72 protein-coding genes and 1 other annotated feature (1 of these 73 only partly in view) are annotated in these 55,392 nt (G+C 47.0%); of the genes, 6 read left to right on the top strand and 66 right to left on the bottom strand.

All coding sequences use genetic code 11. The features are described 5' to 3' along the window. On the bottom strand, positions 1-502 hold a 502-nt coding region (locus tag A3842_RS18025; protein ID WP_074102284.1), incomplete at its 3' end, for a sigma factor-like helix-turn-helix DNA-binding protein. Between the two features lie 206 nt (positions 503-708). Between A3842_RS18025 and A3842_RS33350 the strand changes: the two genes are divergently transcribed. Then, complete coding sequence (locus tag A3842_RS33350) at positions 709-1,107, top strand: helix-turn-helix domain-containing protein (protein WP_074102285.1); 399 nt, start codon at positions 709-711, stop codon at positions 1,105-1,107. Positions 1,108-1,197: 90 nt separating this feature from the next. Beyond that, positions 1,198-2,085, top strand: coding sequence for an ImmA/IrrE family metallo-endopeptidase (locus tag A3842_RS18035; protein ID WP_074102286.1), 888 nt, complete (start codon positions 1,198-1,200; stop codon positions 2,083-2,085). 85 nt (positions 2,086-2,170) lie between these two features. On the opposite strand, the gene rpsI is transcribed toward A3842_RS18035, so the two are convergent. The 35 genes from rpsI to A3842_RS18210 all read right to left on the bottom strand — a co-directional run bounded on the left by rpsI (position 2,171) and on the right by A3842_RS18210 (position 20,736). Next, on the bottom strand, positions 2,171-2,563 hold the full coding sequence (gene rpsI, locus A3842_RS18040; protein ID WP_042140127.1) for a 30S ribosomal protein S9: 393 nt from the start codon (positions 2,561-2,563) through the stop codon (positions 2,171-2,173). Positions 2,564-2,583: 20 nt separating this feature from the next. Then, positions 2,584-3,021, bottom strand: coding sequence for a 50S ribosomal protein L13 (gene rplM / locus A3842_RS18045; protein ID WP_042140128.1), 438 nt, complete (start codon positions 3,019-3,021; stop codon positions 2,584-2,586). Between the two features lie 233 nt (positions 3,022-3,254). Continuing rightward, complete coding sequence (truA, locus tag A3842_RS18050; protein WP_074102287.1) at positions 3,255-4,034, bottom strand: tRNA pseudouridine(38-40) synthase TruA; 780 nt, start codon at positions 4,032-4,034, stop codon at positions 3,255-3,257. A 222-nt stretch (positions 4,035-4,256) separates the two neighbouring features. Continuing rightward, entirely contained in the window at positions 4,257-4,622 is a 366-nt protein-coding gene (gene rplQ, locus A3842_RS18055; protein WP_019908254.1) for a 50S ribosomal protein L17, read from the bottom strand. A 34-nt stretch (positions 4,623-4,656) separates the two neighbouring features. Further along, positions 4,657-5,601, bottom strand: coding sequence for a DNA-directed RNA polymerase subunit alpha (locus A3842_RS18060; RefSeq protein ID WP_025706576.1), 945 nt, complete (start codon positions 5,599-5,601; stop codon positions 4,657-4,659). Positions 5,602-5,732: 131 nt separating this feature from the next. Then, the gene (gene rpsK / locus A3842_RS18065) at positions 5,733-6,128 is read right to left on the bottom strand and encodes a 30S ribosomal protein S11 (RefSeq protein WP_020427052.1); all 396 of its coding nucleotides are present in this window, start codon (positions 6,126-6,128) and stop codon (positions 5,733-5,735) included. A 19-nt stretch (positions 6,129-6,147) separates the two neighbouring features. Further along, positions 6,148-6,516 carry a 30S ribosomal protein S13 gene (gene rpsM / locus A3842_RS18070; RefSeq protein ID WP_036721817.1) on the bottom strand — a complete coding sequence of 123 codons (369 nt, stop codon included), beginning with the start codon at positions 6,514-6,516 and terminating at the stop codon, positions 6,148-6,150. A 19-nt stretch (positions 6,517-6,535) separates the two neighbouring features. Further along, positions 6,536-6,649, bottom strand: a complete 114-nt coding sequence (gene rpmJ, locus A3842_RS18075) for a 50S ribosomal protein L36 (protein ID WP_003322638.1) — start codon at positions 6,647-6,649, stop codon at positions 6,536-6,538. Positions 6,650-6,702: 53 nt separating this feature from the next. Further along, positions 6,703-6,918 (bottom strand): translation initiation factor IF-1, encoded by a 216-nt coding sequence (infA, locus tag A3842_RS18080; protein WP_018753971.1) that lies wholly within the window; start codon positions 6,916-6,918, stop codon positions 6,703-6,705. A 2-nt stretch (positions 6,919-6,920) separates the two neighbouring features. After that, the gene (locus A3842_RS18085; protein ID WP_074086535.1) at positions 6,921-7,229 is read right to left on the bottom strand and encodes a KOW domain-containing RNA-binding protein; all 309 of its coding nucleotides are present in this window, start codon (positions 7,227-7,229) and stop codon (positions 6,921-6,923) included. A gap of 11 nt (positions 7,230-7,240) precedes the next feature. Continuing rightward, entirely contained in the window at positions 7,241-7,993 is a 753-nt protein-coding gene (map, locus tag A3842_RS18090; RefSeq protein ID WP_074086534.1) for a type I methionyl aminopeptidase, read from the bottom strand. 4 nt (positions 7,994-7,997) lie between these two features. After that, positions 7,998-8,642: an adenylate kinase gene (locus A3842_RS18095; RefSeq protein ID WP_074102288.1), complete on the bottom strand. Its 645-nt coding sequence runs from the start codon at positions 8,640-8,642 to the stop codon at positions 7,998-8,000. A 97-nt stretch (positions 8,643-8,739) separates the two neighbouring features. Continuing rightward, entirely contained in the window at positions 8,740-10,038 is a 1,299-nt protein-coding gene (gene secY / locus A3842_RS18100; protein WP_074086532.1) for a preprotein translocase subunit SecY, read from the bottom strand. Further along, a complete protein-coding gene (gene rplO / locus A3842_RS18105; protein ID WP_020427058.1) occupies positions 10,038-10,478 on the bottom strand; it encodes a 50S ribosomal protein L15 in 441 nt (146 codons plus the stop codon). The genes secY and rplO overlap by 1 nt, the downstream gene beginning before the upstream one ends. A gap of 40 nt (positions 10,479-10,518) precedes the next feature. Beyond that, entirely contained in the window at positions 10,519-10,704 is a 186-nt protein-coding gene (rpmD, locus tag A3842_RS18110; RefSeq protein WP_019908243.1) for a 50S ribosomal protein L30, read from the bottom strand. A 14-nt stretch (positions 10,705-10,718) separates the two neighbouring features. Further along, a complete protein-coding gene (gene rpsE / locus A3842_RS18115) occupies positions 10,719-11,216 on the bottom strand; it encodes a 30S ribosomal protein S5 (RefSeq protein ID WP_036652980.1) in 498 nt (165 codons plus the stop codon). A 26-nt stretch (positions 11,217-11,242) separates the two neighbouring features. Next, entirely contained in the window at positions 11,243-11,611 is a 369-nt protein-coding gene (gene rplR, locus A3842_RS18120; protein WP_074086531.1) for a 50S ribosomal protein L18, read from the bottom strand. 84 nt (positions 11,612-11,695) lie between these two features. After that, positions 11,696-12,238 (bottom strand): 50S ribosomal protein L6, encoded by a 543-nt coding sequence (gene rplF / locus A3842_RS18125; RefSeq protein ID WP_025706584.1) that lies wholly within the window; start codon positions 12,236-12,238, stop codon positions 11,696-11,698. A gap of 30 nt (positions 12,239-12,268) precedes the next feature. Further along, entirely contained in the window at positions 12,269-12,667 is a 399-nt protein-coding gene (gene rpsH, locus A3842_RS18130; RefSeq protein ID WP_019908239.1) for a 30S ribosomal protein S8, read from the bottom strand. 32 nt (positions 12,668-12,699) lie between these two features. Further along, on the bottom strand, positions 12,700-12,885 hold the full coding sequence (locus tag A3842_RS18135) for a type Z 30S ribosomal protein S14 (protein ID WP_036589425.1): 186 nt from the start codon (positions 12,883-12,885) through the stop codon (positions 12,700-12,702). A gap of 48 nt (positions 12,886-12,933) precedes the next feature. Continuing rightward, a complete protein-coding gene (gene rplE / locus A3842_RS18140; protein ID WP_074086530.1) occupies positions 12,934-13,476 on the bottom strand; it encodes a 50S ribosomal protein L5 in 543 nt (180 codons plus the stop codon). A 30-nt stretch (positions 13,477-13,506) separates the two neighbouring features. Then, positions 13,507-13,860 carry a 50S ribosomal protein L24 gene (gene rplX, locus A3842_RS18145; RefSeq protein WP_019908235.1) on the bottom strand — a complete coding sequence of 118 codons (354 nt, stop codon included), beginning with the start codon at positions 13,858-13,860 and terminating at the stop codon, positions 13,507-13,509. Between the two features lie 38 nt (positions 13,861-13,898). After that, the gene (rplN, locus tag A3842_RS18150; protein ID WP_019908234.1) at positions 13,899-14,267 is read right to left on the bottom strand and encodes a 50S ribosomal protein L14; all 369 of its coding nucleotides are present in this window, start codon (positions 14,265-14,267) and stop codon (positions 13,899-13,901) included. A gap of 39 nt (positions 14,268-14,306) precedes the next feature. Further along, the gene (gene rpsQ / locus A3842_RS18155) at positions 14,307-14,573 is read right to left on the bottom strand and encodes a 30S ribosomal protein S17 (protein ID WP_020427063.1); all 267 of its coding nucleotides are present in this window, start codon (positions 14,571-14,573) and stop codon (positions 14,307-14,309) included. A gap of 43 nt (positions 14,574-14,616) precedes the next feature. Next, entirely contained in the window at positions 14,617-14,814 is a 198-nt protein-coding gene (gene rpmC, locus A3842_RS18160) for a 50S ribosomal protein L29 (RefSeq protein WP_019908232.1), read from the bottom strand. Next, positions 14,804-15,238, bottom strand: a complete 435-nt coding sequence (gene rplP / locus A3842_RS18165) for a 50S ribosomal protein L16 (protein WP_020427064.1) — start codon at positions 15,236-15,238, stop codon at positions 14,804-14,806. The genes rpmC and rplP overlap by 11 nt, the downstream gene beginning before the upstream one ends. Positions 15,239-15,240: 2 nt before the next feature. Then, positions 15,241-15,906 (bottom strand): 30S ribosomal protein S3, encoded by a 666-nt coding sequence (rpsC, locus tag A3842_RS18170; RefSeq protein ID WP_074086529.1) that lies wholly within the window; start codon positions 15,904-15,906, stop codon positions 15,241-15,243. A 13-nt stretch (positions 15,907-15,919) separates the two neighbouring features. Continuing rightward, positions 15,920-16,252, bottom strand: coding sequence for a 50S ribosomal protein L22 (gene rplV, locus A3842_RS18175; RefSeq protein ID WP_019908228.1), 333 nt, complete (start codon positions 16,250-16,252; stop codon positions 15,920-15,922). Positions 16,253-16,283: 31 nt separating this feature from the next. Next, positions 16,284-16,562 carry a 30S ribosomal protein S19 gene (gene rpsS, locus A3842_RS18180; protein ID WP_039298640.1) on the bottom strand — a complete coding sequence of 93 codons (279 nt, stop codon included), beginning with the start codon at positions 16,560-16,562 and terminating at the stop codon, positions 16,284-16,286. A 76-nt stretch (positions 16,563-16,638) separates the two neighbouring features. Then, positions 16,639-17,469 (bottom strand): 50S ribosomal protein L2, encoded by an 831-nt coding sequence (rplB, locus tag A3842_RS18185; RefSeq protein ID WP_074086528.1) that lies wholly within the window; start codon positions 17,467-17,469, stop codon positions 16,639-16,641. A 28-nt stretch (positions 17,470-17,497) separates the two neighbouring features. After that, positions 17,498-17,791 carry a 50S ribosomal protein L23 gene (rplW, locus tag A3842_RS18190; protein WP_039298634.1) on the bottom strand — a complete coding sequence of 98 codons (294 nt, stop codon included), beginning with the start codon at positions 17,789-17,791 and terminating at the stop codon, positions 17,498-17,500. Then, the gene (rplD, locus tag A3842_RS18195; protein WP_074086527.1) at positions 17,791-18,414 is read right to left on the bottom strand and encodes a 50S ribosomal protein L4; all 624 of its coding nucleotides are present in this window, start codon (positions 18,412-18,414) and stop codon (positions 17,791-17,793) included. Before rplD ends, rplW begins: the two co-directional genes overlap by 1 nt. 25 nt (positions 18,415-18,439) lie before the next feature. After that, on the bottom strand, positions 18,440-19,063 hold the full coding sequence (gene rplC / locus A3842_RS18200; protein ID WP_036721840.1) for a 50S ribosomal protein L3: 624 nt from the start codon (positions 19,061-19,063) through the stop codon (positions 18,440-18,442). A 42-nt stretch (positions 19,064-19,105) separates the two neighbouring features. Then, positions 19,106-19,414, bottom strand: coding sequence for a 30S ribosomal protein S10 (gene rpsJ, locus A3842_RS18205; protein ID WP_017692074.1), 309 nt, complete (start codon positions 19,412-19,414; stop codon positions 19,106-19,108). Between the two features lie 611 nt (positions 19,415-20,025). Further along, on the bottom strand, positions 20,026-20,736 hold the full coding sequence (locus A3842_RS18210) for a Crp/Fnr family transcriptional regulator (RefSeq protein ID WP_074102289.1): 711 nt from the start codon (positions 20,734-20,736) through the stop codon (positions 20,026-20,028). 171 nt (positions 20,737-20,907) lie between these two features. On the opposite strand from A3842_RS18210, the gene A3842_RS18215 reads away from it, so the two are divergent. The 3 genes from A3842_RS18215 to A3842_RS18220 are packed head-to-tail and all read left to right on the top strand — an operon-like array spanning position 20,908 to position 21,737. After that, a complete protein-coding gene (locus tag A3842_RS18215) occupies positions 20,908-21,231 on the top strand; it encodes a hypothetical protein (RefSeq protein ID WP_256701752.1) in 324 nt (107 codons plus the stop codon). Continuing rightward, the gene (locus A3842_RS33355) at positions 21,228-21,359 is read left to right on the top strand and encodes a 4-vinyl reductase (RefSeq protein ID WP_256701753.1); all 132 of its coding nucleotides are present in this window, start codon (positions 21,228-21,230) and stop codon (positions 21,357-21,359) included. The genes A3842_RS18215 and A3842_RS33355 overlap by 4 nt, the downstream gene beginning before the upstream one ends. A gap of 36 nt (positions 21,360-21,395) precedes the next feature. Further along, positions 21,396-21,737 (top strand): cupin domain-containing protein, encoded by a 342-nt coding sequence (locus A3842_RS18220; protein WP_074102290.1) that lies wholly within the window; start codon positions 21,396-21,398, stop codon positions 21,735-21,737. Between the two features lie 127 nt (positions 21,738-21,864). Here A3842_RS18220 and tuf read toward each other — a convergent pair whose 3' ends face one another. The 25 genes from tuf to A3842_RS18345 all read right to left on the bottom strand — a co-directional run bounded on the left by tuf (position 21,865) and on the right by A3842_RS18345 (position 48,196). Continuing rightward, positions 21,865-23,055 (bottom strand): elongation factor Tu, encoded by a 1,191-nt coding sequence (gene tuf / locus A3842_RS18225; RefSeq protein WP_039298612.1) that lies wholly within the window; start codon positions 23,053-23,055, stop codon positions 21,865-21,867. Between the two features lie 107 nt (positions 23,056-23,162). Continuing rightward, positions 23,163-25,241 carry an elongation factor G gene (gene fusA / locus A3842_RS18230; protein WP_074086522.1) on the bottom strand — a complete coding sequence of 693 codons (2,079 nt, stop codon included), beginning with the start codon at positions 25,239-25,241 and terminating at the stop codon, positions 23,163-23,165. 48 nt (positions 25,242-25,289) lie between these two features. After that, positions 25,290-25,760: a 30S ribosomal protein S7 gene (gene rpsG, locus A3842_RS18235; RefSeq protein ID WP_020427074.1), complete on the bottom strand. Its 471-nt coding sequence runs from the start codon at positions 25,758-25,760 to the stop codon at positions 25,290-25,292. 45 nt (positions 25,761-25,805) lie between these two features. Beyond that, entirely contained in the window at positions 25,806-26,225 is a 420-nt protein-coding gene (gene rpsL, locus A3842_RS18240) for a 30S ribosomal protein S12 (RefSeq protein ID WP_020427075.1), read from the bottom strand. A 132-nt stretch (positions 26,226-26,357) separates the two neighbouring features. After that, positions 26,358-26,609 carry a ribosomal L7Ae/L30e/S12e/Gadd45 family protein gene (locus tag A3842_RS18245; protein ID WP_020427076.1) on the bottom strand — a complete coding sequence of 84 codons (252 nt, stop codon included), beginning with the start codon at positions 26,607-26,609 and terminating at the stop codon, positions 26,358-26,360. A gap of 182 nt (positions 26,610-26,791) precedes the next feature. Beyond that, positions 26,792-30,403 carry a DNA-directed RNA polymerase subunit beta' gene (rpoC, locus tag A3842_RS18250; protein WP_074086521.1) on the bottom strand — a complete coding sequence of 1,204 codons (3,612 nt, stop codon included), beginning with the start codon at positions 30,401-30,403 and terminating at the stop codon, positions 26,792-26,794. A 111-nt stretch (positions 30,404-30,514) separates the two neighbouring features. Next, positions 30,515-34,060 (bottom strand): DNA-directed RNA polymerase subunit beta, encoded by a 3,546-nt coding sequence (gene rpoB / locus A3842_RS18255; protein ID WP_074102291.1) that lies wholly within the window; start codon positions 34,058-34,060, stop codon positions 30,515-30,517. Positions 34,061-34,482: 422 nt separating this feature from the next. Next, complete coding sequence (locus A3842_RS18260) at positions 34,483-35,079, bottom strand: class I SAM-dependent methyltransferase (RefSeq protein WP_074102292.1); 597 nt, start codon at positions 35,077-35,079, stop codon at positions 34,483-34,485. Between the two features lie 141 nt (positions 35,080-35,220). Then, positions 35,221-35,580 (bottom strand): 50S ribosomal protein L7/L12, encoded by a 360-nt coding sequence (gene rplL / locus A3842_RS18265; RefSeq protein ID WP_074086518.1) that lies wholly within the window; start codon positions 35,578-35,580, stop codon positions 35,221-35,223. Positions 35,581-35,645: 65 nt separating this feature from the next. Then, a complete protein-coding gene (rplJ, locus tag A3842_RS18270; protein ID WP_074086517.1) occupies positions 35,646-36,149 on the bottom strand; it encodes a 50S ribosomal protein L10 in 504 nt (167 codons plus the stop codon). 64 nt (positions 36,150-36,213) lie between these two features. After that, positions 36,214-36,367, bottom strand: a sequence feature (ribosomal protein L10 leader region). Between the two features lie 68 nt (positions 36,368-36,435). Continuing rightward, positions 36,436-37,128, bottom strand: coding sequence for a 50S ribosomal protein L1 (rplA, locus tag A3842_RS18275; protein ID WP_074086516.1), 693 nt, complete (start codon positions 37,126-37,128; stop codon positions 36,436-36,438). 81 nt (positions 37,129-37,209) lie between these two features. Further along, a complete protein-coding gene (gene rplK / locus A3842_RS18280; RefSeq protein ID WP_020427083.1) occupies positions 37,210-37,635 on the bottom strand; it encodes a 50S ribosomal protein L11 in 426 nt (141 codons plus the stop codon). 75 nt (positions 37,636-37,710) lie between these two features. After that, a complete protein-coding gene (nusG, locus tag A3842_RS18285) occupies positions 37,711-38,244 on the bottom strand; it encodes a transcription termination/antitermination protein NusG (RefSeq protein WP_020427084.1) in 534 nt (177 codons plus the stop codon). Positions 38,245-38,265: 21 nt separating this feature from the next. Continuing rightward, a complete protein-coding gene (secE, locus tag A3842_RS18290; RefSeq protein ID WP_019908206.1) occupies positions 38,266-38,457 on the bottom strand; it encodes a preprotein translocase subunit SecE in 192 nt (63 codons plus the stop codon). Positions 38,458-38,477: 20 nt separating this feature from the next. Further along, entirely contained in the window at positions 38,478-38,627 is a 150-nt protein-coding gene (gene rpmG, locus A3842_RS18295; protein ID WP_074086515.1) for a 50S ribosomal protein L33, read from the bottom strand. Positions 38,628-39,112: 485 nt separating this feature from the next. Next, positions 39,113-39,757 carry an RNA polymerase sporulation sigma factor SigH gene (gene sigH / locus A3842_RS18300; RefSeq protein ID WP_019908203.1) on the bottom strand — a complete coding sequence of 215 codons (645 nt, stop codon included), beginning with the start codon at positions 39,755-39,757 and terminating at the stop codon, positions 39,113-39,115. Positions 39,758-39,919: 162 nt separating this feature from the next. Then, the gene (locus tag A3842_RS18305) at positions 39,920-40,441 is read right to left on the bottom strand and encodes an NYN domain-containing protein (RefSeq protein ID WP_074086514.1); all 522 of its coding nucleotides are present in this window, start codon (positions 40,439-40,441) and stop codon (positions 39,920-39,922) included. A gap of 2 nt (positions 40,442-40,443) precedes the next feature. Then, positions 40,444-41,205 carry a 23S rRNA (guanosine(2251)-2'-O)-methyltransferase RlmB gene (rlmB, locus tag A3842_RS18310; RefSeq protein WP_074086513.1) on the bottom strand — a complete coding sequence of 254 codons (762 nt, stop codon included), beginning with the start codon at positions 41,203-41,205 and terminating at the stop codon, positions 40,444-40,446. A gap of 39 nt (positions 41,206-41,244) precedes the next feature. After that, the gene (locus tag A3842_RS18315; protein ID WP_074102293.1) at positions 41,245-41,682 is read right to left on the bottom strand and encodes a Mini-ribonuclease 3; all 438 of its coding nucleotides are present in this window, start codon (positions 41,680-41,682) and stop codon (positions 41,245-41,247) included. After that, positions 41,679-43,085 (bottom strand): cysteine--tRNA ligase, encoded by a 1,407-nt coding sequence (gene cysS, locus A3842_RS18320; protein ID WP_074102294.1) that lies wholly within the window; start codon positions 43,083-43,085, stop codon positions 41,679-41,681. Before cysS ends, A3842_RS18315 begins: the two co-directional genes overlap by 4 nt. 54 nt (positions 43,086-43,139) lie before the next feature. Then, positions 43,140-43,832 (bottom strand): serine O-acetyltransferase, encoded by a 693-nt coding sequence (cysE, locus tag A3842_RS18325; protein ID WP_074102297.1) that lies wholly within the window; start codon positions 43,830-43,832, stop codon positions 43,140-43,142. Positions 43,833-44,313: 481 nt separating this feature from the next. Continuing rightward, positions 44,314-45,777, bottom strand: coding sequence for a glutamate--tRNA ligase (gltX, locus tag A3842_RS18330; protein WP_074102295.1), 1,464 nt, complete (start codon positions 45,775-45,777; stop codon positions 44,314-44,316). A gap of 50 nt (positions 45,778-45,827) precedes the next feature. Next, positions 45,828-46,316, bottom strand: coding sequence for a 2-C-methyl-D-erythritol 2,4-cyclodiphosphate synthase (gene ispF, locus A3842_RS18335; RefSeq protein WP_074086509.1), 489 nt, complete (start codon positions 46,314-46,316; stop codon positions 45,828-45,830). After that, a complete protein-coding gene (gene ispD, locus A3842_RS18340; protein WP_074086508.1) occupies positions 46,313-47,011 on the bottom strand; it encodes a 2-C-methyl-D-erythritol 4-phosphate cytidylyltransferase in 699 nt (232 codons plus the stop codon). Before ispD ends, ispF begins: the two co-directional genes overlap by 4 nt. 96 nt (positions 47,012-47,107) lie before the next feature. Next, a complete protein-coding gene (locus tag A3842_RS18345) occupies positions 47,108-48,196 on the bottom strand; it encodes a PIN/TRAM domain-containing protein (protein WP_074086507.1) in 1,089 nt (362 codons plus the stop codon). A gap of 215 nt (positions 48,197-48,411) precedes the next feature. Here A3842_RS18345 and A3842_RS18350 point away from each other — a divergent pair, with 215 nt between their 5' ends. Next, positions 48,412-48,807: a nucleoside triphosphate pyrophosphohydrolase family protein gene (locus A3842_RS18350; protein WP_074086506.1), complete on the top strand. Its 396-nt coding sequence runs from the start codon at positions 48,412-48,414 to the stop codon at positions 48,805-48,807. 149 nt (positions 48,808-48,956) lie between these two features. Here the strand turns inward: A3842_RS18350 and pssA are convergent, their stop codons facing one another. The 5 genes from pssA to mcsB all read right to left on the bottom strand — a co-directional run. After that, positions 48,957-49,694, bottom strand: coding sequence for a CDP-diacylglycerol--serine O-phosphatidyltransferase (pssA, locus tag A3842_RS18355; RefSeq protein ID WP_074086505.1), 738 nt, complete (start codon positions 49,692-49,694; stop codon positions 48,957-48,959). Between the two features lie 65 nt (positions 49,695-49,759). After that, positions 49,760-50,830 (bottom strand): DNA integrity scanning diadenylate cyclase DisA, encoded by a 1,071-nt coding sequence (disA, locus tag A3842_RS18360; RefSeq protein WP_074086504.1) that lies wholly within the window; start codon positions 50,828-50,830, stop codon positions 49,760-49,762. Positions 50,831-50,840: 10 nt separating this feature from the next. Further along, a complete protein-coding gene (radA, locus tag A3842_RS18365) occupies positions 50,841-52,208 on the bottom strand; it encodes a DNA repair protein RadA (protein WP_074086503.1) in 1,368 nt (455 codons plus the stop codon). Between the two features lie 227 nt (positions 52,209-52,435). Continuing rightward, positions 52,436-54,904 (bottom strand): ATP-dependent protease ATP-binding subunit ClpC, encoded by a 2,469-nt coding sequence (gene clpC / locus A3842_RS18370; RefSeq protein ID WP_074086502.1) that lies wholly within the window; start codon positions 54,902-54,904, stop codon positions 52,436-52,438. Between the two features lie 36 nt (positions 54,905-54,940). Continuing rightward, positions 54,941-55,392, bottom strand: the end of a protein-coding gene (gene mcsB / locus A3842_RS18375) for a protein-arginine kinase McsB (protein ID WP_074086501.1). It continues 613 nt past the right edge of the window; 452 of the gene's 1,065 nt are visible here — the last part of the coding sequence; its start codon lies off the right edge, out of view; it ends in the stop codon at positions 54,941-54,943.

A 55,392-nucleotide genomic window follows, 5' to 3' on the forward strand; every position in this document is an offset into this window, starting at 1 on the left:
CATTTATAATTGCGTGGATTTTTCTCTGTGCCCGCTGGATATATTCACTTACACTACCTGACGAAATCATAAGCATCTCAGCGATAACAGCATGCGAGAAACCTTCTCCGTTAGCCAGCATGTAGCATTCCCGCTCCCTTTTACTTAACAGCCCCATTACATATTCCAGTTGTAAACGCTGGTCTTCTGAAAGGCCTCCTGAGTTGATTGTATTAGAATCATTCGTAAAGATTTGCATACGTATGGGTTCTAAAAGAATTTCCCGTTCATAACCAGCGCGCCGTTCTATCCCCCGTTTGTTCCCTGGCTGCCGTCCGGTGCTTAGCCACTCTAGTACATATTTGCAGTCGCTGATCATACCTGCGATTACCTTTTTATCATCCGCATCTGCATGACTGTATAAATGTTGTGCTCCCTTCAAGGAAATTTTATATTCTGGGAGCATGTCCTCTACAAATTCCGAATATGAAAATACCGGCCGATCTACATGTATATCATTCATCCTCATTCCCCTTTAATTATGAAATGTATTCAATAATACGCAATTTCGTATTTTTAAATCATAATATGCTCAATATCGTACAATGTCAAGCCAAAATCCATTAAAAATACGATAATGCATATTTACTTTGAGAATCAAAAGCTCTAAAATGAAATTAATAATACGAAGTAGCGTGTTACTCTGATGATTTTTAAGGAGGACTATGTGTGCAGAGGGCTGAAGTCTTAAAGAAGTTAATCGAGGAAACAGGCCTGAACATTAAAGCTTTTGCAGAAAAGGCGGGACTTCCATATACTACGCTCAGATCAATCTTAATGCGGGGGGTAGGAGGGGCATCCGTCGATAATGTAATTAAAGTTTGTCGTGCTTTGGGAATAACTACCGAAGATATGGATCGTTTAGCTTTCGGATCTAACCAAGAATCTGCTGCTCCAATGCTCCCTGAACTTTCTGAATTTGAGGCTTTTCTAAATAATCCGGAGCATGGGCTTTTTTTTAAAGATTATTTGGAGGCACCTGATGAACGAAAAAGAGAAATGTTAACCTTTTGGCAGTTTATCAAGGATCTAGAGAAGAAAAAATCGGAGCTCCCAGGTGACAAATAAATTATTTTGCGTATAATCGTGGTTTCAGCCAACGAGCTGATTCCTTATATCTATACATACGAACATATATTCTTATTGAGGAGGCTTTTTATGTTTTTACATTATAAAAAAACACATTTAGAGCAATTTGTGGAACAAATCTACATAAATCATCACATTCTAAATCCAGAAGACATTACCATTGAAAGGATCTCAACAGATCTGAATATTAATGTAGCGTATGCACCAATCAGAAGTAGAGCCTATGAGTCCCTATCAGGCATACGATGCATGTTGCTGGATAACCGTATCACACCAATGAAGCAACGCTTTGAATTTTTGCATGAGCTATGTCACATGCTGAGGCACGCAGGCAATCAAATGGTACTGCCTAGTCCCTTTATTAAAGCCCAGGAGGAAGATGCAGAGAAATTTGTTCTTTACGCGACAATGCCTTTTTTTATGATTCAACCCGTTGCATTATCTGATGAATATAAGATCGCCATCCAACAGCTTTCCTGTATCTTTGGCGTGTCCAGAGATATGGCTAAGATCCGTTTCGATCAAATTCTACGGCGCGAGTATGAAGGTGAGCTTATACCTGATGCTGCAAGTCGGCAATTAACGAGGAGAAAAGAAACTGCCCCCCACCAAGATAATCATGAAACTAAAATATTTGCTTATTACGATCCCCACAGCACTTTTGATGGTCCAGACCAACTCATCGTTTGTCTGGATCAGAAGACCTTATCTAGCCAACATGAATGGGTTCTTCCTATGGAAGAACGGTTTCAAGAAATTGACCTCGAGTCATTGAAGAATATTGAAATTGAGTCTGCAACAAGAGGGGATTTAATCTGTTTTGATGGGCAACTCACCTTACAAATTCACCGACTTGTCTATAGACATGGATTGTCGAAACAGAACTTTGTGCTGCAAATGCGGGATATTGAGCAGATACTTGAAGCGGATCACTGCTCAATCCGAAGATTTCTATGATACAATGTTACGAACAATTTAAAACAAACAAAAAGCCCCTGACCATAAAGGCCAGAGGCTTGATTTCCTTGATATACAAGGGATATTAACGTTTCGAGAACTGTGGAGCACGACGAGCGGCTTTGAGGCCGTATTTCTTACGTTCCTTCATACGTGGGTCACGAGTCAGGAAGCCGGCTTTCTTCAAAGCTCCACGATACTCAGGGTCAACTTTGAGCAATGCACGGGAAATCCCGTGACGAATTGCGCCAGCTTGACCGGAAATGCCGCCACCATGTGCAAGAACGATTACATCGTAGTTGCCCAGAGTTTCAGTCAGGTTCAAAGGTTGTCTTACGATCATCTTCAGTGTTTCCACACCGAAATATTCGTCCATCTCGCGTTTGTTAATGACAATGCGTCCTTCACCCGGTACAAGGCGAACACGTGCTACCGAATGTTTACGACGACCTGTCCCATAGTATTGTACTTGTGCCATGAAACTGTCCTCCTCTATTCTTATCCGCGAAGTTCGTAAACTTCAGGTTTTTGTGCTGCATGTGGATGTTCAGCGCCAGCATATACTTTGAGTCTCAGTTTCATGTGATCCCCTTGACGAGTCTTAGGAATCATGCCGTGAACTGCGAATTCAATCATACGCTCAGGTTTGGTCTTGATCAGGTCTTCTGCAACAGTAACCTTCAGACCGCCTGGGTGCATCGAGTGACGGTAGTATTTCTTGTTTTGCATTTTCTTGCCGGTCAGGTGAATCTTCTCAGCGTTGATAACAATTACGAAATCTCCAGTATCAACATGTGGAGTGAATTGCGGTTTGTGTTTGCCACGGATCAGAGCAGCGGCTTCGCTTGCCAAACGACCAAGTGTTTTGCCTTCGGCATCAATGATGTGCCAATTGCGTTCAACTTCGTTCGGCTTCGCCATATAGGTGGTACGCATGAATGTTTCCTCCTTGTTCTCGTACGAAAATCATCTGTTTCGTATATCTTGTTTCTCATTGGATTACAATTATGTGAGTTAAGAAAAACTTGTTTGTTGGCATTCTCTTGATCGGGGCTGTGGGATAGCCATCAAGAAAACACAACTTTTATATTACAGCATAAACATAACTAGCGCAAGTGATTTCTTATATTCAACGCATAATATTTTATAAATACAAATGCACTGAACATTTAGCTACCTGCTTCGTCATATTCCACACTCCACAATGCTAATCCCTTAGCTACAGCCGTAGGCCCCGCTTCTGCACGGTCGCAGGCAGCAAGAATATCGGCAACCGCCTCTGCACGAATCTTACCTTCCCCTACATGAATCAGCGTTCCCATAATAATGCGAACCATATGCTGTAGAAAGCCACTGCCTGTAATATAGGTATGAATTACTCCCTGGTCTGCAGATCCGTTCCGGCACATACTGAGGTCAAGCTCCATATGCGCCTCAAAAATCGTCCGGACATGTGAAGTCTTCGTAGATTTCCTTGATGCGAACGACGTGAAGTCATGGGTGCCTACAATATGGGCCAGACCTTGCTGCATTGCAGAGATATCAAGCTTCACCGGATGATGATGCTGCCATCGCCGCTGGAATGGATCTGGGAAACGGTTGCCATTAATCGTATACCGATAGGTTTTGCGCTTTGCTCCTCTACGAGAGTGAAACTCTAGCGGTACCTCCTGTGCCTCAGTGACTACGATATCCTGGGGCAGCCGTGCATTCAAGGCCAAGCACCAACGCTCTAACGGGATCTTGGAAGAGGTAAGGAAGTTAAACGGCTGGCCATAAGCATGCACACCTGCATCAGTCCGTCCTGAGCCCGTTATTTTGAGTTTCTCGCCGGTCAGATGCAGTATGGCATGTTCAATATGGTCCTGTATCGTATTGCCCTGAGGCTGGGTCTGAAAGCCATCATAGCGGGTACCGTCATAATTGACCTTCATCAATAGATTACGCATTTCCGTTCTTCCTTTCAGCGGTTCCAAACTACATCACCATTCGTCTTCAAAAAAAAAGAGCCCCGGCGGGAGCTCCTTCTACTCTATACAAGGTGATTCCCGCGGATATTGTACGGCAGGGCCTAAATGCCCCTGCAGCACAATAACGTTAAATACTTCTCTGCCCATACTACATAGAGCATGTGCGATAAGGGGTACATCCGGAAATCATAACTTGTGATCCTACGCGCGGTCTACCAATTCAAGATAAACCATAGGCGCAGCATCGCCACGACGAGGTCCCAGCTTCAGGATACGAGTGTATCCGCCTGGACGCTCTGTGTAACGAGGAGCAATGTCAGAGAACAATTTTTGGATTGCATCCTGTTCACCGTCTACAGTCTCACGGCGGACAAATGCTGCTACTTGACGACGAGCATGAAGATCGCCCTTTTTCGCTTTAGTGATCAGCTTTTCAGCGATAGAACGAACTTCTTTCGCTTTAGCTTCTGTTGTTTGGATACGCTCATAAAGAAACAGATCCGTTACCATGTCCCGGAACAATGCTTTACGCGCACTGGAATCACGGCCCAACTTTTGGTATGCCATTTGTTTTCCCTCCTTTACTCAAGCAATCTGCCAGCTATTCTTCTGTACGGAGTCCCAAACCAAGTTCCTCAAGCTTCTCTTGAACTTCTTCCAAAGATTTACGGCCCAGGTTACGGACCTTCATCATATCTTCTTCAGTTTTCGTAGTCAGCTCTTGCACGGTATTAATACCGGCACGTTTGAGGCAGTTGTAAGAACGCACAGAAAGATCAAGCTCTTCGATTGTCATCTCAAGCACTTTTTCTTTTTTGTCTTCTTCTTTTTCCACCATAATTTCGGCGTCTTTCGCTTCGTCCGTAAGACCTACGAACAAAACGAGGTGCTCGTTCAAAATTTTGGCTCCCAGGCTAACAGCTTCTTCCGGTCTGATACTGCCGTCCGTCCAAATTTCCATCGTCAACTTGTCATAGTTGGTCACTTGACCTACACGAGTATTGTCGATGCCATAATTCACACGGGAGATAGGCGTATAGATGGAATCCACCGGGATAACTCCGATGGGCTGATCGTCGCGCTTGTTACGGTCCGCTTGGACGTAACCGCGGCCACGGCCTGCAAAAATTCGCATGTGAAGTCTCGCGCCAGGTCCCAGCGTTGCAATATGAAGATCCGGGTTCAGGATCTCAACATCGCTGTCCGCACGGATATCACCTGCGGTAACGATGCCTTCACCTTCAGCATCAATCTCGAACACTTTCTCTTCGTCTGAATGGATTTTCAGGGAAAGAGCTTTAAGGTTCAGAATGATTTCCGTCACATCTTCCATTACGCCAGGAACGGTCGAGAACTCATGCAGAACGCCGTCAATTTGGACCGAAGTCACTGCGGCTCCCGGAAGGGAGGAAAGCAAGATCCGGCGAAGCGAGTTCCCCAGAGTCGTGCCATATCCACGTTCCAGCGGTTCAACTACGAATTTCCCATAGGTTCCTTCATCATTGGCTTCTACGGTCTCAATCTTCGGCTTTTCGATTTCTATCACGAGTGTACCCCTCCTTCAAACGTCGCTCCTATATGAAACTGTCACCCCATCAGGTGTATCATGTAGTATGCCTAAACACCTATTATTAGCAGATGCGTCAGAATTATACCACAATCACAATTCTGATTTCACTATACGCGGCGACGCTTCGGCGGACGGCATCCATTGTGAGGAACCGGAGTTACGTCTTTAATGAGGTTTACTTCAAGGCCAGCGGCCTGAAGGGAACGGATGGCTGCTTCGCGGCCCGCGCCCGGTCCTTTAACCATAACTTCAACGGACTTCATGCCGTGTTCCATAGCTGCTTTTGCAGCAGTTTCGGCTGCCATTTGCGCTGCAAATGGAGTCGATTTACGGGAACCTTTAAATCCTTGACCGCCGGAGCTTGCCCAGGAAATTGCATTTCCGTGAGGGTCCGTGATCGTAACGATAGTGTTGTTGAACGTGGAACGGATGTGTGCCACGCCAGACTCGATATTTTTCCGGTCGCGACGTTTAGTACGTACGACTTTTTTCGGTTTAGCCATTGTCTCTTATCACCTCTTCTTATTTCTTTTTGTTTGCTACCGTACGACGCGGGCCTTTCCGGGTACGGGCATTCGTTTTAGTACGTTGACCACGAACAGGCAATCCACGACGGTGACGAACACCGCGGTAACAGCCGATCTCAGTAAGACGTTTAATATTCAAGGAAATTTCACGACGAAGGTCACCTTCAACCTTAACTTCTTTGTCGATCGTTTCACGCAGTTTGCTGACTTCATCTTCCGTCAAATCACGGACACGTGTGTTAACGTCAATGCCTGTTTCATTAAGAATTTTCTGGGAAGTCGTTTTACCGATTCCGAAAATATAAGTCAAGGCGATCTCAACGCGTTTATCACGTGGCAAATCCACTCCAGCTATACGAGCCATTTTACGCTACACCCCCTTCTTAACCTTGTTTTTGTTTGTGTTTCGGATTTTCGCAAATTACCATAACAGTCCCTTTGCGGCGGATGACTTTGCATTTTTCGCAAATGGGCTTTACAGAAGGTCTTACCTTCATGTTAATTACCTCCTCAAAGTTTTGCGAAGCAAAACTTTTGTTGTAGTTCCCATCTATTTACGGTAAGTTATACGACCTTTTGATAAATCATAAGGCGATAACTGCACGACCACTTTGTCTCCGGTTAGGATACGGATAAAGTGCATCCGCAATTTCCCGGACACATGGGCAAGTATTTGATGACCGTTCTCAAGCTCAACCTTAAATGTTGCATTCGGCAACGGTTCAATGACCGTACCTTCCACTTCAATGACATCTTCCTTAGCCACAGTTAGTCTCCTTTCTCATAAGCACTTTTTCCAGCAGGTGTAGCATACTTCATGACTGCAAAACGCAGCTTTCCGTTCGTTACCCGGCCGGTTTCTTCCAAACTGTTCACAATCTCACTGCTGATGAAGGGTATGAGCTCCAAATGCTGAATATTCTTCTTCTTCGGTGCATCAAACTTGCGTTTGTCTCCATCGGCAATATATACAAATCTGCTATCAACAACTGCGATAACAACGGCAGCCTCTCCGGCATCTTTGCCTTTGAGAATTCTCACGATTTGACCAATCTGCGGGCTGCTCCCAGTATTCACGTGAAGATCACCTACGCATTCAGTTTTGTGAAAATTTCCATGCCGTCCGGTGTAACTGCTACTGTATGCTCAAAGTGAGCACAAAGTGAACCATCTACCGTAACGACCGTCCAGTTATCTTCCAGCGTTCTGACATATCTGTCCCCTGCGTTAACCATCGGCTCAATCGCGAGCACCATACCCGGTTTCAGACGTGGTCCGCGGTCCGCTATGCCATAATTCGGAATTTGCGGTTCTTCATGCAGTTCTGCCCCAATGCCATGGCCAACATACTCGCGTACGACGGAGAATCCGGCGTCCTCGATGTATTGTTGAATTGCATGGGAGATTGTAAACAAGCGCACATCCGGTTTGACTAACGCCAGTCCCGCGTACAAGGAGCCTTCCGTTACGTCCAGCAGACGCTGGGCCTGTTCGGAAATGCTGCCCACCCCGTAAGTCCAGGCGGAATCACCGTGATAACCGCGGTACTCTGCACCAATGTCCAGCGTAACAATATCGCCTTCGACCAGTTTTCGCTTACCCGGAAATCCATGCACCAATTGTTCGTTGACTGAAGCGCAAATGCTGGCAGGAAAACCGTTGTAACCTTTGAAAGACGGCACAGCACCTTGACTGCGAATGTATTGATCGGCGATTCTGTCGAGTTCTCCAGTCGTTACCCCAGGCTCAATGGCCTCAGCGATCAGACGGTGACTCTCGGCAACAATTCGACCAGCTTCCCTCATAAAGGCAAGTTCCTGTTCGGATTTACAAATGATCATTACATTAACCTCGCAGCAAAGATACGATTTCGGAAGAAACGACATTGATTTCGTTTTCCCCGTTCACCTGACGCAAAAGACCTTTATTGTCATAAAACGCAAGCAGTGGCGCTGTCTTATTGTCATACTCGTCCAGACGCTTGCCTACACTTTCTTCGTTGTCATCCGGACGTTGATACAATGCACCGCCATCAATATCGCAAATGCCTTCTTGCTTCGGCGGGTTGAAAATCAAATGGTAGGATGTCCCGCAAACAGTACAGATTCGGCGTCCGGTAAGGCGCGCCATCAACAGTCCACGGTCCACATTCAAGTTGATTACATGATCCAACGATTGATTCAAGCGGCTCAAGATATCTTCCAGCGCTTCCGCTTGCGAAAGGGTTCTTGGAAAGCCATCCAATAAGAAACCTTTTTCGCAATCGGACTGCTGCAGCCGTTCTTCAACAATTCCAATGGTCACATCATCAGGTACAAGCAGACCTTGATCGATATAAGATTTGGCCTTAAGTCCAACCGGAGTACCTTGCTTGATAGCCAAGCGGAAAGCATCACCTGTCGAAATATGAGGAATATCCAACTCTTTTACAACTACAGCAGCCTGTGTCCCCTTGCCTGCCCCAGGAGGGCCCATGAATAAAATGTTCACGATTTCTCTTCTCCCCCCAAAAGTTCGCCACCAAGCAAGAAACAGCACAATAGGTGCCGGGAAGTCTGTGAGTCTATGCTTCGCCGGAACCTATCGACTATTTATTGATGAAGCCTTTGTAATGGCGTTTGATCAATTGGCTCTCGATCTGCTTCATCGTATCCAATGCTACACCAATTACGATCAGCAGTGAGGTACCACCAATCTTGACCGAACGGGGTAGACCAGACAAGTTACCAAAGAATACCGGAAGGACAGAGATCAGAGCCAGGAAAATCGCCCCTGACATAGTCAGACGAGACATTACCCGGGTCAAATATTTCTCAGTCGCTTTACCTGGACGAATGCCTGGGATATAGCCACCGTTTTTCTTCATATTATCAGCCATTTGCTGCGGATTCATCTGAACAAACGTATAGAAGAACGTAAATCCGATGATCATGACCACATAGAGGACCATGCCGAGCGGCTTATCATAATAAAGATTTGCAGTAACCCATTTAGCCCATTCATGACTTGCCCAGAAGCTCGATATTACAATTGGAAATTGAAGCAGTGATACGGCGAAGATAACCGGAATTACACCTGCCGCATTGATTTTAAGCGGAATGTGTGTATTCTGTCCACCGTACATTTTGTTACCGACCACTCGTTTAGCGTATTGTACAGGGATTTTCCGGATACCTTGTTGTACAAAGATAACCCCTGCAATAATCGCTATAATCACGATCAGAACAATAACGACTTTAAGAATATTCAGGAACACCTGATCCGGCTGAATAAAGCTTGATTGTGCCGTAGTGGTAATATATCCCGGGATGGCGGCGACGATGCCCGCAAAAATCAGGATCGAAATCCCGTTTCCTATTCCCTTTTCTGTAATCTGCTCACCCAGCCACATCAGGAATGATGTACCAGCCGTCAAGATGATCGCGATAAGCAGGTAATCCGCAAAAGTTGCATTTGGAATCATCTCAGTGCCATATATCCGGTTAAACCCGATTGATGTAGCAAAAGCTTGAATCAAACCGAGTACTACGGTGCCGTAACGGGTAATTTGCGCCAGTTGCTTTTTCCCGTGCTCCCCTTGTTTAGCCCATTCGGCAAACTTAGGAATTACATCCATAGAGAGCAATTGCACAATGATAGATGCAGTAATGTACGGGTAAATACTGATCGCAAAGATAGAGAAGTTTTTGAGCGCTCCGCCCGAGAAGGTGTTTAAAAGACCCATCAAAGCGTCCCCGCTCTGATTTGTTGATTCCAGTACATCTTTGTTCACACCGGGAACCGGTACAAACGAACCGATGCGGTAAATGATCAGAACGAACAGGGTAAACAGGATCTTTTTGCGCAAATCTTCAACATGCCATATATTCTTAAGCGTCTTGAACATTAGATCACCTCGGTTTTACCGCCGGCAGCCTCGATTTTCTCTACCGCAGATTGAGAGAACTTATTTGCTTGTACAGTCAATTTAACGGCTAGTTCGCCATTACCGAGAATCTTAATGCCGCTTTTGGAATTCTTGACAACACCAGTTTCAATAAGCAACTGTGGAGTCACTTCAGTTCCTTCAGCAAAGCTGTTCAGATCTTCCAGGTTCACAATCGCATACTCTTTACGGGTAGGATTAATGAAACCACGTTTAGGCAGACGACGATAGAGTGGGTTTTGTCCACCTTCGAAGCCCGGACGAACACCGCCGCCGGAACGGGAGTTTTGCCCTTTATGACCGCGGCCGGAAGTTTTACCGTTCCCACTACTAGGACCACGACCAACGCGATTGCGTTCTTTGCGTGAACCAGGAGCTGGAGCAAGTTCATGTAACTTCATCGTTTGCACCTCCTTATATTTGTTAATTTATGAGAGGCGTTTAGCCTTCAATTTCTGTAACGGATAACAAGTGGCTCACTTTATTGATCATTCCGCGAATTGCAGGAGTGTCATTGTGGACCACGGACGAGTTGGTCTTACGCAGGCCGAGCGTCTTAACAGTAACACGTTGTGTTTCTGGACGTCCGATTACGCTGCGTACGAGGGTAATTTGCAATTTTGCCATTGACGTTCCCCTCCTTAACCGCGCAATTCTTCGACAGATTTGCCGCGAAGTTTCGCGACCTCTTCAATGCGTTTCAGACGGGAAAGTCCCTCCAAAGTTGCATTGACCATGTTCATGGAATTCGAAGAACCCAAAGATTTTGTCAAGATGTCGCCAACGCCTGCCAATTCCAATACCGCACGAACAGGACCACCGGCAATAACGCCAGTACCTTCTGATGCTGGTTTCAGCAGCACACGTCCTGCGCCGAAATGTCCAGTAACCAGATGGGGAATCGAAGTTCCTACGATTGGAATGTGAATCAGGTTTTTCTTGGCGTCTTCAATGCCTTTACGGATGGCATCCGGAACTTCGCCGGCTTTACCGATACCAGCACCGACGTAGCCGTTGCCGTCGCCCACAACAACAAGTGCGCTAAAGCTGAAACGGCGTCCGCCTTTTACAACTTTTGCAACACGGTTAATGTGTACAACTCTTTCTGTCAGTTCTAAACTGTTCGGATCTACACGCAAGTCGTTAACCTCCTTTTAGAAATATTCTAGAATTCAAGACCGGCTTCGCGAGCTGCGTTAGCCAAAGCCTGAATCCGTCCATGGTACAAGTATCCTCCGCGGTCAAATACAACCACAGCATATCCTTTTTCTTTGGCACGCTCAGCGATCAATTGACCTACTTTGCTTGCAGCTTCAACGCTACCGCCATTTCCGATGTTAGCACTCAGATCTTTATCGAGTGTCGAGGCAGATACGATAGTAACGCCTGACACGTCATCGATCAGTTGAGCGTAGATGTGTTTCGACGAACGGAACACATTCAAACGTGGACGCTCAGCAGTCCCCTGAATTTTCTTACGAACACGCAGGTGTCTTTTGAGACGAGCCTTGTTTTTATCCTCTTTTGTAATCATGACTTCCCTTTCACTCCCTTCAGTTTGCCGTAAACAGCTTCACTTTAAGATGCACGGGGTATCTTACAATTAAGATTAAACCGGTTATTTCTTCTTACCGGCTTTACCTTCCTTGCGGATGATACGCTCGCCTTCATATTTGATACCTTTACCTTTGTACGGTTCAGGTTCGCGTACGGAACGGATTTTGGCAGCATAAGCGCCAACGCGTTCTTTATCGATGCCCTTAACGATGATCTTCGTGTTCGCAGGAACTTCGAACTCGATACCCGCTTCCGGTGTGATTTCAACCGGGTGGGAGTAACCAACGTTCAGTACGATTTTATCTCCGGATTTGCTTGCACGATATCCGACCCCAACCAGCTCCAGAGATTTCGAGAAACCTTCAGTCACACCACTAACCATGTTGTTGACAACGGAGCGGGTTGTGCCGTGAAGTGAACGATGCAATTTGTTGTCCGACGGGCGAACAACGGTGATTTCGTTATTTTCAACTGTAACCTTCATGTCTTTATGAAGCTCACGAGTCAAAGTGCCTTTAGGACCTTTTACTGTAATAACGGTGTTGTCCAAAGTGACATCTACACCGCTAGGTACTGCGATTGGTTTGCGACCAATACGAGACATGTGTTGCACCTCCTTATCTTGTGACGTTTATTACCAAATGTAGCAGACAACTTCTCCGCCCGATTTAGATTGACGAGCTTCTTTGTCGGTCATAACTCCCTTAGATGTGGAGATAATCGCGATTCCAAGGCCGCCGAGTACACGAGGCACTTCATTGCTCTTCGTGTAAACGCGAAGGCCTGGTTTACTGATTCTTTTTAGACCGGAGATAACGCGCTCCTGGTTCGGGCCGTATTTCAAGAAGATACGGATAATCCCTTGTTTGCTGTCTTCAACGAATTCAGCGTCACGGATGAAACCTTCACGCTTCAGAATGTCCGCGATTTGTTTTTTCATTGTCGAAGCAGGCATTTCTACTGTCTCGTGACGCACAGTGTTGGCGTTACGAATACGAGTAAGCATATCTGCGATAGGATCAGACATAGTCATGTGTGTAAACCTCCTTCCCGTTTATAAACTTCTTACCAACTTGCTTTTTTCACGCCAGGAATCTGGCCTTTATAAGCTAACTCACGGAAACAAATTCTGCAAATTTTGAACTTTTGCAGTACCGAATGTGGACGACCGCAACGCTCGCAACGTGTGTATGCACGTACTTTGAACTTGGGCTCGCGTTGTTGTTTAACTTTCATTGAAGTTTTTGCCACTTAGCCTGACACCTCCTAAACATTTTCGGAGAAATGGATGAACCGTCCTTATTTTGTGAAAGGCATTCCCAGTTGAGTCAGAAGCTCACGGGATTCCTCATCCGTCTTAGCAGTCGTTACAATAACGATGTCCATACCGCGTGCTTTATCTACTTTATCATATTCGATTTCGGGGAAAATCAATTGGTCCTTAAGACCAAGTGTATAGTTACCGCGACCGTCAAATGATTTAGTCGAAACCCCACGGAAGTCACGTACGCGTGGAAGTGTTACGTTAAGCAATTTGTCCAGGAAGTAATACATGCGATCTCCGCGCAGTGTTACTTTAACCCCGATCGGCATGTTTTCGCGCAGTTTGAAACCGGCGATAGATTTCTTTGCTTTGGTGATCACCGGTTTTTGACCAGCAATCAGTTGCATATCGTTAACTGCAGCATCAAGTACTTTGGAGTTTTGAACAGCGTCACCTACACCCATGTTGATGACGATCTTCTCGATCTTAGGCACTTGCATTACAGTCGTGTAGTTGAACTTCTGCATCAAAGCAGGTGTGATTTCATTCAGAAAACGTTCTTTCATTCTTGCCGCCATGAAGATTTACCTCCTTTCTTTAGGACTGTATTAGTCGATAATCTCTCCGGATCTTTTAGCTACCCGAACCTTCTTACCGTTATCGAGCACTTTATAACCAATACGGGTAACTTTACCGCTCTTCGGATCAATGTGCATTACGTTGGACACATGAATCGAAGCTTCTTGCTCAATGATTCCACCTTGTGGATTCAACTGGTTCGGCTTCTGGTGTTTTTTCACCATGTTCACGCCTTCTACCAGAACGCGGTTTTCACGAGGATAAGCAGCGATGACACGGCCTTTTTTACCTTTGTCTTTCCCGCTAATCACAAGTACCACATCATCTTTTTTCACGTGCAGTTTATTGTTATGGGATTCCAGAACTTTTTTCACTCTAGGCATTTATTACACCTCCTATGACACTTTTTGGGACATTTCCTTTAGATTACTTCCGGTGCCAAGGAAACGATCTTCATGTAGTCTTTATCGCGAAGTTCGCGAGCAACTGGTCCGAAGATACGTGTTCCGCGCGGGCTTCTGTCGTCTTTTACAACAACAGCTGCATTTTCGTCGAATGCGATGTAAGATCCATCTTTACGGCGAACGGAACGTTTGGTACGTACAACTACCGCTTTAACAACATCACCCTTTTTGACAACGCCGCCTGGTGTTGCTTGTTTAACGGAACAAACGATCAAATCACCGATTGCTGCTGTACGGCGTCCAGTACCACCCAGTACGCGGATACACATCAGTTCCTTCGCACCAGAGTTATCAGCCACATGCAAACGTGTAAATGGTTGAATCATTATTAATTTCCTCCTTCCGATCAAGCTTCATAGGTCGTCTTAAATGATAACCGCTGCTTCTACCACTTCAACAAGTCTCCAGCGTTTGTCCTTAGACAACGGACGAGTTTCCATGACTTTCACGATATCACCGATTTTCGCAACATTCTCTTCATCATGTGCCTTGAATTTCTTCGTGGACTTGATGCGTTTGTGATACAGATTGTGCTTCTTATAGGTTTCAACAGCAATTACGATGGTTTTATCCATTTTGTCGCTGACTACTTTACCGATCAGCACTTTACGTGCATTACGTTCTTCGCTCATAGTTAGCCTCCTTCCTGATTACGGATTAAGCATCCGCCGTCACTTAACTGATCCCAAGTACTCTTTGATGGATAACGGTTTTAGCACGAGCTATTTCCTTGCGCACGTCACGAATCCGAGTCGGGTTATCCAGTTGGCCAGTTGCCAATTGAAAACGGAGATTGAAGAGTTCTTCTTTGAAACCAGCGATCTTCTGTTCAATCTCGGCAGTGGTTAAGTTGCGAAGTTCATTAGCTTTCATTTGCTTCACCACCCAATTCTTCACGTTTCACAAACTTAGTCTTTACAGGCAGCTTGTGAGCGGCAAGACGCATCGCTTCACGAGCGATTTCTTCCGACACGCCTCCGAGTTCGAACATAATCTTACCCGGTTTAACTACGGCTACCCATTTTTCAACGTTACCTTTACCACTACCCATACGAACCTCAAGAGGCTTTTGAGTAATAGGCTTATCTGGGAAAATCTTGATCCAAACCTGACCACCACGTTTGATGTAACGTGTCATTGCAATACGGGCAGCTTCGATCTGACGGTTAGTGATCCAAGATGGTTCCAGAGCTTGCAGGCCGAATTCGCCGAAGTTAAGTTCTGTACCGCCTTTTGCCATACCCTTCATGTGACCGCGTTGTTGCTTGCGGTGTTTAACGCGTTTTGGTACCAACATGATTAGTTGCCTCCTTCCTGAGCAGCTTGTTTCTTAGCTGGGGGAAGAACTTCTCCACGGTAGATCCATACTTTCACGCCGATGCGGCCGTAAGTAGTATGTGCTTCAGCCGTTCCGTAATCGATATCGGCACGAAGCGTATGAAGTGGAACTGTTCCTTCGCTATAACCTTCTGAACGGGCAATCTCAGCGCCGCCAAGACGTCCGCCAACTTGAGTTTTAATTCCTTTTGCGCCGGAACGCATAGTTCTTTGAATCGCTTGTTTCAGAGCACGACGGAACGATACACGACGTTCCAATTGTTGTGCGATGCTTTCAGCAACAAGAATAGCATCCAATTCAGGGTGCTTAATTTCGTTGATGTTGATGTGAACCTTTTTGCCGCCAGCAATTGCTGTAACTGCGCTGCGAAGTACTTCTACTTCTGCTCCGCCTTTACCAATTACCATACCTGGCTTAGCAGTGTGAATTGTAACGTTCACTCGGCTTGCCGCTCTTTCGATCTCGATGCGGGAAACAGAGGAATCCTTCAACTTGCCTTTAAGGTATTCCCGGATTTTGACGTCTTCCATTAAAAGAGTACCGAAATCTTTGCCTGCATACCATTTAGATTCCCAATCGCGAATAATACCGATTCGGAGTCCGACTGGATTTACCTTTTGACCCACGTGTTATCCCTCCTTATTTCTCAGATACCACCAAAGTAATGTGGCTGGTACGTTTATTGATCCGGCTTGCGCGGCCCATGGCGCGCGGACGGAAACGTTTCATAGTAGGACCCTGGTTAACGAAAACTTCGCTAACGAACAAACTGTTCACGTCCATTGAGTAGTTGTGCTCAGCATTGGCGATCGCCGAGTTAAGCAATTTCTCAACTACCGGAGAAGCGGATTTTGGAGTGTGGCGAAGAATTGCAATTGCTTCCCCCACTTGCTTGCCGCGAATCAAGTCAACAACCAGTTTCGCTTTGCGAGCGGAAATCCGCACCGATCTAGCATGTGCTTTTGCTTCCATTGTTTTCCCTCCTCTCAAACGAAGACGTTAATTATCTTCTGGTTTTCTTATCGTCACCCGCGTGGCCTTTGTAAGTACGTGTTGGCGCGAACTCGCCCAACTTGTGACCTACCATATCTTCCGTTACGTATACAGGCACGTGTTTGCGGCCGTCATATACACCAAACGTATGTCCGATAAACTGAGGGAAAATGGTTGAGCGACGGGACCAAGTTTTAACTACAACTTTTTTATCAGCCTCGTTCAAATCCTCAACTTTTTTCAGCAGGTAGCCATCAATAAACGGCCCCTTCTTTAAACTGCGACCCATGTGTGAATCCTCCCTTCATCCGGTTCTTCAAACCGCGAATCGACGCTTCGCGTTAAGCTAACTTATCAGAAGCGTCTTATTTTGTGCGGCGGCGAACGATATATTTATCAGATGCCTTGTTTTTCTTACGCGTTTTGTAACCGAGGGTTGGTTTGCCCCAAGGAGACATAGGCGATTTACGTCCGATAGGAGCGCGACCTTCACCACCACCGTGTGGGTGATCGTTCGGGTTCATTACAACACCGCGTACTTCTGGACGTTGGCCAAGCCAGCGACTGCGTCCGGCTTTACCGATTTTGATCAGTTCGTGATCTTCGTTACCTACGGAACCAATCGTTGCGCGGCATACGCTGAGGATTCTGCGTACTTCACCGGAGTTCAAGCGAACGGATACGTATTTTTCTTCCTTACCCAGCAACTGAGCTTCAGTACCAGCAGCACGAACCAATTGTCCGCCTTTGCCAGGTTTCAACTCAATGTTGTGGATAATTGTACCTACCGGAATATTCTCCAGAGGAAGGCTGTTACCAACTTTGATGTCGGCTGCAGGGCCGGACTCAACTTTATCCCCAACTTTCAGACCTTTAGGAGCGATAATGTAACGTTTCTCTCCATCTGCATAGTGGATCAAAGCAATGTTGGAAGTACGGTTCGGGTCATACTCGATCGTAGCAACGCTACCTGGTATGCCGTCTTTAGTCCGTTTGAAATCGATGATACGATATTTACGTTTGTGTCCGCCGCCATGGTGACGAACCGTAATTTTACCTTGGTTGTTACGTCCCGCTTTTTTGCTCAGCGGCGCAAGCAACGATTTCTCTGGCTGGTTTGTTGTGATTTCTTCAAACGTAGACACGGACATGCCGCGTCTTGCCGGAGATGTCGGTTTGTACTTTTTGATTGGCACTATAGTTCCCTCCTTACTTCACAGAGTTTTATTCTACCGCTTCAAAGAATTCGAGCGGTTTGCTGTCCGGGCTAAGTTTAACGATGGCTTTTTTCCACTCTGGAGTGTAACCAGAATATTTGCCGTAACGTTTCAGTTTACCAGGCACGCGCATTGTATTCACACTAACTACTTTCACTTTAAAAATAGCTTCAACAGCTTTTTTGATTTCGGTCTTGTTAGAACGGATATCCACTTCAAAAGCGTATTTCAATTCGCTCATGTATTCGGATGTGCGTTCCGTAATCACCGGACGCTTGATAATATCACGCGGATCTTTCATTACGCGAACACCTCCTCTACCTTCAGAACTGCTTCTTTAGTGATGATCAGTTTGTCGTACGTCAGTACGTCAAGAACATTGATGCCGTCAGCCGCTACGAATTTCACCCCAGGGATGTTACGAGCGGAAAGTGCTACATTGTCATCATAGCTAGGAGCTACGATCAGAGCTTTGCTACCCACTTTAAGGTTGTTCAGAATCGCTGCGAATTCTTTCGTCTTCGGAGCATTCATAGTCAAGCTGTCCAATACGATGATGTCGTTCCCGAGTACTTTCGAGGACAACGCGGATTTGATGGCCAACCGGCGAACCTTCTTAGGCAATTTCCAGGAATAGCTGCGTGGTGTTGGTCCGAAGACTACGCCGCCGCCTTTCCATTGTGGCGAACGAATGGAGCCTTGACGAGCACGACCTGTACCTTTTTGTTTCCAAGGCTTACGTCCGCCGCCACGCACTTCAGAACGTCCTTTTACTTTGTGTGTACCACGACGAAGGGAAGCTCTTTGCATAAGTGCAGCTTCATGCAGCACATGTACGTTCGGTTCGATACCGAAAACTGAATCACTCAGTTCAACTTCGCCAACTTCGTTACCACTAATATTAAAAAGTGTTACTTTTGGCATTTCATGTTCCTCCTTTCTTCAGAAATTATTTCTTAACGGTTTGTTTAACTTTCACGAAGCTGTTTTTAGGGCCTGGAATCGCGCCTTTAACCAGCAATACATTACGTTCTACGTCAACTCGGATGATCTCAAGCTTTTGAACCGTTACAGTCGTGTGACCCATATGTCCTGGCAGGCGTTTACCCTTAGGAACACGGTTAGCTTGAATGGAACCCATGGAGCCTGGTCTTCTGTGGTAACGCGATCCGTGTGCCATTGGTCCGCGGCTTTGTCCCCAGCGTTTGATGTTACCCTGGAAACCTTTACCTTTCGAAGTACCTGTTACGTCAACAAATTCGCCTTCTGCGAAGATGTCAGCCTTAAGCTCTTGTCCAACCTCGAGTGACCCGAGGTCAACACCGCGAATTTCGCGAACGTAGCGCTTAGGTGTTGCATTTGCCTTTTTGGCGTGACCCTGTTCAGGCTTGTTAGAGCGACTTTCCTTCTTATCGGAAAAGCCCAACTGCACTGCTTCATATCCGTCGATATTCAGGTCTTTCTTTTGCAGTACCACACAAGGTCCAGCTTCGATTACCGAAACGGCAATTACATTACCTTCTGGAGTAAACACTTGAGTCATACCGAGTTTTTTTCCTAAGATACCTTTCAATGTTGACACCTCTTTTCTTTTCTTAATTACTCAATGATAGTATTACAATTTGATTTCGATATCTACACCGGACGGTAGATCCAAGCGCATCAAGGCATCCACAGTTTGTGGTGTTGGGTTCACAATATCGATCAAACGTTTGTGAGTCCGTTGTTCAAACTGTTCACGGGAATCCTTGTACTTGTGTACCGCACGGAGAATAGTAATAATTTGCTTCTCAGTTGGCAACGGAATCGGCCCGGATACACCAGCACCCGAACGTTTTGCTGTTTCAACGATTTTCTCTGCGGATTGATCAAGAATTCTGTGGTCGTATGCTTTCAAGCGGATACGAATTTTTTGCTTTGCCATTTTAGTCCCTCCTTCTATCGCCCAATTTATTATCGGACATACTCCGTGAAAATTTTCTGACGTCGACCTCATGGCAAAGGGGCCGGGTGTGTCAGTAACCTCTCACATCATCGCAACGTCTCAGAACAACATTTATTATTATATATAATAGACGGCAAGATTGCAAGTGATAATCAAAAATAGTTCACGATTTTTTCATCCGCTGTTTCTTTCTATAATATAGGCATTTTGATGTTCCAAATCTATATTTTGGCCTCTTCAACGGTCACAATTTCCTGCATCTAACCTACCTGGATTCTGCTCTCATAAAACAGATTGATCCGATCTAAAGCTATGTAAGTGTACATGTCCTTCATTGTCATTCCCTGAGACTCTAGAGCAGACGGAACAGTACTATGGCAAGGTATTGTCTACTTCATCGCTACACTCCACCAGCAGCTCTACAGCCGCATTAGTATCAATGCTCATAGCTTTGTGCCCAAAGCTAAATTCAGTAATCTAGCTATTTGGGCACGGTCTGAATAACTTATTGTGTTAATGATCTGGAAAAGTCACTATTTCGGTTTTAATCTCTTATATATTGTTCATCAATAAAGAAATGCGACTCAGCTTTATTTATATCCCCCAATCCGTAAAAGTGAATCCATATCAATGATCTCCACTTTTCTGTTACGTAAAGTAATTATGTTAACACTTATTAATTTGCGCAGTTTTCGGCTTAATGTTTCCGCAGATGTTCCAATCATAGCTGCGATTTCTTTTTTTGCAGAGGGTAATTCTATGACTTGCCTCTGAGCTGTGTTGACTTCCCCCGATTTGTTTCCATGTGCAAGTTTCACTAGAAGTCTCGCAAGTCTTTTTTCCACCTCAAACATATGCATGACTCCTGCCGTCTCTTCCGCCTGCTGCAGTTGCTCACTCATTGACATAAGAAAACTGAATGCCAGCGAAGCGTTCTGTTCTAAAAGGGGCAGAAAATCCTTCCGTCGCATCTGACATACACTCCCGCTCTCAACAATCTCCGCAGTGAAATTATTCTGCTTATGATGCAGTAAGGCAAACTGCCCGAAATAATCTCCTGGGAAAAGATATCGCACTACATGCTGTTTTCCTTCTGCATTACATTGAGTTAATTTGATCAGGCCGCTTTTAACCACAAACAATGCATCTGATTCTTCGCCTTCTCTGAATACCTGTTGCCCTTTATTGTAGTAATTGGATTCGATTATGGATTGAATTACAGATAATTCTCCATCTGAAAGAGCCTGAAATACTGGCACTCCCCGGACACAGGAGAGCGATTCACAAATATCACAGTTCATTGTTTACACATCCTATTCCTTTAATTTTCTCTCAACATATCAAGAATGCTAAGGGAACCGAGTGACTACCCGCACAAATTCCAAAAAACTTGATCCACATCAAGGAATATTCTCTTCACATCCCTCAAAATAAAAGTATAGAGAGAGAACAATAAGAAGGAGATGAAATTAATGAATCTGCGATACACCTTTGATGATATGAAAAAAGTGGATCGATCACAGCTGGGGGATATGGTTCCTCTGGAGCTCTTTCGAACGATTCGTCTTATTGGCTTAAATCAAGGCTTACCGCTTGGCGGTAAAGGAACCACACTAACTATAGGAAGGAAGATTGGTGAGAGCCTGCCTGCTACCTCTGTAGAGGAACTGATTATGCTATTCGAAGATCTCAAGATTGGACTCCCCCGAATAGTTCATTCAGATGAACACAAAATAAACATACAGTCGAGGATTGCTTCTGCAAAGGTCTACCCACCCTTGCTGAGGAAAAAATGATTTGCGATTTGGAAGGAGCCATTCTGGAGGGAGCTCTAACTAAAATACTGGGAAGAAAAATTTCAGTAAAAGAGATCAAGTGTAATGCAACTGGCCATGAACATTGTGAATATGAGGTTAAACTGTAATCTTAACAAATCAAACAATTGAAAGCAGGGAATGACATGGAGAAAAAAACTGTAGCAGAAGCAATTCATTACCAGGAAGAGCGTTTTACAAAGAGAATTCTTTTTCAAAAAGGGGATAGCTTAGTCTTCGTGCTTAATTTCATGCCAGATCAGCAGTTACCTGTCCACAAGCATCCAGGATCCGAAGTATACATCTTAGCGTTAAAAGGAGAAGGGACCATTCAAGTGAATGATATTGATTATCCTTTCGCTGAAGGAGAAATTCTGCATATTGCCGGTGATGAATCATTTGCTTACAAAAACAGCAGTGATCAGCCCGCAAGCCTGCATGTAGTATTAAGTAAAACTCCTAATTCAATGTACTCTAAGGAGATATAGGAGATAGTTCCAACTCTACTTTCAATCTATTTGGAGGTAGAGTTTTTTTGCGTAAAAAAGCAGGGACTCTTCGTTAGAAGAATCCCTGCTCTTGTAGTTCAGATCTAACCTTACGGATAGAGCTGAATTATTTTTGGATGGAAGCTACGGAACCGGCACCAACTGTACGTCCGCCTTCACGAATGGAGAATTTAGTACCTTCTTCAATAGCGATTGGGGAGATCAGGGAAACAGTTACAGTGATGTTGTCACCAGGCATAACCATTTCAGTACCTTCTGGCAGGTTGATGATGCCAGTTACGTCAGTTGTACGGAAGTAGAATTGTGGACGGTAACCAGTAAAGAATGGTTTGTGACGTCCGCCTTCTTCTTTAGTCAGAACGTAGATCTGAGCAGTGAACTCAGTGTGTGGGTTAACGGAGTTCGGCTTAGCCAATACTTGGCCACGCTCGATCATGTTACGGTCTACACCACGCAGCAATGCGCCGATGTTGTCGCCCGCTTGAGCGGAATCGAGCAATTTACGGAACATTTCAACGCCTGTAACAACGGATTTTTTCTTTTCTTCGTGAATACCAACGATTTCGATTTCTTCTCCGACTTTAACTGTTCCACGTTCTACGCGACCAGTTGCCACAGTACCGCGGCCAGTGATGGAGAATACATCTTCGACAGGCATCAAGAAAGGCTTGTCAGTTTGACGTTCTGGAAGCGGGATGTACGTGTCGATCGTTTCGAACATTTCAACGATCTTCTGTGCATATTCGCCTTCAGGGTTCTGAAGAGCTTCACGAGCAGATCCACGGATGATTGGAGTATCATCGCCTGGGAAGTCGTATTCGCTCAGCAAGTCGCGAACTTCCATTTCAACCAGTTCAAGCAACTCTTCGTCTTCAACCATGTCGCATTTGTTCAGGAACACGACGATGTAAGGAACACCTACTTGACGGGACAACAGGATGTGTTCACGAGTCTGTGGCATAGGGCCGTCAGCTGCGGATACAACCAGGATTGCTCCGTCCATTTGCGCTGCGCCAGTGATCATGTTTTTAACATAGTCGGCGTGTCCAGGGCAGTCTACGTGAGCGTAGTGACGGTTAGGAGTTTCATATTCAACGTGAGCTGTGGAAATAGTGATACCACGTTCGCGTTCTTCAGGAGCTTTGTCGATTTGGTCGAATGCTACAGCAGCGCCACCGTATTTTTTGGACAATACAGTAGTGATTGCAGCAGTCAGAGTCGTTTTACCATGGTCGACGTGACCAATGGTACCGATGTTAACGTGTGGTTTGTTACGTTCAAACTTTGCCTTTGCCATTTGAACAGTTCCTCCTTAATGTGGGGTTCCTTATATTTGAGCCGCCCGCCTACATGTAATTCTAGATGACTGAGTATTGATATCCGGACGGCAAGTTAAAATGGAGACTATTCTCCGCCTTTGTTCTTGGATACGATTTCTTCTGCAATGGATTTAGGAACTTCTTCATAGTGAGAAAGCTCCATTGAGAATACACCGCGTCCTTGAGTACCAGAACGGAGAGTTGTGGAGTATCCGAACATTTCGGAAAGAGGCACCTTTGCACGGATAATTTGCGCTCCACCACGGGAATCCATACCTTCGATTCTACCGCGACGGGAGTTCAGCATACCCATAACATCGCCCATGTATTCCTCAGGGACAGTTACTTCCACTTTCATGATTGGCTCGAGCAGTACAGGTTTGCACTTTTCTTTAGCCGCTTTGAGTGCCATCGAGCCGGCAATTTTGAACGCCATTTCGTTGGAGTCAACATCATGATAAGAACCATCTACGATGGTTGCCTTAACGTCTACAAGCGGGAAGCCTGCAAGAACGCCGTTTTTCATTTGCTCTTCAATACCGGCAAGTGCAGGAGCGATGTATTCTCTAGGTACAGAACCACCGACAACTTTACTTTCGAATTTGCTGCCTGTACCTGGCTCGAGGGGTTCAAACTCAACCCATACGTGACCGTACTGACCGCGACCGCCGGACTGGCGAACGAATTTACCTTCAACGCGTGCTGGTGCTTTGAATGTTTCGCGGTAAGCAACCTGTGGTTTACCCACGTTGGTTTCTACCTTGAATTCGCGGCGCATACGGTCGATGATAATATCCAGGTGAAGCTCACCCATACCTGCCAGGATAGTTTGGCCAGTTTCTTCATCAGTGTGAGCACGAAGAGTTGGATCCTCTTCAGTCAACTTTCCGAGAGCAACGCCCAATTTATCTTGGTCAGCTTTGGTTTTTGGTTCAACTGCGATTTCGATAACCGGATCAGGGAAGTTCATGGACTCCAGGATTACCGGGTGTTTCTCGTCGCAAAGTGTATCGCCTGTACTTGTGTCCTTCAGACCAACTGCTGCCGCGATATCACCGGAATATACAATGGAGATTTCTTGGCGGCTGTTCGCATGCATTTGCAGGATACGGCCGATACGCTCACGTTTGTTCTTAGTAGCATTAACTACATAAGAACCGGATTCCAGTACACCGGAGTATACGCGGAAGAACGTAAGTTTACCTACATAAGGGTCTGTCATGATTTTAAATGCCAGTGCTGCGAATGGTTCTTCGTCCGAAGAGTGACGAACCGCTTCTGTACCGTCATCCAGATGACCTTGAATAGCAGGTACATCCAGTGGGGATGGCAAGTAATCAACAACAGCGTCCATCATGAGCTGAACACCTTTGTTACGGTAGGAGGATCCGACAATTACAGGGAAGATCTTAACGTCACATACGCCTTTGCGCAGTGCAGCTTTGATTTCGTCAACTGTGATTTCTTCGCCTTCCAGGTACTTCATAGTCAGATCTTCGTCAAGTTCTGCTACCTTCTCGATTAACTCAAGACGCAGAGTCTCAACTTGTTCCAAATAATCAGCAGGAATTTCTGTGATTTCGATATTTTGACCAAGGTCATCTTTGAAGATATGAGCTTTTTGCTCAACCAGGTCAATAATACCAACGAAGTCGTTTTCGGCACCAATTGGCAGTTGAATTGCAACTGCGTTGGCTTGCAAGCGATCACGCATGCTTTCTACGACGTTAAGGAAGTCCGCGCCAATGATATCCATTTTGTTAACATATGCGATACGGGGAACACCATAACGGTCAGCCTGTCTCCATACAGTTTCAGACTGAGGTTCAACGCCCTCTTTCGCACTGAAAACGCCTACTGCCCCATCCAATACACGAAGGGAACGTTCAACTTCAACAGTGAAGTCAACGTGTCCCGGAGTATCAATGATATTGATGCGGTGACCTTTCCATGCAGCAGTTGTAGCGGCGGAAGTAATAGTGATTCCGCGCTCCTGTTCCTGTTCCATCCAGTCCATTGTTGCAGCACCTTCGTGAACTTCACCGATTTTGTGCGTACGGCCTGTATAGAATAGAATCCGCTCAGTGGTAGTAGTCTTACCAGCATCAATATGTGCCATGATCCCGATATTACGTGTATTTTTCAAGGAGAACTCTCTTGCCATGAAATGGGTCTCCCTTCAAAATATAAGTTATTTGAACGGCTTTAGATCCTACCAGCGGTAGTGAGCAAACGCTTTGTTCGCTTCAGCCATTTTGTGCGTATCTTCGCGTTTCTTAACAGAAGCGCCTGTGTTGTTGGAAGCATCGATAATCTCAGCCGCCAAACGCTCTTCCATAGTCTTCTCACCGCGGTTGCGTGAGTAGTTCACGAGCCAACGTAATCCCAGAGCAGTACGTCTCTCAGGTTTAACCTCGATAGGCACTTGGTAGTTAGCACCGCCGACACGACGAGCTTTTACTTCCAATACCGGCATGATATTCTTGATGGCTGCTTCGAAAACTTCCATCGGTTCTTTGCCCGTACGTTCTTGGATCAATTTAAACGAATTGTACAGAATGCTTTGAGCGACACCTCTTTTACCACCCAGCATAATACGGTTGATCAAACGAGTAACCAACTTGCTATTATACAATGGATCTGGCAATACATCTCTCTTAGTAACTGGACCTTTGCGTGGCATGGATATCCCCCTTTCTTAAATGTTTATTATTCAGGTATTGCAATCTTATTTCTTAGCCTTAGGACGTTTCGCACCATATTTGGAGCGAGCTTGCATCCGGTTAGCTACGCCTGCAGTATCTAGAGCGCCACGTACGATGTGGTAACGAACTCCTGCAAGGTCCTTAACTTTACCTCCGCGCAGCAATACTACACTGTGCTCTTGAAGGTTATGTCCGATCCCCGGAATGTAAGCAGTCACCTCAAGACGGTTCGTCAAACGAACACGGGCATACTTACGAAGTGCGGAGTTTGGTTTACGTGGTGTCATTGTGCCTACACGAGTGCATACACCGCGTTTTTGCGGAGCGCTCAAGTTTGTAGCCTCACGCTTCAGGGCGTTAAACCCTTTTTGCAGAGCGGGAGATTTGGACTTTTCGATTTTGGCTTGACGGCCTTTACGAACCAGTTGATTAATAGTTGGCATGTTGTGCCACCCCCTTCCTGAAATGATAATCCATTTACGAACATTAAGTCCACAGACCCAGGCGGTTCATAAAAAGACAAATGAAAAGTCTTTGCTGCCGGAGTGTACCCCGGTACAAAAACAATTTCCTTGCTATTGTTTTAAGACGGCTGCCATAGCAGCACCAACTTCTATACCGCAAGCTTTGCCCAAGTTCAGCATGGTATCAACATAAGTGATCTTCACGCCTTGTTTGTTGCAAAGCATAACAATTCTGGAAGTAAGCCGTTGATCTCCGTCCTCCGCCACATAGACTTCTGCGGCTTGGCCCAACTCTACCGCCTTGACGGTTTGTTTGGTACCGATCTTGACCTGAGCATCCTGCAATCCCATATCATCAGTCATAATATATGATTACCTCCAATGAACAAGAATAACAAGGCCACTCACGCACCTTAGACATATTAGCATTATCATCTGATGATGTCAAGAAATTCGGCAATAAATTTATAAATATTCACAGTGGAGTGACCGCGTCACGATCTATAACGACCATGACGCGTAAAACTGCCACTATGATTATTCAACTATTCAGCAGGAACCGTCTCTAGAGCTTCCAGCTTGCTTTCTTCATTCGGATCGCTAAGCGTGACATTGCGGTAACGGTTCATACCCGTACCGGCAGGAATCAGCTTACCAATCAGAACGTTTTCTTTCAGGCCGAGAAGTTTATCCACTTTACCTTTGATCGCTGCATCTGTCAGGACACGAGTTGTTTCCTGGAAGGATGCCGCAGATAAGAAGGAGTCTGTTTCAAGCGAAGCCTTGGTAATACCTAGCAGTACCGGTTTGGCAACTGCCGGCTCCTTACCAGACAGAATTGCTTCCTTGTTGGCTGCTTCATACTCATGAATATCAGAGAAAGCACCCGGCAACAGATTCGTATCACCAGCTTCGATGATGCGGATCTTGCGCAGCATTTGCTTAATCATAACTTCAATGTGCTTATCATTGATTTCAACGCCCTGGTTACGATATACACGCTGTACTTCTTGCAGAATGTAGTTTTGTACCCCGCGGATCCCTTTGATGCGCAGCATTTCTTTCGGGTCGATCGAACCGTCTGTCAGTTCATCCCCAGCTTCGATCTCCTGGCCTTCACTAACACGTAGACGCGAGCCATAGGTAATAGAGTAGGTTTTGGATTCAGCTTCCCCTTGTACCTCGATTTCACGACGGTCCTTGGTTTCACGGATTTCCTTGATTACACCATCAATCTCACTAATTGTCGCCTGACCTTTAGGGTTACGGGCTTCAAACAGTTCTTGAATACGAGGCAAACCTTGCGTGATGTCATCACCGGCAACACCACCGGTATGGAACGTACGCATGGTAAGCTGGGTTCCTGGCTCACCGATGGATTGAGCGGCGATAATACCTACAGCTTCACCGATATCCACATGTTTGCCTGTTGCCAGATTACGTCCGTAGCATTTCTTGCAGACCCCGTGACGGGCACGGCAGCTCAATACAGAGCGAATCTGCAGCTTGGTTACCCCTGCGTTCACAATTTCCTCAGCCTTGTCGGAGTCAATCAGATCGTTACGGTTAACGATGACTTCCTTCGTCTCTGGATGACGAACAGTTTCAAAGGAGTAACGGCCTTCAATACGGTCATACAAATCCTCGATAACTTCCTTGCCATCCTGTATCCGGCTGACAGTGAAGCCTTTATCCGTACCACAGTCTTCTTCACGGACAATAACGTCTTGTGCAACGTCAACGAGACGACGGGTTAGATAACCAGAGTCCGCTGTACGCAGCGCTGTATCGGCCAGACCTTTACGAGCTCCGTGAGTGGAAATAAAGTACTCGAGGACGGTTAGGCCTTCACGGAAGTTCGCCTTGATTGGCAATTCAAAAATCCGTCCTGAAGGTGTAGCCATCAGACCACGCATACCACCCAGCTGTGTAATCTGCGATTTGTTACCACGCGCCTTGGAGTCAACCATGAGCATGATAGAATTGAACCGGTCCATCGATTTGAGCAGGATGTTCGTAAGATCATCCTTCGTCTTCGACCAGATTTCAATGACGCGGTCATACCGCTCATCATTGGTAATCAGACCACGACGGTATTGGTTGGCAACCACATCAACCTTAGCTTCCGATTCTTTAAGAATGGTTACTTTCTCTTCAGGTACAATAACATCCGATACGGCTACAGTAACACCGGAACGAGTGGAGTACGTGAAGCCGAGTTGCTTGATTTTATCCAAAATCATAGATGTCTTGGTTGTATGGTAAATCTCAAAGCAACGGGCAATAATTAAACCTAAATATTCTTTACCTACTGCACTTGCATCCGGCAGGCTCATGATTAATTCGCGAATATCCGCGCCTTTTTCATAAATGAAATATTTCTCAGGTGTGCCTTGCAGCAAGTTGGTTTTTGTTGCTTCGTTGATGTAAGGGAAACTGCTTGGATAGATTTCGTTGAAGATAATCTTACCGACAGTTGTAATTAGCATTGCATTCTGCTGAGCTTCCGTAAAGCATGTTTTGCCGAGAGCTTTGGCAGGAATAGCTACGCGAGCATGTAAGCCTGCAGTTCCGCGTTGGTAAGCCGATACAGCTTCGTTCACGGTACGCAGAATCATGCCACTTCCCTTTTCTTCCTTGTTGTCCATGGTCAAATAGAATGTACCAAGGACCATATCCTGAGAAGGTGTAACTACCGGTTTGCCATCTTTAGGGTTCAGAATGTTACCGGAAGCCAGCATCAGGATACGTGCTTCAGCCTGAGCTTCAGCGGACAGAGGAACGTGAACTGCCATCTGGTCACCGTCAAAGTCGGCATTGTAAGCCGTACATACGAGTGGGTGCAGACGGATAGCATGACCCTCAACCAGAATGGGTTCAAATGCTTGAATCCCGAGTCTGTGAAGCGTAGGTGCGCGGTTCAGCAGAACCGGATGCTCCTTAATAACATCTTCAAGCACATCCCACACTTCTGGGCTGACACGTTCAACTTTGCGTTTTGCACTCTTGATGTTATGGGCAAGGCCCTTGTTAACAAGTTCTTTCATCACGAACGGCTTGAACAATTCGAGCGCCATTTTCTTAGGCAGACCGCATTGATACATTTTCAGGTACGGGCCTACTACGATAACGGAACGTCCAGAATAGTCAACACGTTTACCGAGCAAGTTCTGACGGAAACGTCCCTGTTTACCTTTCAGCATATGGCTGAGGGATTTGAGCGGACGATTACCAGGACCTGTTACAGGACGGCCACGACGGCCGTTATCAATCAAAGCATCTACGGCCTCTTGAAGCATGCGTTTCTCGTTCTGCACGATAATGTCTGGCGCACCGAGGTCTAACAGTCTTTTCAGACGGTTATTACGGTTAATTACACGACGATACAGATCATTAAGGTCAGACGTAGCAAAACGGCCACCATCGAGTTGAACCATTGGACGAAGCTCAGGAGGAATAACCGGAAGTACATCCATGATCATCCAGTCAGGCTTGTTGCCGGAGTTGCGGAAAGCCTCGATCACTTCCAGGCGTTTGATCGCCCGGTTGCGGCGTTGACCTTGAGCTGTGCGCAGCTCTTCTTTGAGGAATTCCAGCTCTTTATCGATATCGATATCCTGAAGGAGCTTTTTAACCGCTTCAGCACCCATTCCGGCTTGGAATCCGTAACCGTATTTTTCACGATAGCTGCGGTATTCCTTCTCGGACAGAAGTTGTTTCTTCTCCAACGGTGTTTCACCTGGATCCGTTACAACATAAGATGCAAAGTAGATGATCTCTTCAAGCGATCTTGGGGACATATCAAGGGCCAGACCCATACGGCTTGGAATCCCTTTGAAATACCAGATATGAGAAACCGGAGCAGCCAATTCGATGTGACCCATACGTTCACGACGAACCTTGGCACGTGTAACTTCAACGCCGCAACGATCGCACACAACGCCTTTATAACGTACACGTTTGTATTTACCGCAATGGCATTCCCAGTCTTTTTGCGGTCCGAAAATGCGCTCGCAGAACAAGCCCTCTTTTTCCGGTTTCAACGTACGATAGTTAATGGTTTCCGGTTTTTTTACTTCTCCGCGGGACCAAGAGCGAATTTTTTCCGGAGAAGCAAGCCCGATTTTCATAAATTCAAAACTGTTGATGTCCAACAAGGAGCAACCCTCCTTAATCTATATCTTGATTTATTACCGCATAGGCCCTCTCTTGACGGTTAGGTCAACAGAGGGCACGGTTCATTTCAATGAAATTCAGCTTTACTAGAACTACTCTATCCCGACTTCCGCGCCTTCCAAATTCAGGCTCAGCTTGTCGCCTGACGTCTCGTCCTCATCGTCCAGTTCCTTCATCTCAATCTCCTGCTCATCGCCACTGAGGATCTTAACATCCATACCCAGCGACTGCAGTTCCTTGATCAATACTTTGAACGCTTCGGGTACACCAGGTTCCGGCAAGTTCTCACCCTTGACAATGGCTTCGTACGTTTTCACACGTCCAACCACGTCATCGGATTTTACTGTCAAGATTTCTTGCAGTGTATAAGCAGCGCCATAGGCTTCAAGCGCCCAAACTTCCATTTCCCCGAAACGCTGTCCACCAAACTGGGCTTTACCGCCGAGTGGCTGCTGGGTAACGAGTGAGTAAGGACCTGTGGAGCGGGCATGAATCTTATCATCAACCATGTGCGCCAGTTTGATCATGTGCATGACACCGACAGTTACTTCACGTTCGAAGCGTTCACCTGTACGGCCATCGTATAGCACAGTTTTACCATTGCGTTGCATGCCGGCTTCTTCCATCGTATCGAAGACGTCATACTCGCGCGCACCGTCAAATACCGGAGTGGCAACGTGAATCCCCAGACGAAGTGCAGCCATACCAATATGAACTTCCAGCACCTGTCCGATATTCATACGGGAAGGAACGCCCAGCGGGTTCAGTACTACCTGTACTGGCGTACCATCTGGCAGGAAAGGCATATCTTCTTCAGGAAGTATACGGGCAACGACACCCTTGTTACCGTGACGTCCGGCCATTTTGTCACCCTCAGAGATCTTACGTTTCTGAGCGATGTAGACACGAACCAATTGATTCACACCTGGTGGTAGTTCATCACCATTCTCACGGGTGAATACTTTAACGTCAACGATAATACCATCACTACCATGAGGAACGCGCAGGGAAGTATCACGCACTTCACGTGCCTTCTCACCAAAGATTGCATGGAGCAGGCGCTCTTCAGCAGTCAGTTCAGTTACACCCTTAGGAGTTACTTTACCGACAAGGATGTCACCAGCATTGATTTCCGCACCAATACGGATAATACCGCGTTCGTCGAGATTGCGAAGCGCTTCTTCACCGACATTTGGAATATCACGGGTAATCTCTTCTGGTCCCAGCTTGGTATCACGAGCCTCAGATTCGTATTCTTCAATATGAATTGAAGTGTATACATCTTCTTTGACCAGCTTTTCACTCAACAGGATCGCATCCTCGTAGTTGTAACCTTCCCAAGTCATGAACGCAACAACTACGTTGCGGCCCAGGGCCAATTCACCCATTTCTGTGGAAGGTCCGTCTGCAAGAATGTCACCTTTCTTCACAAGGTCGCCTCTTTTAGCCAGTGGACGCTGATTTATACAGGTACCTTGGTTCGAACGCATAAATTTGTGTAATTTATATTTAACGATATCACCTTTAACCTCTTTGCCTTCAATCATCTCAACCCGGCGCAGCCAGATTTCGTTGGCAGAAGAACGTTCAATAATACCGTCATATTTGGAGACAATACATACGCCAGAGTCCTTAGCGGATTTATGCTCCATTCCTGTACCGACAAGTGGAGCCTTCGGAATCAGAAGTGGAACGGCTTGACGCTGCATGTTAGACCCCATCAGCGCGCGGTTGGAGTCATCGTTCTCAAGGAACGGAATGAGCGCCGTAGCGACTGATACAACCTGTTTTGGTGATACGTCCATGTAGTCAACGCGGTTACTAGGCATAGTGGTAATGTTGTCTGAATCCTTGTTGTAACGAACGATAACCATGTCTTCCTTAAAGGTTCCATCTTCATCGATCTGCACATTTGCCTGAGCAACTACATAGTTATCTTCTTCATCGGCGGTCAAATAATCGATATGTTCTGTCACCTTGCCGGTCTTTGGATCCACCCAACGGTACGGAGCCTCAATAAAGCCGTACTCATTGATGCGGGCAAAGGTGGACAAGGAGTTGATCAAACCGATATTCGGACCTTCCGGCGTTTCGATTGGACACATACGGCCGTAGTGACTGTGATGTACGTCGCGGACTTCAAAGCCTGCGCGTTCACGGGTCAGACCACCGGGTCCGAGTGCGGATAGACGACGCTTATGCGTAAGTTCAGCAAGCGGGTTCGTTTGGTCCATAAACTGCGACAGCTGGGAACTACCAAAGAATTCTTTAATAGACGCAATAACCGGGCGAATATTGATCAGAGCCTGCGGAGTAATTGCATTCGCATCTTGAATCGACATTCTCTCACGCACTACGCGTTCCATACGGGACAACCCGATACGGAATTGGTTCTGAAGCAATTCACCCACGGAACGCAGACGACGGTTACCCAAGTGGTCAATGTCATCTGTATTGCCGATACCATGCAGCAAATTAATAAAGTAGCTGATTGAGGAAATAATATCAGCCTGGGTAATATGTTTAACGGATTTATCGATATTGCCGTTGGCAATCAGCTTGATAACCCTGCCTTCCTCGATCGGCGAGAATACATCGATCGTTTGCAACGGGATATCTTCACTGTCCAGTACTCCACCGGTAACTCGGTAGGTTTTGGCAGCGACTTCTTTCTCAAAATAAGGGATCAGCTCATCAAGAAGTCTGCGGTCAACCATTTGTCCGGATTCCGCCAGAATTTCTCCAGTAGCCTCATCAACCAAAGGCTGTGCCAGCCGCTGATTAAACAACCGGTTCTTAATGTGCAGCTTTTTATTGATTTTGTAACGACCGACGTTAGCCAAATCATAGCGCTTCGGATCGAAGAAACGTGCGACCAAAAGGCTCTTTGCGTTATCTAGTGTCGGCGGCTCGCCCGGACGCAGACGCTCGTAGATTTCAATAAGCGCCTTCTCAGTGGAGTCCGTATTGTCTTTATCCAGCGTATTGCGAATATATTCATCATTCCCAAGCAGTTCCAGAATCTCGGCATCACTGCCGAAACCGAGAGCACGCAGAAGGACAGTAACTGGAATTTTACGTGTCCGGTCGATACGAACATACATGATGTCCTTAGCGTCCGTTTCCAATTCAAGCCAAGCTCCGCGGTTTGGAATTACTGTGGCGGTGTAGGTTTTTTTGCCGTTCTTATCTACTTTCGTGCTGAAATAGACGCTTGGAGAGCGAACCAACTGGCTGACAATAACCCGTTCCGCACCATTGATAATAAAAGTGCCGGTCTCCGTCATCAGCGGGAAATCTCCCATGAACACTTCCTGCTCTTTGACCTCACCGGTCTCCTTATTGATGAGCCGCACCTTCACACGCAGAGGAGCCGCATATGTCACGTCCCGCTCTTTAGCGTCGTCAACCGTATACTTCGGTTCGCCTAGGCTGTAATCAATGAACTCAAGCACCAAATTGCCTGTGAAATCCTGGATTGGCGAGATGTCCTGGAACATTTCACGCAAACCTTCCTCCAAAAACCAATCATACGATTTCTGTTGGATCTCGATCAGGTTAGGGACCTCGAGTACCTCTTTAATTCTCGCATAGCTCCGCCGAGTGCGTCGACCATACTGAACAAGATGTCCTGCCAACTTTACTCACCCCTCATGTCTACTCACTTAAAAATTGATTGCGAACCCTTGTTTGGACCCGTATAATGGAACCATAACACAAGGACTCAGCCATAAATAAAGAAAAGCCCTTATCGAATTCTTCGAAAAAAGAGCGCATCTTTCCACGGCCAAAATACTCCTTATCCGTAGATTTGCCTAAAACGTAGGTATTATACGTCACCAAGCAACAGTTTATGCGCTATTATCTATTGACCCGGCGACCCTCGCCGTGACAGGAACATAGAGAACTGAATTCGCAAAAACTTGCCGTACGGCATGCGCTTACCGGCGACAATATATTACTTGACATTTCAGCAAACTAAAGACATGGAGCCTATCTTAATACTGACATTTTATAATAATAACACTATCGACAATACATGTCAACATGCTATTTATTTTTATTTTTGTGCTTTAATAATCCGATAGCCTTTGTCTTTCCCTACTTCTTCTACATCCTCAAACATGCTCTCAAGCTTGGCTACTGCCGATGGTGCCCCCTGTTTCTTCTGAATCACAACCCACAGCGCTCCGCCCTTATTCAAATGCTCATAGGCTTGTTCGAAAATTTGATGCACCACCGTCTTACCGGCACGAATTGGAGGATTTGTCACAATCACATCGAATTTCCGTCCCTTCACGGCAGAGAGTACATCACTCTCCAATACGGTTACATTGCTAATCCCATTGTTCCGGGCATTCTCACGAGCTAGTTCTACCGCCCTGCTGTTAATATCAATCATCGTGATATGTCCCTTGGGGGCCAGATAAGCTGCGCTAATCCCAATCGGGCCGTAACCACAACCCACATCAAGTACGGAGGTTCCATCCGGAAAATCCATCGTTTCGATTAGTACACGGCTGCCGTAATCAATATCTCCTTTGGAAAAGACACCGGCGTCGCTGGTAAAGCGGAGGCTTTTTCCTCTTAGAACCGTATCGATGGTGCGTCTATCATGACGCGCATCCGGCTGCTGCGAGTAATAATGCTGCGACATATTATATTATCCTCCCTTTCGTTCTGCTCTTTCTAGCAAGGCATAGCTTATACAGCAACCCCCTTGAACAAGTTCAAGGGGGTTGCTAGAACTGGGAACAGGCATAACACCTATTCCCGGTGCAAAACCATAAAAGTTATATTACTTCACTTCTACAGCTGCGCCTGCTTCTTCCAATTTTGCTTTGGTAGCTTCGGCTTCTTCTTTGCTTACTTTTTCTTTGATTGCTTTTGGAGCGTTGTCTACGAGGTCTTTAGCTTCTTTCAAGCCCAGGCCTGTGATTTCGCGAACGATCTTGATAACGTTGATCTTGGAAGCGCCAGCGCCTGTCAAGATTACGTCGAATTCGGATTGTTCTTCTTCTACTGCTGCTACTGCACCGCCAGCTGCTACTGGAGCTGCTGCAGTTACGCCGAACTCTTCTTCGATTGCTTTTACCAGGTCGTTCAGTTCCAATACGCTCATGCCTTTAATTTCTTCCAAGATTGTTTCTTTGCTCATGATTGAACCTCCATTTTATATTTAAATTTATTTGTGGTAATGATTATAATACTAGAATCAAAGGCTTACGCGCTTTGTTCTTCCTTCTCAGCAACAGCCTTAACTGCAAGCGCGAAGTTGCGCATTGGAGCTTGAAGTACGCTAAGCAGCATAGACAGCAAACCTTCACGGGAAGGAAGCTCAGCCAGTGCTTTCAGTTGGTCCGCATCGATGACACGGCCCTCCACAACGCCACCCTTAAGTTTCAGAGCATCGTTCTTTTTAGCGAAATCGTTCAGAATCTTAGCGGCTACTACTGCGTCTGTTTCGCTGAAAGCGATCGCTGTAGGACCAGTCAGAACGGCATCGAGTTCAGTCAGTTCAGCCGCAGCTGTTGCACGACGAACCAATGTGTTCTTCAGGACTTGAAAATCAACCCCAGCTTCACGAAGCTGCTTGCGCAGTTCAGTCACTTGGGCAACGTTCAATCCGCGGTAGTCCGCAACAACAGTAGAAACACTGTTCTGCAGTTTGCCGGTAACAACATCAACCGCGTCCTGTTTAGCTTGGATTACTTTTGCATTTGCCAATTGTATACACCTCCTGAAAAATTATGTTACGGCGATTGTTTCCGAAAAAACAACACCGTCCTACGCAGGCATTAGAAAAGCCTCCGCAGATTCACGAAGGCTTGATAAAACGATAGTGATCCGGCAAGCGCCATACACTTCTTGTTTCTATCACAACACCTCGGTAGGGAATTAAGCCTCACGGCACCTACTGTCTACGGTAAGCATATTCAAGTTGAAGAATGATCACCTTAAAGTTCACAACTGTTACAGATTATCAAAGATGACCCAGAGAGTCAACCTTTATTTATCTGAAAGCAGCTGCATTCACACGAGCGCTTGGTCCCATAGTAGACGAAATTGCGATGCCTTTAAGATATACACCTTTGGCAGCAGCTGGTTTCGCACGGTTCAGAGCATCGATCAGGGATTTAAGGTTTTCGTTCAGTTGTTCAGCATTAAAAGACACTTTGCCGATAGGCGCGTGAATTTGGCCTGCTTTATCGAGACGGTATTCGATTTTACCGGCTTTAATTTCTTGAACAGCCTTAGTAACATCGAAAGTAACCGTGCCGGCTTTAGGGTTAGGCATGAGACCTTTACCACCAAGCAAACGACCAAGTTTACCGACTTCACTCATCATATCAGGTGTAGCTACGCAGACGTCGAATTCAAACCAGCCCTGTTGGATCTTGTTGATCATATCCTGATCACCTACAAAATCCGCGCCAGCAGCTTCCGCTTCTTTCGCTTTTTCACCTTTTGCAAATACAAGCACGCGTTGTGTTTTGCCTGTGCCGTGTGGCAGGACAACAACACCACGTACTGCTTGGTCTTGTTTACGGGGGTCTACACCCAGACGAACTGCTGCTTCAACGGTTTCGTCAAATTTAGCAGTGGCTGCCTTTTTCACAAGCTCTACAGCTTCTGAAGGCTCGTAAGTCGCTTCGCTATTGATTAGCTTAGCAGATTCCTGGTATTTCTTACCATGTTTAGCCATGAAAATGTTCCTCCTTTGTGGTATTAGCGGAAATTCCTCCCACATATTACGGTCATGCAAGACCGGTTCATCGAAAACATATTAGTCTTCGATTGTAATCCCCATACTGCGGGCAGTACCTTCAACCATACGCATTGCAGCTTCGATAGATGCAGCGTTCAGGTCGGGCATTTTTGTTTCAGCGATTTCACGAACCGCTGCGCGGCCCAGCTTCGCTACTTTTTTCTTGTTTGGTTCACCGGATCCTTTTTCTACTTTCGCAGCAATGCGAAGCAGAACAGCAGCCGGAGGAGTTTTGGTGATGAAGGTAAAGGAACGGTCTTCAAATACTGTAATTTCAACCGGAATGATCAAGCCAGCCTGGTCGGCAGTACGAGCGTTGAATTCCTTACAGAATGCCATGATGTTGACACCTGCTTGACCTAACGCCGGACCTACTGGAGGCGCTGGATTCGCTTTCCCTGCAGGAATCTGCAGTTTCACCATTTTAATAACTTTTTTAGCCATGAGTGACACCTCCTTGCAAAAATAGTGGTATTCGAACACTAAATAGCGTTCTCCCACAAGAAACCCTTGCGACTGTTATATTTTCTCCACTTGAGTGAAATCCAACTCCAGCGGGGTTTCCCGTCCAAACATGTTGACATGCACTTTGATCTTGCTCTTGTCAGCCAAAATTTCTTCCACAGAGCCCACAAAATTCGCAAAGGGACCAACCATAATACGTACGGATTCCTTAATTTCGAAATCAATCTTCGCTTTAGGTTCAACCATGCCCATATGCTTCAGAATTTGTTCAACTTCTTCCGGAAGCAGAGCGGTAGGTTTGGACCCGGAACCTGTCGAACCAACAAATCCGGTAACGCCCGGCGTATTGCGGACTACATACCATGAATCATCAGTTTGAACCATTTCGACCAAAACATAACCAGGGTAAACTTTACGCATGACGGTTTTTTTCTTGCCGTCCTTGTTTACCAGTTCTTCTTCCATAGGAACAAGAACACGGAATATTTTGTCTTCCATGCCCATGGACTCAACGCGTTTTTCCAAATTGGCCTTGACCTTATTCTCATACCCGGAATAGGTATGAACAACATACCATCTTTTTTCCATACCAAGCCACCTGGGACCTCTCTAAATAATCCTTTCGATCACAGCGGAAATACCGATGTCCAGAACCCAGAAGTAAAGAGCGATTACTACAATTGTACCGAGAACGATCAATGTGTAGTTTTTCAATTCCTTACGGCTAGGCCAGCGAACTTTTTTGAGTTCACTCCAGCTCTCAGTGAAAAAGGAAAACAAAGACTTGAAACTACGTTTCACGCCGACTACACCTCCAAAGACTATCTGGTTTCGCGATGAGGAGTTTGCTCGTTACAGAACTTGCAAAATTTCTTCATCTCCAAGCGGTCGGGGTGATTTCGCTTGTTTTTGGTTGTCGCATAGTTTCTTTGTTTGCAACTTGTACAAGCCAAAGTGATAATTACCCGCATGATGTGCACCTCCCGAAGACGTCCCTCTAACTATGAAATTAGAAGACGCAAATATTGATCCTAAAAAAAGCCGCGAATTTAGGCCTACCTAAAACACTTTAGCATAATGTCAACCTCTGTGTCAACGAAAGATTTCCCCCATCGCGTTGGGTAATTTCGGGTGCTGAAGCCTTATTGCGTACGTAGTCTCTGGCCTTACCTTTTCACGCCAAATCACTGTCCATCCTGTAAGATCAGAATCCATAATTGCATGAACCCTCTTCAGATCCTCCAGGAGAATCTGCCGTTATAGCCCGCCGATAAAACGAAGGTCTTCTTTTTTTGGGATTGACTTATCCATTACTACCTATCATTATGGAGCATTTGCACTGTCTATAAACCTGCTGTCGACGGCAACGGACTATAATCTCGTGTCAATTCAATTGAACAATCTCAAAACACTAAAAAAAGACTCGATGTCCGAGCCTTTCCTGTACATTGTATCATCAATTGTCACGCACTTCCAGATATCTTTCCAATTTCCGTTTCACTCGCTGCAAAGCATTGTCAATCGACTTCACATGACGCTTCAAATCCTCAGCAATCTCCTGATAGGACCGTCCGTCCAGATAGAGCATTAGAACCTTACGTTCCAGATCACTCAGAATCTCGGCCATCTTATCTTCCAGACCAATGAACTCTTCCTGGTTAATAATCAATTCTTCCGGATCAAGCACCTGTGTTCCACAAATGACATCCATCAGTGTCCGGTCTGAATCCTCATCGTAGATTGGCTTGTCCAATGAGACATAGGAATTGAGCGGAATATGCTTCTGACGGGTAGCTGTCTTAATTGCGGTAATAATCTGACGGGTGATGCAGAGCTCGGCAAACGCCTTGAATGAAGAAAGCTTGTCGCCCTTGAAATCACGAATCGCCTTGTATAGGCCTATCATGCCTTCTTGTACGATATCTTCACGGTCTGCCCCAATCAGAAAATATGAACGGGCTTTGGCACGGACAAAATTGCGGTACTTGTTAATTAAATGCTCCAATGCGCCACTGTCGCCACCACGGAAGATCTCGACAATTTCTTCATCGCTTATGAAATCATACTCGGATAGCATTATTTCCTTGAGGTCGACACTCACCAAGAATCCCCCCGGCTGCAACGCAAGACACATCGTTACTTCGCGAAATATAGGATCAGTATATATTATGTTACCTTACACCGTCAACCGCAGATTGTCCAAAATCAATCTTCAATAACATATTATGGTATTTTACGCGAAAACGCTTCAATTTCCGTCCCTCTACTGACGGCGCCAGTCCTCCAGCCGTTTGCGAACTTCAGGCGGCAGCTTTTCTTCCAGTGAATGCCTGTTGGAACTGATGCTCCCGGGCTCGATGGCCTTCTTAACCTGTTTCTGGTTTTCTTCGATTTCCAGCCGCAGCTCACGGGCTGATATCCGTAGCGCTCCTTGCGCAAAGATGACATGCTGCTCCACAAAATCGCTGGTCGCCACATAAATCTGCCGTCTGCGGTGATTGAACTCACCGACCAGCCGTTCAATGCATTCATCTGCCGTTTCTTTTTCCTTGGTGAAGAACACCTGGACTTTCCCCTGCACAAAGGATTTACCCAGTCCCGGCACACGGTACGCATCAAAAACGGCTATGACACGCAGCCCGGAAAACGCCTGATATTCAGCCAGCATATCCAGCAGCCGGTCGCGCGCTCCCTGCATTCCTATAAGTGACAATGCGGCAAGATCAGGCCAGCCGCCAATCATATTGTAGCCATCCACAAGAAGAATATCGCGCCAGTCGGCCATATCTATCCTTGCTGATGCCGGCGGCGAAGCACCTCGTACATAATAACGCCTGCGGCAACTGAAGCATTTAGCGAATTGATCTTCCCGGCCATCGGCAACTTCAGCAGCACATCGCATTTCTCCCGGATCAGGCGGCCCATTCCTTTATTCTCATTCCCGATTACCACGGCTACCGGACCTGTAAATATATCAGAAGCATACAGATTCTGATCCGTATCCACATCGGTTCCAACCACCCAGACCCCAAGCTCCTTGAGGCGATCAATGGTCTGTCCGAGGTTGGTTACGCGTGCGACTGGTACATATTCAACAGCTCCTGCAGAAGTTTTGGACACCGTCGCCGTGATTTGTGCAGACCGCCGTTTCGGCACAATAACTCCGTGCACACCGGTGCAGTCGGCTGTTCTGAGGATGGAGCCCAGATTATGCGGATCCTCAATTTCATCAAGCAGAATCAGAAACGGCGGTTCTCCCTTAGCTTCTGCCGCTGCCAAAATATCCGCAACCTCTGCATAGGCAAAGGGTGCCGCTTGTGCTACTACCCCTTGGTGCTGTACTCCAGGTGCAAGCTGGTCCAGCTTTCTTTTATCCACATGCTGGATCACTATTCCCGCTTTACGCGCTTCAGCAATAATAGGTGCTGTTAAGTGCTTTTGCGCTGTTTCGGCGATCCATATCTTATTGAGTGTACGACCGGCACGAAGCGCTTCAAGCACTGAATGCTTGCCCGCCAATATTTCCTCTTCTGTCCTTAATTCTTCCATGTTCATGCCTCCTGTACTAATATCTATACCCTTATAGCCTTACTTAGTCCGGTTCATCATATACTGTATACTGCTGTCAACGAGTTCTTGGATTCGGGCTTGCTGGCCTGTGTAATACAAATGACCGATTAGGCACTCAAAGGCAGTAGCATGCCGGTATTCCAGCACATCTGCATTTTTGGGAATGGTTCCGGATTTGGCATTCCGTCCTTGCCGGGCAACATCCTTCTCTTCATCTGTAAGCATCGGCTCCAGATAAGTAAGGATTGTGCTCTGCGCTTTGGCCGAGACCAGTCCGGTCGCAGTACGATGCAAATGGTTCGGACGCAGATTCGGCAGCGAGATCAAATACTGGCGAACCGCCACTTCATAGATAGCATCACCAGCATACGCCAGAACCAGCGGAGAGAGGAGTCGGACCGGCTTGGAGGGCTCATAGGGAAACCAGGCACTCTCCAGATTAAATGGTCCGCTCATTTCCGCCGCCACCGCATTCCTTGTGGAGTATCCTCAAGCAGAATGCCCATTGCATTCAGCTCATCACGGATCTCATCGGAGCGTCCCCAGTTCTTGTTCTTTCGTGCTTCGGCACGTTCAGCGATCAGTCTTTCTACTTCTTCTCCAGCGACCTCTTCCTCAATCTCCGGGGTCAGGCGCAGCACACCATTCATTTCGGCAAAAGCTTGCAGCAGCGCAGCGAAGTCCGCAGACAACGCTTCTGAATTTGCAAGCGTATTGTTCGCAAGACTTACCCAGTCAAACATAGCAGTAATGGCATCAGGAGTGTTAAAGTCATCCTGCATCTTGGCATGGAAGTTGCCTACAATGGCAGCCAACCGTTCTGTCATCTGCCCGCTTGCCTGGCCTTTGGCCCCTTCTGGATCAAGCTCAAGCCGGTGCTTCACATTACTCTCCGCAAATGCGATACGCTCAGCGCTTTTTTCTGCGGACAGCATGGATTCTTCAGTAAAATTCAGCGGATTGCGGTAATGGGTTGAAAGCATGAAATAACGGATCGTCCCTGCCTTGAAGCGCTGGCGGATATCCTTCACCAGCAAACCGTTGCCGAGCGATTTCGACATTTTTTCATCACCGATGTTAATGAACCCGTTGTGCATCCAGTAGTTAGATAGCGGCTTGCCGCTCAACGCTTCTGTCTGAGCGCATTCGCACTCATGGTGCGGGAACTGCAGATCCTGTCCGCCGCCATGAATATCAATCGTGTCGCCAAGAAACTCACGGGCCATGGCCGAGCATTCGATATGCCAACCAGGACGTCCGTCTCCCCATGGGCTGCTCCAATGGATTTCTCCTGGCTTCGCTGCTTTCCAGAGGACAAAATCCTCGGGTTTTTCTTTACGCGAGTCTACTTCCACCCGAATACCGAAGTGCAGTTCCTCCAAGTTCTGGCGGGACAGCTTGCCGTAATTGGTAAATTTGGATGTACGGTAATAGACGTCACCGCCATTTTCATAGGCATAGCCCTTCTCTTCGAGCTCCTTAATGAACTCAATGATCAACTCCATGCTCTGCGTGACCCGGGGATTCATAGTCGCTGGTTTTACACTAAGCCCTGCAAGGTCCTCCCAATAGGCATTGATAAAGATTTCCGCAACCTCAGCTACTGTAGTGTTCATCTCCTCGGCCTTGCGAATCAGCTTGTCGTCGACATCTGTGAAGTTGGTCACATAATTGACTTCATACCCTATCTGTTCCAGATAGTTCCGGACCGTATCAAAAACAATTACGGGTCTGGCATTTCCGATATGCATATAGCCGTAGACGGTTGGACCGCATACGTACATCTTCACCCTGCCTGATTCCTGCGGGACAAATTGTTCCTTGCTGCGCGTCATTGTGTTGTAGATTTGCAATGCCATGTTTGTTCCCAATCCTTTCTGTTTGACCCCGGATTCTACCGAATTCCGGTATGCTTAAATTTCATAATCACCGATATACTGCTGGCTTTCTATGCGGCGCTGCTCTTGTTTCTGTTTGTCCTCTGTACCTAGCTTTTCTCTGATCTCTTCGATCTCTTTCTGTAAAAAACGCAGGGAATCGATCAGTGGATCCGGCATTTGGGTGTGGTTGAGCCTGTCAGATACCCGTTCGCCATTTCGTTTGACCACCCGTCCAGGATTACCCACAACTGTACTGTTGCTTGGCACTTCACGGAGAACAACCGAATTGGAACCGATATTGCAATTATCGCCGATCCGGAACGATCCCAGTACTTTCGCGCCGGAGCCAATCACAACATTGTTGCCTACGGTCGGATGACGCTTCCCTTTTTCTTTACCCGTTCCCCCGAGAGTAACTCCCTGATAGATAATCACATCATCCCCGATTTCGCAGGTTTCCCCGATCACAATACCCATTCCATGGTCAATAAACAGGCGGTTACCGATCGTTGCCCCTGGATGGATTTCAACACCGGTCATAAATCTGCTGATCTGGGAAACGAGGCGTGCAAGAGTAAACCAGCGCCGTTTATATAAAGAGTGGGCTACCCGGTGTGCCCAAATGGCATGAAGTCCGGCGTAGGTGAAGACAACCTCAAACCAGCTGCGGGCTGCGGGATCGTTGTCGAATACTGCCCGAATGTCCGACTTGATATGCTTAAACATCACGGTTCCCCTCTTCTTTGACTTCCCCGCCTCCTGTTTACAGGTACGCATAAGGAAGGTATTGTCTACAACCCACATTCTCTCTCTATTCATAAATTTCAACAAAAAACGCCCCTGCAGCATAAAGCTGCAGAGACGTTTAACCGTGGTCCCACTCTGCTTGGACTTCGCATGATTCACCGGATTCACATTTCAAAGCCAGTAATTGCTATTGTCCCTCTTGGCGTCTGTAACGGCAACGTTCCCGGCACGGTCTAACATCCCATTGCAGGAACGCTCAACCGAGCAGCTCACAGGCGCATATTCAGCGGCAGACAAATGAATAACTCCCAGCCTGCAAAGGGAAAATCCCTTAGCGGTTATTCTCTCTGGTAATTGCCCTTGTACGCATACTTTTCCTGATCCCAGCTATTATCATATACTTCTATCTTAGCTAAAAGACAACGGACTGACAAGGGGTTCATCTTCCGGTTATTCCTTTTTAAGCCCCTTCGATCTGCGATTTCAGACGTTCGATGACCCGGCTACGGCCCAGCAGAACTATCGTTATATTCAAATCACGCCCATGTGTTTGTCCGGTTAAAGCGACACGGATCGGCATGAACAGCGCTTTGCCTTTATGTCCCGTCTCTTTCTGTACTTCTTTAATCAGGACGGCCATGTTGCTGGCAGTAAAGTCGTCAGTAGCTTCCACCTTATTCAGGAAAGCGGACAAGACTTCAGGAACCTGGCTTTCGGCCAGAATCTGGGCAGCTTCTGTTTCAAGCTCCACATGACTGCGGAAAAACAGCTCGGACAGCTCCACGATGTTCGATGCAGAAGTCATCTGCTCTTGATACAGAGCAACCAGACTTTCCGCCCAGGCCTGCTGTTCCTCACCAAGCGTTTCCGGCAATCTTCCGGCTTTTTGCAAATGTGGAATAGCCAGAGCCGCGATACGCTTTGGATCCGCGTGCTTGATGTAGTGGTTATTCAAATGCGACAGTTTGTTGGTATCGAATACGGCTGGACTCTTGGATAGACGGTTTGCCGTGAAGATGGAGATCAGCTCATCTTTGCTGAAAATCTCCTCTTCGCCCTCCGGTGACCAACCGAGCATTGCGATAAAATTGAACAGCGCCTCAGGTAAATAGCCCAGCTGATCGTACTGCTCAATGAACTGAATAATGGATTCGTTGCGTTTGCTCAGCTTCTTGTGGTCATCACCGACAATCAGGGTCATGTGTCCAAACAGCGGCGCTTCCCAGCCCAGGGCTTCATAAATCATCAATTGACGCGGTGTATTCGAGATATGGTCTTCCCCGCGTAATACATGAGTGATTTCCATCAGATGATCATCCACAGCCACAGCGAAGTTATAGGTTGGTATTCCATCCTTCTTCACAATGACAAAGTCGCCCATTTCCTTGGTATTAAAAGAAATGCTGCCCTTAACGATATCATCAAAGGTATAAGTGCGGTCCTCAGGCACACGGAAGCGGATACTTGCTATACGTCCTTCTGCTTCATAGGCCTGGCGCTGCTCTACAGTCAAATTCCGGTGTTTGCCGGAATAACGTGGAGTCTCGCCTCTAGCGGTCTGCTCCTCACGTTCCGCTTCCAGCTCTTCTTCTGTGCAGTAGCAGCGGTATGCAAGACCACGGTCCAGCAGGTCCTGCCAGTATATGCGGTACAGATCCAAACGTTCTGTTTGGCGATAAGGACCATATTCACCGCCGACATCGACACTCTCATCCCAATCCATTCCCAGCCATTTCAAATATTTGAGCTGGCTTTCTTCCCCTTCAGCAATATTACGCTTTACGTCCGTATCTTCGATCCGGATAATGAATTTGCCGCCCAGATTACGGGCGAACAAATAATTGAATAACGCCGTTCTGGCATTTCCGATATGTAAATGTCCCGTAGGGCTTGGTGCGTAACGCACCCGGACTTGACCCGTCATGTCATTCCCTCCGCTTCATAATGGTTAAAATTAGGCTGCAAACAGCCATCTCAAGATGATATCACATCTTGGAGCAGACAGACAATAGATTGTGCTGCAATCCCTTCTCCACGCCCGGTAAAGCCAAGTTGTTCGGTAGTGGTTGCTTTGACATTCACCTTGGATGTCTCAGCTCCCAGTGCCTTAGCGATAACCTCAATCATTTGCGGGATATAAGGTGCCATCTTAGGCTTTTGGGCAATAATAGTAGAATCAATATTCCCAAGCTTATAACCGCGTTCACGGGCAAGCGCCCATACATGCTCCAGCAGCTTCAGACTATCCGCATCCTTAAAGGCCGGGTCCGTATCGGGAAAATGTCTGCCGATATCGCCAAGTCCCAAGGCTCCCAGAATAGCGTCGCTCACTGCATGCAGCAGCACATCAGCGTCAGAGTGCCCAAGCAGTCCCTTTTCATAAGGAATAGTGACACCGCCAATAATGCACGGCCTGCCTTCCACCAGCTGGTGTACATCAAAACCTTGTCCTACAGCAATCATGTTTGTACCTCTCCCCTGTTTCTTTGTGTAAATTCAGCGAAATCCAGATCCTCCGGTGTGGTGATCTTAATGTTTGCGTAGCTTCCTTCCACTACGGCAACCGGAATACCGCTGCGCTCCGCGAGACTCGAATCATCGGTGCCGAGAAATCCGTCCCGCTCTGCCGACTCATACGCCATAATCAGTTCGGACAGACGAAAAGTCTGCGGGGTCTGAATCGCCCACAGACTTCGCCGATCGGGTGTGGACAGCACTTTGCCCTCCCCGTCCACCTGCTTGATCGTATCTTTTACGGGTACAGCAAGCACTGAGGCACCGATCTCTTTGGCATACTCGTAACAGGCAGTAATTTCTTCCTCCTGCACAAATGGACGGACACCGTCATGAACCATTACCCAGGTGGTCCCCAGTTTTCTCAGACCCAAATGAACAGAATGCTGGCGTTCGGAGCCTCCTGTCACTACAGATGACACTTTGTCAAGCTTGTAGGCCTTTACCCACTCCCGGCAGCGATCCACATCCTCTTGGCCCGTAACCAGTACGATTTCAGAGATGAGCGGATGCCGTTGAAACACCTCCAGGGTATGAACGATAATCGGTTTCCCCTGCAGCAGCAAATATTGCTTGCTCTCCGCAGTCCCCATTCTTGTTCCTCTGCCCGCCGCGACAATCACGGCACCTACACTGTTTGACATTCTGCCCTTCTCCTGCCCTTCACGTATACCCCCATCATAACGTGTTTGGCGGCTATTTCCAACCCATTGGAGAAGCTTTCACTGCTCTGAAACCGTTTATTGCGCTTTTTCCATCAGCTTCGGCTTGGCAAAGATCATGCGTCCCGCCGAAGTCTGCAGCACACTAGTTACCAGAACCTCCATCGTTGTACCGATGTATTCGCGGCCGCCCTCGACCACAATCATTGTTCCGTCATCAAGATAGGCAACCCCTTGTCCATGCTCCTTGCCATCTTTAATAACCTGGACTATGATCTCTTCACCAGGCAGGACCACCGGCTTCACCGCATTGGCCAGATCATTGATATTGAGAACCGACACGCCTTGCAGCTCACACACCTTGTTAAGGTTAAAGTCATTGGTTACTACCTTGCCCCGCAGCACTTTAGCCAGTTTGACCAGTTTACTGTCCACTTCGGAGATTTCTTCAAAATCACCTTCGTAGATCAGCACCTTCACATCCAGCTCTTTTTGGATTTTGTTGAGGATATCCAATCCGCGACGTCCGCGGTTGCGTTTCAGCAGATCCGATGAATCGGCAATATGCTGAAGCTCCTCCAGAACAAATTCCGGGATTACGATGGTTCCTTCAATGAAACCCGTCTTGCAGATATCCGCGATCCGTCCGTCTATAATGACACTTGTATCCAGAATCTTATGCTCTTCCAAGCCGCGGCCTTCCGGTTCTGCAGCCTGTCCCCAGCGCCCGATTGTCCATAGAGAGGCCAACTCTTCTTTCTTTTCCAGCCCGACCCGGAGACCCATGTACCCAAACGTAAGCGTTGCAGCGACCTGCAGCAGCTCTCCTGCCTTTCCAAGCCAAACCATGGCAGGATATAGCAGCAGGGACAAGAGAAGGCCTCCCGTAAGCCCAGCAGCGCCTGCAGCCAATTCATTCATGGGGATGCGCGAACAATACAATACCGCCTCCCGCAGTTTAGAACCTCCCCATTCCGCGCATAAAGTCCCCGCAAACAAAAAAATAATGGCTCCCAGCACTGCAAACAAAATGCTTCCCTGCACAGGCAAGCTATTCCCCAGTTTTCCCATTCCCTCCGGGAATCCTCTTTCTGCCGCATGGTATAATGTATACCCTGACCAGGCTCCGCAAAGTGCGGCAAGCATCAAAATCATTTTTTTCCACATTACCTCTGGCACCTCCTTATTATTCATCCTAAAATGATCTATACATCACCAGTATGTTCCAATTTTTAGGACGGTAATCCGGGGGAACGTTATTTTTTCTGACACTGAACAATATCGTTGCTGCAAAGGCAACCGTAAACTTCTAATACTGGTTGAAAACAGGGGAAGGACTGACATATAATGAACTCAATTACGAACCCAGGGGTGAATGGAAAATGAGCGCACCAAGTTTACAGGCCTTCCAGGATCAAGTCTCCGAACTGCTGCTCCGTCACCGTAGTCTTCTGGATGTAATGTCCAAGAACGGGCAGAGCAGCGCTTCCGTCAATCGTGCAGTCGTCAAAGCCATTACCGAATGCGGCTGTATTCAGCTGCACGCAAAGAAACAGATATTTGAGCCTGGTCTAGGGCTTGAACAAGCCAAGGAGCTTGCAGGAACCCATCTTGAAGGCGAACTGTGCGAGAACTGCCGTGAGGTGGTTGCGTCGGAGCTGGGCCGTGAGCTGTTCTATATGTCTGCTCTCTGCAATTTGCTTAACATTAATATGGACGAGGTTGTAGAAAAGGAGTCACAGAAATGTGCTACTCTGGGATTGTTTAACTTCTCCTGAATAGCCTGAAGCGCTCTTTCCATCCGCCAGATCGGCAAAAAGGCTTCGCCATCCACTGATTCCAGGGAATGGCAAAGCCTCTTTTCCTTACATATATAATTATTAAAATCCTATAGTTCTCTTGAGCATGTTAGTCCCGCAGCAACTTATTATCCATTTTTGGAGTGATATATTTTATCTTCTGAACGCCGTCTACGACGGTGACGGCGACGAGCCGTCAGCCGGTCGATATTTTGTTTAAAACCATACAATGCATACAATGCAAGAAGTACAAAGATTAGCTTGGCGATTTGCTCGGGAAAAATCACGGCAACCGCAACAGCTATAACAATCACAACAGGGGCGCCAACAACCGCCTTTTTGGGCAGGCCCACTTTTTTAAAATTCGGATATTTAACCGTGCTGACCATAAGATAAGACAGCAGCAGCGTAACTACAATCATAAATGGGGCCGATACATCCTTATGAAAAAGCGCTAGTGTAGCCAGCACCCCTCCCGCAGCCGGAATCGGCAACCCGACAAAATATCCAGGGATACCGGGACGGACATTAAAACGGGCCAAACGAAGCGCACCGAATACCGGGAAAATCGCCGTTACGGTCCAGCCTAATGCAGAATTCAAATCCTGCAGGCTAGTGATGTACATGATCAGCGCCGGCGCAACTCCAAAGGAAACGACATCGGATAATGAGTCCAGCTCCTTGCCAAATTCACTTTCGCATTTCAGCGCCCGTGCAACACGACCATCCAACCCGTCTAACAGCATAGCGATAATCACCATGATAGCGGCCATGCTCAGTTTACCGTCAAACGCCATCATGATACCAAACATTCCAAGCATTAAGTTACCGATGGTAAACAAACTCGGAATTGATTTTTGTATCATTTCTTCACCTCTATTTTCCTACTATTGAGCAACAACGTCTCCAATATTACGTGATTGTATGTTATTTACATTTGCCTGTCAATAAGAACTTGTTTCTGCAGCCGTTTGAGTCCGTCCTGAATATTACGGGCACGCACTTCGCCGATACCGTCCACCTCATCCAATTCTGCAATGCTCGCCGTCATCAGGTTAGGCAGCATTTCAAACCTTTCCACCAGATTGTGTATAATCACATTAGGCAGTCTTGGGATTTTGTTCAGCAAGCGGTAGCCACGCGGCGTTACCACTTCCTCCGAAGCAATCGCCGTAGATGAATATCCCAGCAATCGGGCAATATGGTTGTCATCCATCAGATCGTCGTCGCTGGTTCGCTTGAGTCCGGAGATGATTTCGCGGATTTTGTCCTCCTGTTCCTCTCTTGCATAGTCTCTGTACAGAAGCCATGCTTCTTCCTCTGTATTTCCAACCAGTTCTTCCATTTGCATGCTGATCAGGCGTCCTTCATTGCCGAGCTCGTTGATATAGCGTTTGATTTCCATCTTGATCCGAAGCACCATCTCCACGCGTTGGATGACTCCAACCACCTCAGCGACAGTGACAATCCCTTCATACTCGGAAGCAGACAGATTGGTCAAACTCTGTGTTAGCACTGCTCTGTACTTCTCCAGAGTTTGGATCGCCTGATTGGCCTTGGCCAGGATCGAACCGATTTCTTTGAGCGCATACCGGATGGAGCCTTGGTACAGTGTGATTATATTGCGGCGTTGGGAAATGGAAACCACCAGCTTGCCGGTTTGCTTGGCAACACGCTCTGCTGTACGGTGCCGGATTCCTGTCTCGATTGAGGAGATGGAGGAATCTGGAATCAGTTGCGTATTTGCGTACAGAATCCGTTTCAAATCCTCGCTTAAAATAATCGCACCGTCCATTTTGGCCAGCTCATACAAGTAATTGGGTGAAAAATCACAGTTGATCGAAAAGCCGCCATCGACAACTTCCATCACTTCAGGGCTATATCCGACAACAATGAGCGCTCCTGTCTTTGCCCGCAGCACATTTTCCAGCCCTTCCCGGAAAGGTGTTCCCGGTGCCGCCATTCTGAGCAGATCGTTCATATTTTCTAATTCCTTTGTCATTCTGTGCCCCCTAATCTAACGCGACCGCTAGTGCATCTGCTACGGTGCTGACGCCAATAATCTGGATATCCTGCGGATGCTTCCAGCCCTTCATGCTTTTCTCGGGCATAATGACTCTCCGGAACCCAAGCTTGGCTGCCTCTTTCACACGCGTTTCCGCACGTGAGACCCCTCTTACTTCTCCCGTAAGTCCAACTTCACCAAAAAAAACATCATAAGGCTTAGTTGAAATATCCCGGAAGCTGGAGGCGATACTAATGGCAACTGCCAAATCAATAGCCGGCTCATCCAACTTTACCCCACCAGCCACATTCAAGTAAGCATCCTGGTTTTGCAAAAACATCCCCATCCGCTTCTCCAGAACGGCAATGATCAGAGCCATCCGTTGATGGTCCATACCTGTACACATCCGCCGTGGTGAAGGGAAGTGGGTAGCTGCTACAAGTGCCTGAAGCTCAACAAGCACCGGCCGGGTTCCCTCCATGCTGGCTACAACCGCTGACCCAGCAACTCCGAGCGGACGCTCCGACAAGAACAGCTCAGAAGGATTCTCCACTTCCGTAAGCCCGATTTCTCCCATTTCAAAAATCCCGATCTCATTTGTGGATCCAAACCGGTTCTTGACTGCACGCAGCAAACGGTACGTATGATGACGCTCCCCTTCAAAATAGAGAACACAATCGACCATATGTTCCAGCATGCGTGGCCCTGCAATTGCCCCTTCTTTCGTTACATGTCCTACAAGGACCGTAGCAATCCCGCGAATTTTGGCGATCCGCATGAATCTTGTCGTACATTCCCGAACCTGTGTCACACTGCCGGGTGCGCTTGTTACCTCAGGCATAAATACAGTCTGAATAGAGTCAATGACCAGGAACTGGGGCTGAATCTGCTCAATCGCTTCTTCAATGCTCTCCATATTAGTCTCACACAGCACATAAAGCTCTGCAGAAAGCGCCCCAAGGCGATCCGCACGAAGCTTTGTTTGCCGGACCGATTCTTCTCCTGAAATGTACAGCACCCGTAATCCCTGGGTTGTCAGCGCATGCGAAGTCTGCAGCAGGAGCGTCGACTTACCAATCCCCGGATCTCCACCTACCAGCACCAGAGAACCGGGAACAATCCCTCCCCCCAGCACACGGTTAAGCTCTCCAATGCCTGTCAGGATACGCGGCTCTTTGTCACTTTCTATATTTATGATCGATTGCGCCTTTTCTTTACTTTGAAAAATCGGTGCATTCATACCTTGTGTTTTGACTACAATTTCTGTCTCTTCCACCATGGAGTTCCAAGCCTGGCAGCCGGGACATTTCCCGAACCATTTTGGCGATTCATAGCCGCATTCGGTACAAAAAAATTTAGTTTTTGGTTTTGCCATGTGCTCTCCTATCCGTCCGAACTTGCTAAAATTGCGGATAAATTTCTCTTACTCAAAGTTTACCATTTCTGCACACTGAACGGAAGGTCACTTAAGATCTACTTTTGAATCTTACTTCATTAACCTGCCTGAATGATTGCTTAATTAAACATCGAGGTACCTTTACGCAAAAAAGCCCCCACTTCTCCATACGGAGAAGCGGAAGCTTTGTTTCAACCAAGTAAAGGTTATTCTGTTCCAACCTCATTTTCCTGTGTAACAGCAATCGGAGTTTCCACTTTTGTTACTATAAGTTCACCATTAACTTCATCAATGTTAAGGGAATCCCCTTTTTGAATGTTGCCCTTCAGCAGTTCCTCGGAGAGACGGTCTTCGATGTGCTTCTGAATCGCCCGACGTAGCGGACGCGCACCGAAGGCTGGATCATAGCCCTCTTTGGCCAGGAATGCTTTAGCTCCATCTGTGAGCACAAAGTCCACATCATACTCACGCAGCCGCTTGCGCAATTCCTCGGACATAAGCGTAACAATTTCGGCAATGTGTTTTTCATCCAGGGAGTGGAAGACGATGATTTCGTCAATACGGTTCAGGAACTCAGGGCGGAAGCTCTTCTTCAGCTCTTCCATAACTTTACCCTTCATGTTGGTGTAATCCGCTCCGGCATCCTGTACAGCTGTAAAGCCAAGTGTCGAGTTCTTCTTGATCGCCTGCGCTCCGACATTGGAGGTGAGGATGATCAGTGTGTTGCGGAAATCGACAACACGACCTTTCGAATCGGTCAGACGGCCGTCTTCCAGCACCTGCAGCAGAATGTTGAATACTTCCGGATGAGCTTTTTCAATTTCGTCCAAAAGCACAACAGAATATGGTTTGCGGCGAACCTTCTCGGTCAATTGCCCGCCTTCTTCATAGCCCACATACCCTGGAGGCGCTCCGACCAAACGGGAAGTGGAATGCTTCTCCATATACTCTGACATGTCGATACGGATTACCGCATTCTCGTCACCGAACATGGCTTCAGCAAGTGCACGCGCCAGCTCGGTTTTACCAACCCCTGTTGGTCCCAGGAAGATAAACGAACCCATTGGACGTTTTGGGTCTTTGAGGCCTGCACGCGCCCGGCGGAGTGCCCGGCTGACTGCCTTCACGGCTTCATCCTGACCAATGACACGTTCATGGAGCAGAGCCTCCATGTTGAGCAGACGGTCAGTCTCTTCTTCCTTCAGCTTGCTGACAGGGATACCTGTCCAGCTGGCTACCACCTGAGCAATATCCTCTGGTGTAACCTGAGAATCAGTCCGGCCTTGTTTTTCTTTCCACTGGTTCTTGGTGGTATCCAATTCCTCACGGATTTTTTGCTCTGTATCACGCAGTGCAGCAGCCTTTTCGAACTCTTGGCTCTGTACAGCAGAATCCTTCTCCTTACGGATATCATCCAGACGCATTTCAAGTTCCTTGAGATTTGGCGGTATCGTGTAAGAGTTGAGTCTTACCTTGGAGCCTGCTTCATCAATCAGGTCAATCGCTTTATCCGGCAGGAAACGATCCGGAATGTAACGGTCTGACAGCTTCACAGCTTCCACGATAGCTTCATCTGTGATCTTCACCCGGTGATGGGCCTCATAGCGGTCACGAAGACCGTATAGAATTTGGACAGCTTCTTCCGGAGACGGCTGATCCACTGTAATAGGCTGGAACCGGCGCTCAAGAGCTGCGTCTTTCTCGATATATTTGCGGTATTCGTCCAGTGTGGTGGCACCAATGCACTGCAGTTCTCCACGGGCTAGAGCAGGCTTCAGGATGTTGGAAGCATCAATCGCACCTTCCGCACCTCCAGCACCAATCAGTGTATGCAGCTCATCGATAAAGAGTACAATGTTACCCGCTTGACGAATCTCATCCATAATTTTTTTGAGGCGGTCTTCGAACTCACCGCGGTATTTCGTACCGGCAACTACTGAACCCATATCCAGAGTCATTACGCGCTTGTCACGCAGGGTCTCCGGAATTTCATTGTTGATGATCTTTTGCGCCAAACCTTCGGCAATTGCTGTTTTACCTACCCCAGGTTCACCGATCAAGACCGGATTATTTTTGGTGCGGCGGCTAAGCACTTGAATCACGCGCTCAATTTCCTTGCTGCGGCCAATGACAGGATCCAGATTGCCGTCTTTGGCATAAGCGGTCAGATCGCGGGCCAGGCCATCCAGCGTAGGCGTGCTGACATTGGCTGGAGCACCGCTATGGCTCGAAGTAGCTTCACTGCTGCCCAGAAGCTGCAGAACCTGCTGACGGGCCTTATTCAGGCTGATCCCAAGGTTATTGAGTACACGGGCGGCTACACCCTCGCCTTCGCGGATAAGCCCGAGCAGGATATGCTCTGTTCCGACATAAGTGTGGCCCAGCTTACGAGCTTCATCCATCGACAGCTCGATAACCTTTTTGGCACGAGGAGTATAAGCAATGTTTGTAGGCTGCTCTTGTCCCCGGCCAATCAGTGTTTCCACTTCGTCCTGAATTTTTTCAAGACCCAGACCCAAACCGATCAAAGCCTTAGCGGCAATGCCGTCTCCTTCACGAATCAGGCCGAGCAAAATATGTTCTGTCCCAATGTTATTGTGTCCCAAACGAACGGCTTCTTCCTGCGCCAGCGCAAGCACCTTTTGTGCGCGTTCCGTAAATCTTCCAAACATCATATCCCCTGCACCTCCACGGATAATAAATATCTATAATTAATGTTGTGATCCCAGTGTCTCCCGGAGCAGCTTCGCCCGGTACATATCGAGTTCGGTGGCTGTAAGCTCGTCGCCGAACATTTTTTGCAGAAAACCCGGCTGTGTCTTTACATTCAGCTCGTTGAGGACTGAAATCGACGGTCCTTCCAAAATACCAAGATCAACTCCAAGCCTTAGATCGGAGAGCCGTTGTGCAGACTCTTTTAGCTCCATCACCGCCGCGTACGACAAAATCCCGTAAGAACGTTTGATTCTGTCTGTAATCCGCAAAGCGGAATCTACCAACAGCCGTTCCCGCGCGTTGCGCTCATGCTCAATAATCTGGGTAACTACGCCATGGAGATTCTCGATAATTTCACTTTCTGTCTGGCCAAGCGTGATCTGGTTGGAGATCTGAAAGATATTCCCTACCGCTTCACTGCCTTCACCATAAATCCCTCTCACCGTGA

Source organism: Paenibacillus sp. P3E (assembly GCF_001909045.1).
Lineage (GTDB): Bacteria > Bacillota > Bacilli > Paenibacillales > Paenibacillaceae > Paenibacillus_AQ > Paenibacillus_AQ helianthi.

Coding starts and splice junctions, on each gene's coding strand:
- A3842_RS18035 (WP_074102286.1), top strand. CDS start 1,198: ATGTTTTTACATTATAAAAAAACACATTTAGAGCAATTTGTGGAACAA.
- rpsI (WP_042140127.1), bottom strand. CDS start 2,563: ATGGCACAAGTACAATACTATGGGACAGGTCGTCGTAAACATTCGGTA.
- rplM (WP_042140128.1), bottom strand. CDS start 3,021: ATGCGTACCACCTATATGGCGAAGCCGAACGAAGTTGAACGCAATTGG.
- truA (WP_074102287.1), bottom strand. CDS start 4,034: ATGCGTAATCTATTGATGAAGGTCAATTATGACGGTACCCGCTATGAT.
- rplQ (WP_019908254.1), bottom strand. CDS start 4,622: ATGGCATACCAAAAGTTGGGCCGTGATTCCAGTGCGCGTAAAGCATTG.
- rpsK (WP_020427052.1), bottom strand. CDS start 6,128: ATGGCTAAACCGAAAAAAGTCGTACGTACTAAACGTCGCGACCGGAAA.
- rpsM (WP_036721817.1), bottom strand. CDS start 6,516: ATGGCTCGTATAGCTGGAGTGGATTTGCCACGTGATAAACGCGTTGAG.
- rpmJ (WP_003322638.1), bottom strand. CDS start 6,649: ATGAAGGTAAGACCTTCTGTAAAGCCCATTTGCGAAAAATGCAAAGTC.
- map (WP_074086534.1), bottom strand. CDS start 7,993: ATGATCATTTGTAAATCCGAACAGGAACTTGCCTTTATGAGGGAAGCT.
- secY (WP_074086532.1), bottom strand. CDS start 10,038: ATGTTCAAGACGCTTAAGAATATATGGCATGTTGAAGATTTGCGCAAA.
- rplO (WP_020427058.1), bottom strand. CDS start 10,478: ATGAAGTTACATGAACTTGCTCCAGCTCCTGGTTCACGCAAAGAACGC.
- rpmD (WP_019908243.1), bottom strand. CDS start 10,704: ATGGCAAAATTGCAAATTACCCTCGTACGCAGCGTAATCGGACGTCCA.
- rplR (WP_074086531.1), bottom strand. CDS start 11,611: ATGATTACAAAAGAGGATAAAAACAAGGCTCGTCTCAAAAGACACCTG.
- rplF (WP_025706584.1), bottom strand. CDS start 12,238: ATGTCTCGTATTGGTCGCAAACCAATCGCAGTACCTAGCGGTGTAGAT.
- rpsH (WP_019908239.1), bottom strand. CDS start 12,667: ATGACTATGTCTGATCCTATCGCAGATATGCTTACTCGTATTCGTAAC.
- rplE (WP_074086530.1), bottom strand. CDS start 13,476: ATGGCGGCAAGAATGAAAGAACGTTTTCTGAATGAAATCACACCTGCT.
- rplX (WP_019908235.1), bottom strand. CDS start 13,860: ATGCCTAGAGTGAAAAAAGTTCTGGAATCCCATAACAATAAACTGCAC.
- rplN (WP_019908234.1), bottom strand. CDS start 14,267: ATGATTCAACCATTTACACGTTTGCATGTGGCTGATAACTCTGGTGCG.
- rpsQ (WP_020427063.1), bottom strand. CDS start 14,573: ATGAGCGAAGAACGTAATGCACGTAAAGTGCTGATCGGTAAAGTAGTC.
- rpmC (WP_019908232.1), bottom strand. CDS start 14,814: ATGAAAGCTAATGAACTTCGCAACTTAACCACTGCCGAGATTGAACAG.
- rplP (WP_020427064.1), bottom strand. CDS start 15,238: ATGTTGGTACCAAAACGCGTTAAACACCGCAAGCAACAACGCGGTCAC.
- rplV (WP_019908228.1), bottom strand. CDS start 16,252: ATGGAAGCAAAAGCACATGCTAGATCGGTGCGGATTTCCGCTCGCAAA.
- rpsS (WP_039298640.1), bottom strand. CDS start 16,562: ATGGGTCGCAGTTTAAAGAAGGGGCCGTTTATTGATGGCTACCTGCTG.
- rplW (WP_039298634.1), bottom strand. CDS start 17,791: ATGAAAGATCCGCGTGATATTATCAAGCGTCCGGTGATTACGGAACGC.
- rplD (WP_074086527.1), bottom strand. CDS start 18,414: ATGCCAAAAGTAACACTTTTTAATATTAGTGGTAACGAAGTTGGCGAA.
- rpsJ (WP_017692074.1), bottom strand. CDS start 19,414: ATGGCAAAGCAAAAAATTCGTATCCGCTTGAAAGCATACGACCACAGA.
- A3842_RS18210 (WP_074102289.1), bottom strand. CDS start 20,736: ATGAACTGTGATATTTGTGAATCGCTCTCCTGTGTCCGGGGAGTGCCA.
- A3842_RS18215 (WP_256701752.1), top strand. CDS start 20,908: ATGAATCTGCGATACACCTTTGATGATATGAAAAAAGTGGATCGATCA.
- A3842_RS33355 (WP_256701753.1), top strand. CDS start 21,228: ATGATTTGCGATTTGGAAGGAGCCATTCTGGAGGGAGCTCTAACTAAA.
- A3842_RS18220 (WP_074102290.1), top strand. CDS start 21,396: ATGGAGAAAAAAACTGTAGCAGAAGCAATTCATTACCAGGAAGAGCGT.
- tuf (WP_039298612.1), bottom strand. CDS start 23,055: ATGGCAAAGGCAAAGTTTGAACGTAACAAACCACACGTTAACATCGGT.
- fusA (WP_074086522.1), bottom strand. CDS start 25,241: ATGGCAAGAGAGTTCTCCTTGAAAAATACACGTAATATCGGGATCATG.
- rpsG (WP_020427074.1), bottom strand. CDS start 25,760: ATGCCACGCAAAGGTCCAGTTACTAAGAGAGATGTATTGCCAGATCCA.
- rpsL (WP_020427075.1), bottom strand. CDS start 26,225: ATGCCAACTATTAATCAACTGGTTCGTAAAGGCCGTCAAGCCAAAATC.
- A3842_RS18245 (WP_020427076.1), bottom strand. CDS start 26,609: ATGACTGATGATATGGGATTGCAGGATGCTCAGGTCAAGATCGGTACC.
- A3842_RS18260 (WP_074102292.1), bottom strand. CDS start 35,079: ATGTCGCAGCATTATTACTCGCAGCAGCCGGATGCGCGTCATGATAGA.
- rplL (WP_074086518.1), bottom strand. CDS start 35,580: ATGAGCAAAGAAACAATCTTGGAAGAAATTAAAGGCATGAGCGTATTG.
- rplA (WP_074086516.1), bottom strand. CDS start 37,128: ATGGCTAAACATGGTAAGAAATACCAGGAATCTGCTAAGCTAATCAAT.
- rplK (WP_020427083.1), bottom strand. CDS start 37,635: ATGGCTAAAAAAGTTATTAAAATGGTGAAACTGCAGATTCCTGCAGGG.
- nusG (WP_020427084.1), bottom strand. CDS start 38,244: ATGGAAAAAAGATGGTATGTTGTTCATACCTATTCCGGGTATGAGAAT.
- rpmG (WP_074086515.1), bottom strand. CDS start 38,627: ATGCGGGTAATTATCACTTTGGCTTGTACAAGTTGCAAACAAAGAAAC.
- A3842_RS18305 (WP_074086514.1), bottom strand. CDS start 40,441: ATGGCCGACTGGCGCGATATTCTTCTTGTGGATGGCTACAATATGATT.
- rlmB (WP_074086513.1), bottom strand. CDS start 41,205: ATGGAAGAATTAAGGACAGAAGAGGAAATATTGGCGGGCAAGCATTCA.
- A3842_RS18315 (WP_074102293.1), bottom strand. CDS start 41,682: ATGAGCGGACCATTTAATCTGGAGAGTGCCTGGTTTCCCTATGAGCCC.
- cysS (WP_074102294.1), bottom strand. CDS start 43,085: ATGGCATTGCAAATCTACAACACAATGACGCGCAGCAAGGAACAATTT.
- cysE (WP_074102297.1), bottom strand. CDS start 43,832: ATGTTTAAGCATATCAAGTCGGACATTCGGGCAGTATTCGACAACGAT.
- gltX (WP_074102295.1), bottom strand. CDS start 45,777: ATGACGGGTCAAGTCCGGGTGCGTTACGCACCAAGCCCTACGGGACAT.
- ispF (WP_074086509.1), bottom strand. CDS start 46,316: ATGATTGCTGTAGGACAAGGTTTTGATGTACACCAGCTGGTGGAAGGC.
- ispD (WP_074086508.1), bottom strand. CDS start 47,011: ATGTCAAACAGTGTAGGTGCCGTGATTGTCGCGGCGGGCAGAGGAACA.
- A3842_RS18345 (WP_074086507.1), bottom strand. CDS start 48,196: ATGTGGAAAAAAATGATTTTGATGCTTGCCGCACTTTGCGGAGCCTGG.
- A3842_RS18350 (WP_074086506.1), top strand. CDS start 48,412: ATGAGCGCACCAAGTTTACAGGCCTTCCAGGATCAAGTCTCCGAACTG.
- pssA (WP_074086505.1), bottom strand. CDS start 49,694: ATGATACAAAAATCAATTCCGAGTTTGTTTACCATCGGTAACTTAATG.
- disA (WP_074086504.1), bottom strand. CDS start 50,830: ATGACAAAGGAATTAGAAAATATGAACGATCTGCTCAGAATGGCGGCA.
- radA (WP_074086503.1), bottom strand. CDS start 52,208: ATGGCAAAACCAAAAACTAAATTTTTTTGTACCGAATGCGGCTATGAA.
- clpC (WP_074086502.1), bottom strand. CDS start 54,904: ATGATGTTTGGAAGATTTACGGAACGCGCACAAAAGGTGCTTGCGCTG.